Annotated in this window: 55 protein-coding genes (2 of these 55 running past the window's edge); 18 read left to right on the top strand and 37 right to left on the bottom strand. The window is 67.5% G+C overall.

The features are described from left to right. On the bottom strand, window positions 1-191 hold the beginning of the coding sequence (locus tag ABQE93_RS09165) for a protoporphyrinogen/coproporphyrinogen oxidase (RefSeq protein WP_448406861.1). The gene continues 1144 nt to the left of window position 1, outside the view; only the first 191 of its 1335 coding nucleotides appear in the window; it begins with the start codon at window positions 189-191; its stop codon lies off the left edge, out of view. Window positions 192-594: 403 nt separating this feature from the next. On the opposite strand from ABQE93_RS09165, the gene ABQE93_RS09170 reads away from it, so the two are divergent. From ABQE93_RS09170 to ABQE93_RS09180, 3 genes are read left to right on the top strand one after another with little or no spacing between them, the layout of a single operon-like run. Then, window positions 595-1845: a cytochrome P450 gene (locus ABQE93_RS09170; protein ID WP_448407262.1), complete on the top strand. Its 1251-nt coding sequence runs from the start codon at window positions 595-597 to the stop codon at window positions 1843-1845. Continuing rightward, the gene (locus ABQE93_RS09175) at window positions 1842-3101 is read left to right on the top strand and encodes a CaiB/BaiF CoA transferase family protein (protein WP_448406860.1); all 1260 of its coding nucleotides are present in this window, start codon (window positions 1842-1844) and stop codon (window positions 3099-3101) included. The genes ABQE93_RS09170 and ABQE93_RS09175 overlap by 4 nt, the downstream gene beginning before the upstream one ends. Then, window positions 3082-4242 carry a CaiB/BaiF CoA transferase family protein gene (locus tag ABQE93_RS09180; RefSeq protein WP_448406859.1) on the top strand — a complete coding sequence of 387 codons (1161 nt, stop codon included), beginning with the start codon at window positions 3082-3084 and terminating at the stop codon, window positions 4240-4242. Before ABQE93_RS09175 ends, ABQE93_RS09180 begins: the two co-directional genes overlap by 20 nt. 21 nt (window positions 4243-4263) lie before the next feature. On the opposite strand, the gene ABQE93_RS09185 is transcribed toward ABQE93_RS09180, so the two are convergent. Continuing rightward, window positions 4264-4455 carry a ferredoxin gene (locus tag ABQE93_RS09185; protein ID WP_448406858.1) on the bottom strand — a complete coding sequence of 64 codons (192 nt, stop codon included), beginning with the start codon at window positions 4453-4455 and terminating at the stop codon, window positions 4264-4266. A 354-nt stretch (window positions 4456-4809) separates the two neighbouring features. Here ABQE93_RS09185 and ABQE93_RS09190 point away from each other — a divergent pair, with 354 nt between their 5' ends. Further along, window positions 4810-5868 carry a cytochrome P450 gene (locus ABQE93_RS09190; RefSeq protein WP_448406857.1) on the top strand — a complete coding sequence of 353 codons (1059 nt, stop codon included), beginning with the start codon at window positions 4810-4812 and terminating at the stop codon, window positions 5866-5868. Between the two features lie 55 nt (window positions 5869-5923). Here the strand turns inward: ABQE93_RS09190 and ABQE93_RS09195 are convergent, their stop codons facing one another. Next, window positions 5924-6979, bottom strand: coding sequence for a 3-deoxy-7-phosphoheptulonate synthase (locus ABQE93_RS09195; RefSeq protein WP_448406856.1), 1056 nt, complete (start codon window positions 6977-6979; stop codon window positions 5924-5926). A 443-nt stretch (window positions 6980-7422) separates the two neighbouring features. On the opposite strand from ABQE93_RS09195, the gene ABQE93_RS09200 reads away from it, so the two are divergent. Further along, a complete protein-coding gene (locus ABQE93_RS09200) occupies window positions 7423-7860 on the top strand; it encodes a hypothetical protein (protein ID WP_448406855.1) in 438 nt (145 codons plus the stop codon). A gap of 58 nt (window positions 7861-7918) precedes the next feature. Here the strand turns inward: ABQE93_RS09200 and ABQE93_RS09205 are convergent, their stop codons facing one another. The 13 genes from ABQE93_RS09205 to ABQE93_RS09265 form a co-directional block, all read right to left on the bottom strand. Further along, window positions 7919-8287: an Rv1352/Rv1906c domain-containing protein gene (locus ABQE93_RS09205; RefSeq protein ID WP_448406854.1), complete on the bottom strand. Its 369-nt coding sequence runs from the start codon at window positions 8285-8287 to the stop codon at window positions 7919-7921. Window positions 8288-8475: 188 nt separating this feature from the next. Continuing rightward, the gene (locus ABQE93_RS09210) at window positions 8476-9054 is read right to left on the bottom strand and encodes a carboxymuconolactone decarboxylase family protein (protein ID WP_448406853.1); all 579 of its coding nucleotides are present in this window, start codon (window positions 9052-9054) and stop codon (window positions 8476-8478) included. A 198-nt stretch (window positions 9055-9252) separates the two neighbouring features. Then, the gene (gene groL / locus ABQE93_RS09215) at window positions 9253-10872 is read right to left on the bottom strand and encodes a chaperonin GroEL (RefSeq protein ID WP_448406852.1); all 1620 of its coding nucleotides are present in this window, start codon (window positions 10870-10872) and stop codon (window positions 9253-9255) included. A gap of 79 nt (window positions 10873-10951) precedes the next feature. Beyond that, window positions 10952-11254 (bottom strand): co-chaperone GroES, encoded by a 303-nt coding sequence (gene groES, locus ABQE93_RS09220; RefSeq protein WP_046754122.1) that lies wholly within the window; start codon window positions 11252-11254, stop codon window positions 10952-10954. 167 nt (window positions 11255-11421) lie between these two features. Then, a complete protein-coding gene (locus ABQE93_RS09225) occupies window positions 11422-11871 on the bottom strand; it encodes a nuclear transport factor 2 family protein (protein ID WP_448406851.1) in 450 nt (149 codons plus the stop codon). Beyond that, window positions 11868-12893 (bottom strand): tRNA (adenosine(37)-N6)-threonylcarbamoyltransferase complex transferase subunit TsaD, encoded by a 1026-nt coding sequence (tsaD, locus tag ABQE93_RS09230; RefSeq protein WP_448406850.1) that lies wholly within the window; start codon window positions 12891-12893, stop codon window positions 11868-11870. Before tsaD ends, ABQE93_RS09225 begins: the two co-directional genes overlap by 4 nt. Next, the gene (gene rimI / locus ABQE93_RS09235) at window positions 12890-13342 is read right to left on the bottom strand and encodes a ribosomal protein S18-alanine N-acetyltransferase (RefSeq protein WP_448406849.1); all 453 of its coding nucleotides are present in this window, start codon (window positions 13340-13342) and stop codon (window positions 12890-12892) included. Before rimI ends, tsaD begins: the two co-directional genes overlap by 4 nt. Next, on the bottom strand, window positions 13339-13926 hold the full coding sequence (gene tsaB, locus ABQE93_RS09240) for a tRNA (adenosine(37)-N6)-threonylcarbamoyltransferase complex dimerization subunit type 1 TsaB (protein ID WP_448406848.1): 588 nt from the start codon (window positions 13924-13926) through the stop codon (window positions 13339-13341). The genes rimI and tsaB overlap by 4 nt, the downstream gene beginning before the upstream one ends. Continuing rightward, window positions 13923-14390, bottom strand: coding sequence for a tRNA (adenosine(37)-N6)-threonylcarbamoyltransferase complex ATPase subunit type 1 TsaE (tsaE, locus tag ABQE93_RS09245; protein ID WP_448406847.1), 468 nt, complete (start codon window positions 14388-14390; stop codon window positions 13923-13925). Before tsaE ends, tsaB begins: the two co-directional genes overlap by 4 nt. After that, window positions 14383-15504: an alpha/beta fold hydrolase gene (locus ABQE93_RS09250; protein WP_448406846.1), complete on the bottom strand. Its 1122-nt coding sequence runs from the start codon at window positions 15502-15504 to the stop codon at window positions 14383-14385. Before ABQE93_RS09250 ends, tsaE begins: the two co-directional genes overlap by 8 nt. Then, complete coding sequence (gene alr / locus ABQE93_RS09255) at window positions 15501-16676, bottom strand: alanine racemase (RefSeq protein WP_448406845.1); 1176 nt, start codon at window positions 16674-16676, stop codon at window positions 15501-15503. The genes ABQE93_RS09250 and alr overlap by 4 nt, the downstream gene beginning before the upstream one ends. Before the next feature lie 91 nt (window positions 16677-16767). After that, on the bottom strand, window positions 16768-17154 hold the full coding sequence (locus ABQE93_RS09260) for a cupin domain-containing protein (protein ID WP_448406844.1): 387 nt from the start codon (window positions 17152-17154) through the stop codon (window positions 16768-16770). 28 nt (window positions 17155-17182) lie between these two features. Beyond that, window positions 17183-18079, bottom strand: coding sequence for an alpha/beta hydrolase (locus tag ABQE93_RS09265; RefSeq protein ID WP_448406843.1), 897 nt, complete (start codon window positions 18077-18079; stop codon window positions 17183-17185). Between the two features lie 95 nt (window positions 18080-18174). On the opposite strand from ABQE93_RS09265, the gene ABQE93_RS09270 reads away from it, so the two are divergent. Further along, window positions 18175-19212, top strand: coding sequence for a helix-turn-helix domain-containing protein (locus tag ABQE93_RS09270; RefSeq protein ID WP_448406842.1), 1038 nt, complete (start codon window positions 18175-18177; stop codon window positions 19210-19212). Window positions 19213-19217: 5 nt separating this feature from the next. On the opposite strand, the gene ABQE93_RS09275 is transcribed toward ABQE93_RS09270, so the two are convergent. The 4 genes from ABQE93_RS09275 to glmS are packed head-to-tail and all read right to left on the bottom strand — an operon-like array spanning window position 19218 to window position 24830. Next, on the bottom strand, window positions 19218-20600 hold the full coding sequence (locus tag ABQE93_RS09275; protein WP_448406841.1) for a glutamate decarboxylase: 1383 nt from the start codon (window positions 20598-20600) through the stop codon (window positions 19218-19220). Window positions 20601-20616: 16 nt separating this feature from the next. Beyond that, window positions 20617-22038, bottom strand: a complete 1422-nt coding sequence (locus ABQE93_RS09280) for an NAD(P)H-hydrate dehydratase (RefSeq protein WP_448406840.1) — start codon at window positions 22036-22038, stop codon at window positions 20617-20619. Window positions 22039-22074: 36 nt separating this feature from the next. Continuing rightward, on the bottom strand, window positions 22075-22962 hold the full coding sequence (locus ABQE93_RS09285) for an alpha/beta fold hydrolase (RefSeq protein ID WP_448406839.1): 888 nt from the start codon (window positions 22960-22962) through the stop codon (window positions 22075-22077). Next, entirely contained in the window at window positions 22962-24830 is a 1869-nt protein-coding gene (gene glmS, locus ABQE93_RS09290) for a glutamine--fructose-6-phosphate transaminase (isomerizing) (RefSeq protein WP_448406838.1), read from the bottom strand. Before glmS ends, ABQE93_RS09285 begins: the two co-directional genes overlap by 1 nt. 55 nt (window positions 24831-24885) lie before the next feature. On the opposite strand from glmS, the gene ABQE93_RS09295 reads away from it, so the two are divergent. From ABQE93_RS09295 to ABQE93_RS09310, 4 genes are all read left to right on the top strand, one after another. Beyond that, entirely contained in the window at window positions 24886-25740 is an 855-nt protein-coding gene (locus ABQE93_RS09295; protein WP_448406837.1) for a dienelactone hydrolase family protein, read from the top strand. Window positions 25741-25752: 12 nt separating this feature from the next. After that, a complete protein-coding gene (locus ABQE93_RS09300) occupies window positions 25753-26793 on the top strand; it encodes an LLM class F420-dependent oxidoreductase (protein ID WP_448406836.1) in 1041 nt (346 codons plus the stop codon). A 180-nt stretch (window positions 26794-26973) separates the two neighbouring features. Continuing rightward, a complete protein-coding gene (locus ABQE93_RS09305) occupies window positions 26974-28251 on the top strand; it encodes a DEAD/DEAH box helicase (protein WP_448406835.1) in 1278 nt (425 codons plus the stop codon). A gap of 154 nt (window positions 28252-28405) precedes the next feature. After that, window positions 28406-29995 (top strand): HNH endonuclease signature motif containing protein, encoded by a 1590-nt coding sequence (locus tag ABQE93_RS09310; RefSeq protein ID WP_448406834.1) that lies wholly within the window; start codon window positions 28406-28408, stop codon window positions 29993-29995. Here ABQE93_RS09310 and ABQE93_RS09315 read toward each other — a convergent pair. From ABQE93_RS09315 to eccCa, 12 genes are all read right to left on the bottom strand, one after another. Next, window positions 29964-30566 carry a diacylglycerol-binding protein gene (locus ABQE93_RS09315; RefSeq protein ID WP_448406833.1) on the bottom strand — a complete coding sequence of 201 codons (603 nt, stop codon included), beginning with the start codon at window positions 30564-30566 and terminating at the stop codon, window positions 29964-29966. The genes ABQE93_RS09310 and ABQE93_RS09315 overlap by 32 nt on opposite strands. Before the next feature lie 54 nt (window positions 30567-30620). Next, entirely contained in the window at window positions 30621-31940 is a 1320-nt protein-coding gene (locus ABQE93_RS09320) for a hypothetical protein (protein WP_448406832.1), read from the bottom strand. Window positions 31941-31979: 39 nt separating this feature from the next. Then, entirely contained in the window at window positions 31980-32285 is a 306-nt protein-coding gene (locus ABQE93_RS09325; protein ID WP_448406831.1) for a DUF7162 family protein, read from the bottom strand. 39 nt (window positions 32286-32324) lie between these two features. Further along, entirely contained in the window at window positions 32325-33662 is a 1338-nt protein-coding gene (gene glmM / locus ABQE93_RS09330; protein ID WP_448406830.1) for a phosphoglucosamine mutase, read from the bottom strand. Window positions 33663-33799: 137 nt separating this feature from the next. Further along, window positions 33800-34246 carry a hypothetical protein gene (locus ABQE93_RS09335; protein ID WP_448406829.1) on the bottom strand — a complete coding sequence of 149 codons (447 nt, stop codon included), beginning with the start codon at window positions 34244-34246 and terminating at the stop codon, window positions 33800-33802. Between the two features lie 249 nt (window positions 34247-34495). Beyond that, window positions 34496-34894, bottom strand: coding sequence for a hypothetical protein (locus tag ABQE93_RS09340; protein ID WP_448392868.1), 399 nt, complete (start codon window positions 34892-34894; stop codon window positions 34496-34498). A 326-nt stretch (window positions 34895-35220) separates the two neighbouring features. After that, a complete protein-coding gene (rpsI, locus tag ABQE93_RS09345) occupies window positions 35221-35697 on the bottom strand; it encodes a 30S ribosomal protein S9 (protein ID WP_448406828.1) in 477 nt (158 codons plus the stop codon). Beyond that, window positions 35694-36137 carry a 50S ribosomal protein L13 gene (rplM, locus tag ABQE93_RS09350; RefSeq protein WP_448392866.1) on the bottom strand — a complete coding sequence of 148 codons (444 nt, stop codon included), beginning with the start codon at window positions 36135-36137 and terminating at the stop codon, window positions 35694-35696. Before rplM ends, rpsI begins: the two co-directional genes overlap by 4 nt. A gap of 204 nt (window positions 36138-36341) precedes the next feature. Further along, a complete protein-coding gene (locus ABQE93_RS09355) occupies window positions 36342-36638 on the bottom strand; it encodes a WXG100 family type VII secretion target (protein WP_448406827.1) in 297 nt (98 codons plus the stop codon). A gap of 3 nt (window positions 36639-36641) precedes the next feature. Continuing rightward, on the bottom strand, window positions 36642-36965 hold the full coding sequence (locus ABQE93_RS09360; RefSeq protein WP_448406826.1) for a WXG100 family type VII secretion target: 324 nt from the start codon (window positions 36963-36965) through the stop codon (window positions 36642-36644). Window positions 36966-37041: 76 nt separating this feature from the next. After that, entirely contained in the window at window positions 37042-38160 is a 1119-nt protein-coding gene (locus ABQE93_RS09365) for a type VII secretion-associated protein (RefSeq protein WP_448406825.1), read from the bottom strand. Beyond that, entirely contained in the window at window positions 38157-41804 is a 3648-nt protein-coding gene (gene eccCa, locus ABQE93_RS09370; protein ID WP_448407260.1) for a type VII secretion protein EccCa, read from the bottom strand. The genes ABQE93_RS09365 and eccCa overlap by 4 nt, the downstream gene beginning before the upstream one ends. A gap of 142 nt (window positions 41805-41946) precedes the next feature. On the opposite strand from eccCa, the gene eccD reads away from it, so the two are divergent. Together eccD and mycP are read left to right on the top strand one after the other, a co-directional pair. Further along, window positions 41947-43230 carry a type VII secretion integral membrane protein EccD gene (gene eccD / locus ABQE93_RS09375; protein ID WP_448406824.1) on the top strand — a complete coding sequence of 428 codons (1284 nt, stop codon included), beginning with the start codon at window positions 41947-41949 and terminating at the stop codon, window positions 43228-43230. Window positions 43231-43265: 35 nt separating this feature from the next. Further along, on the top strand, window positions 43266-44552 hold the full coding sequence (gene mycP / locus ABQE93_RS09380) for a type VII secretion-associated serine protease mycosin (RefSeq protein ID WP_448407258.1): 1287 nt from the start codon (window positions 43266-43268) through the stop codon (window positions 44550-44552). Here mycP and eccB read toward each other — a convergent pair. The 3 genes from eccB to ABQE93_RS09395 are packed head-to-tail and all read right to left on the bottom strand — an operon-like array spanning window position 44517 to window position 47661. After that, window positions 44517-45893 (bottom strand): type VII secretion protein EccB, encoded by a 1377-nt coding sequence (gene eccB / locus ABQE93_RS09385; protein WP_448406823.1) that lies wholly within the window; start codon window positions 45891-45893, stop codon window positions 44517-44519. The two genes, mycP and eccB, sit on opposite strands and share 36 nt — an antisense overlap. 53 nt (window positions 45894-45946) lie before the next feature. Beyond that, a complete protein-coding gene (locus ABQE93_RS09390) occupies window positions 45947-46999 on the bottom strand; it encodes a polyprenyl synthetase family protein (RefSeq protein ID WP_448406822.1) in 1053 nt (350 codons plus the stop codon). Beyond that, on the bottom strand, window positions 46996-47661 hold the full coding sequence (locus ABQE93_RS09395; RefSeq protein WP_448406821.1) for a hypothetical protein: 666 nt from the start codon (window positions 47659-47661) through the stop codon (window positions 46996-46998). The genes ABQE93_RS09390 and ABQE93_RS09395 overlap by 4 nt, the downstream gene beginning before the upstream one ends. A gap of 79 nt (window positions 47662-47740) precedes the next feature. On the opposite strand from ABQE93_RS09395, the gene ABQE93_RS09400 reads away from it, so the two are divergent. The 4 genes from ABQE93_RS09400 to ABQE93_RS09415 are packed head-to-tail and all read left to right on the top strand — an operon-like array spanning window position 47741 to window position 55208. Further along, the gene (locus ABQE93_RS09400; RefSeq protein WP_448406820.1) at window positions 47741-49138 is read left to right on the top strand and encodes a hypothetical protein; all 1398 of its coding nucleotides are present in this window, start codon (window positions 47741-47743) and stop codon (window positions 49136-49138) included. An 18-nt stretch (window positions 49139-49156) separates the two neighbouring features. Then, on the top strand, window positions 49157-49927 hold the full coding sequence (locus ABQE93_RS09405) for a hypothetical protein (protein WP_448406819.1): 771 nt from the start codon (window positions 49157-49159) through the stop codon (window positions 49925-49927). Between the two features lie 13 nt (window positions 49928-49940). Further along, window positions 49941-51995, top strand: a complete 2055-nt coding sequence (locus ABQE93_RS09410; RefSeq protein ID WP_448406818.1) for an FAD-dependent oxidoreductase — start codon at window positions 49941-49943, stop codon at window positions 51993-51995. Window positions 51996-52013: 18 nt separating this feature from the next. Further along, on the top strand, window positions 52014-55208 hold the full coding sequence (locus ABQE93_RS09415) for an ATP-binding protein (RefSeq protein ID WP_448406817.1): 3195 nt from the start codon (window positions 52014-52016) through the stop codon (window positions 55206-55208). Here ABQE93_RS09415 and ABQE93_RS09420 read toward each other — a convergent pair. Continuing rightward, the gene (locus ABQE93_RS09420; RefSeq protein WP_448406816.1) at window positions 55205-55663 is read right to left on the bottom strand and encodes a DUF3237 domain-containing protein; all 459 of its coding nucleotides are present in this window, start codon (window positions 55661-55663) and stop codon (window positions 55205-55207) included. The two genes, ABQE93_RS09415 and ABQE93_RS09420, sit on opposite strands and share 4 nt — an antisense overlap. Further along, a complete protein-coding gene (locus tag ABQE93_RS09425) occupies window positions 55653-56219 on the bottom strand; it encodes a CGNR zinc finger domain-containing protein (protein WP_448407257.1) in 567 nt (188 codons plus the stop codon). Before ABQE93_RS09425 ends, ABQE93_RS09420 begins: the two co-directional genes overlap by 11 nt. A gap of 76 nt (window positions 56220-56295) precedes the next feature. On the opposite strand from ABQE93_RS09425, the gene ABQE93_RS09430 reads away from it, so the two are divergent. Further along, window positions 56296-57282, top strand: coding sequence for an EamA family transporter (locus ABQE93_RS09430; RefSeq protein WP_448406815.1), 987 nt, complete (start codon window positions 56296-56298; stop codon window positions 57280-57282). A 33-nt stretch (window positions 57283-57315) separates the two neighbouring features. After that, a protein-coding gene (locus ABQE93_RS09435) for a cutinase family protein (protein WP_448406814.1) crosses the window boundary here: on the top strand, window positions 57316-57356 show its 5' end (the start). 712 nt of this gene lie beyond the right edge of the window; 41 of the gene's 753 nt are visible here — the first part of the coding sequence; it begins with the start codon at window positions 57316-57318; the stop codon falls past the right edge of the window.

The following is a 57356-nucleotide window of genomic DNA, read 5'->3' on the forward strand; positions in this document are numbered from 1 at the left end:
CTGGTCGATGGCAACGCACCGGCTCCGGTGTCGAATCCGAAACCGTTGCGCCACACCGTGCGGGTCCGGCCGCCCACGACACCGGACTTTTCGAACAACACGGTATGAATTCCAGCGCGTTTCAGCCTGTACGAGCAGGCGATTCCAGCGACACCGGCGCCAATGACTGCCACACGCGGACGTACACCCATCAGGAACTCACTGTTGTCTGGCCGGTCGGCAACTGGCCGCCAATATGGTCGGTGGCCAGTGCTGTCGCCCTAACGAGCGGTTCAACGAATGGTGCCACGGTGTCGGCCCGTTGGGCGGCTGTGGACATGATTGCGTACACCGTTTCTCTCCGACGTTCAACAATAAACTAACACTATACGGTTCTAGGGCACCCGTACCCGCCTGGGGCCATTTACAGCCGAACAGCAAACGGTGCGAATCTGGCCCCCAAACCGGCTGACCACGGGCTTCTGCTCAAACCATGGAGCCCCTTCGATACGTGGGCCGTTGCGGGGACGAGAGCCTGCTTGTAGTTCCAAACAGTGTTAGATATCGTGGCATGCGGGCTCCACCGCCCGGTATCCACATTGAGGAGTCGTCGTGATGCAGTTCAACCACCACTCTCCCGAGTTCGCCACGCACTGGCGTGAGCAGTATGCCGAGATGCGCGCGAAATGCCCTGTTGCACATAGTGACAACTTCGGCGGCTTTTACATCGCGACCGAATACAGTTCCGTCCAGCAGATTCTGCACGATCCACAGAACTTTCGCTGCGGCCGCGGCCTTGATCTGGGTACCGGTGAGACCTTTCCCGGTGGAGTAACCATTCCGACGAATCCGGTTCGAATGGGCATGATGGAGATGGATCCGCCGCGGTCACAGACATTGCGGAAGATCATCGCGGGCCGGTTCAGCAAGAAGGCCGTCAACGACTACGCGCCGCGCATGCAGGAGCTTGTGTCATGGTGTGTGGACCGCGTGATCGAGAGAGGCGCAATCGATTTCGTCGACGACCTCGCGAATCCGACTCCAGCCCTGATTACGGTCGATTACTTGGGCCTGCCGCTTACCAACTGGGAATTCTACGCGACGACACTGCACAAGGCGGCATACCGTGAGAAGGGCTCGGCAAGTGCGGTCGGCGAAATGCTGGACGATATCCGTGCAATCGTGCGCGATCGGCAGGCACAGCGGCGTGGCGACGGCAGCGTGGTCGAGCAACTCCTCGACGGCCAGGAGGACGGTGAACCGATCAGCGAGGACATCGCCGTCGAGATGATTTTTATGCTGCTCAACGGCGGCATCGACACGACCACCGCGCTGATCGCCAACAGTTTCCTCTTCTTGGACCAGCATCGCGATAAGTGGGAATGGTTGCGAGAGGATCTGCGCCGCGTCCCGGCTGCCGTCGACGAGTTGATTCGGTACACCAGTCCGAGCACCGGTGTGGCCCGCACTGTCGCCAACGCCGTGACGGTTCACGGTGTGGACCTCAAACCCGGAGATCGCGTCCTGCTGGCGTTGGGCTCGGCCAACGCCGACCCGGAAGCGTTCGACCGCCCCGCCGAGGTTCACTTGGACCGGCAACGCAACCGGCATCTCTCGTTCGGTTCTGGCATGCACCGCTGCATCGGCACCTATGTCGCATCGCTGGAAATGACCCTCCTGCTGCGGGAGGCCCTGCGGCGTCTACCGGACTATCGGATCCAACGTGACAAGGTGGTTCCCTACCCCACCGTTCCGCTGGTGAACGGCTACATTGCCATGCCGGCAACGTTTACCCCCGGGCCCAAGTTGATGAGCGGTGTCCTTGCCGACGACCTGCCGTACGCCGTCGACAGGGCGGCGACGTGACGGCTGAACCCTTGGTCGCCGACTGTCCGAATGGCGGGTCACTCAACGGTTTACGTGTCCTAGAAGTAGGACACATCATCGGAGGACCGTTCTGCGGGCACCTGTTCGCCGACCACGGCGCTGAGGTCATCAAAATCGAACCACCTGACGTGGGCGATCCCATGCGAACGTGGGGCGGCTTGTACAAGGGGATCGGCCTGTACTGGTCGATCATCGGACGTGGCAAGAAGTCCGTCGAGCTTGATCTCCGAACGGCGACGGGACAATCCACGTTTCGAGAACTTGCCCGCACCGCCGACGTGGTTGTCGAGAACTTCCGGCCGGGCACGATGGAGCGCTGGCAATTGGGATTCGAAGAACTTCATCGCGAAAACCCGCGGCTCATCATGGTTCGGATTACCGGCTTCGGTCAGAGCGGACCGTACCGCGACCGTGCCGGCTTCGGATCGGTCGCCGAGGCGATGAGTGGCTTCAGGCATCTATCCGGCGAACCGGACCGTCCACCGGTGCGAGTCGGCATCTCGATTGGTGACGCGCTGGCCGCTACCCAGGGGTTCATTGGTGCGCTGATGGCGCTGTGGGCGCGGGACCGTCCCGGCGGGCTGGGCCGCGGCCAGGTCATCGACGTCGCGCTGTATGAGGCGATGTGGATGTACATGGAGTCCACGCTCGCTGAATACCAGAAGCTCGGCAGAATCCGGCAGCCGACCGGTGCGCTACTGCCGGGGGTCGCACCGTCGAATGTCTACCCCACCCGCGACGGTCAGTGGATCATCATTGGCGCGAACCAGGATTCGGTATTCCGACGGCTTGCCACGCTGATCGGCCGCGATGAGTGGTTGGCGGAGGACTCCCCATACCTCACGCATGGCGGCCGCGGTGACGCCCAGACCGAGCTCGATAATGCGATCGCGATGTGGAGCGCTCAACTCGACGCCGCAACGGTATTGGCGCAACTCGCCGAGGTTGGCGTGCCCGCCGGCCCCATCTACAAGGCCGATGACATCGCCGCGGATCCGCATTACGCCGCACGCGAAATGATCATCCATCTGCCCGAGCCCGGATTGAATGACGAGCCCGTGGCGATGCCAGGGGTAGTGCCAAAACTCAGCTACACCCCGGGACAAGTGCGACGCGGCGCGCCGCGGCTAGGCCAACACACAGCCGAGATCCTCGATGGATTGCGGGAACCCGATGCCCATTCCTCTACAACGGAATTACCAGGAGCTACACACTGTGACGTCGCCTCACGCTAACGCCGGCCCGCTGGCGGGGATCACCGTGCTCGACGTCAGCGCACTCGGCCCCGGACCGTTCTGCTCGATGATGCTCGCCGATTTCGGCGCCGAAGTCATCAGCGTAAGCCGCCCCGGGCCCCGCGAGAACTTCGATCCGTCCCAGTTCTTCTCCCGAGGCAAACAGTCGATCATCGTCGACCTCAAAAAGCCGGACGGTGCGCAATTGATTCGGCAGATGACCACTCAAGCCGACGTATTCCTGGAGGGTTTCCGCCCCGGGGTCATGGAACGGCGCGGGCTGGGCCCGAACGATTTGATGGCCATCAGTTCGGGGCTCGTCTACGCCCGATTGACCGGCTACGGGCAAAGCGGGCCCCTGGCGCAGTCGGCCGGTCACGACATCAACTACCTGGCTTCAGCGGGTGTGCTCGGCGCGCTGGGCGACGAGCAGAACGGGCCAGCCATCCCGTTGAATCTGCTGGGAGACTTCGCTTCTGGCTCTATGTCGACCGTCCTGGGTGTTACGCTTGCACTGATCCAGCGGCAGTCGACGGGGCGAGGCCAAGTCGTCGACGCAGCGATGGTCGATGGGGCGGCGGCACTGTTGTCAGCGCAACTCGCCGAATTCAGCGCAGGCCTGTGGCAAGGGCCGGGTACCTCCGTGCTCAGCGGACGGGCGCCATATTACACGGCCTACCGTTGCTCCGATGGCGGATGGTTCGCCGTCGGTGCCATCGAAGACCGCTTTTACCTTCAGATGGTTTCCACTCTGGGTCTGCACATTAGCGAACTGCCCGACCGATCGAATCGAGCGCACTGGGATCACCTTCGCGACATATTTGCCTCCTGTTTCGCCGCGCGAACACGTGACGACTGGGCCCGCGAGTTTTCGATCGTCGACGGCTGCGGTAGCGCGGTCCTACGACTGGACGAGCTCGCAGACGATCCCCATCTGCAGAGTCGAAATACTGTTTACCGCAACGGTAAGCTGCTTGAGCCGGCTCCCGCTCCCCGCCTGTCGGGCTTCACCCCCTCCATCCGGCAAAGGGTGGCTACCATCGGTCAGGACACCAGAGCGGTGCTGCGCCGCTTCGGGATCCGCGACAACCGAATCGATGAGCTCGAACGACAAGGCGTCGTTGAGCAAACGGACCGCTGACAGCCGTTGCGGTCGACGCGATCAGCCTTCCACTGCGATGGCGGACTCAGGGCACGCCAGCACCGCCTCATCGACTTCGTCCTTCAGACGCTCGGGGACATCGGAATCGAGTACCAGGCCTCTGCCGTCATCGTCCATGCCGAAGACGTCCGGGCAGATCGTCACGCACCGTGCGTGCCCCTGGCACCGTCCGTCGTCGATCGTCACCTTCACAGCTGCACCTCCATGTCGACAACCTGCCCAACTGCGTCAACCGACGCGCCGGCCTGAAATGCAGATTAGCAAACGGTGTTTGGTTTTGTCTAAGGCGAGCCATCCTCAGAAAACGAGAGCACTTTGGTAATATTCACCCTTGTGTAATCTAACGTTGATGGTTTACGTTGCTACCGTCGGATCAATATCAGGAGCGCACACTTGACCACCACGCCCGCCCCAGTGCCAGAAGACATTGTCGACCACTACGACATGTGGGATCCAGACCACGAGGCGGTCAAATGGGACGTGTTCGCGTACGCGCGCCGCAAATGCCCGGTGTTTCACACGTCGGCGGATGGTGGCGGCCAGTACGTGGTCACCCGCTACCAGGACGCGCGCAGGGTGCTCGAGGACGCCGAAACTTTCTCGTCCACGGGCGTGAATCCACGTGGCGCTTCGCCGGTTCCGCTGAATCCGTTGGATGCCGATCCTCCGTTCCAGACCGAATTGCGGCGACTGTTGAATCCGCTTTTCACCCGGACCTACCTCCTGCGGTACGAACCAGAGCTGCGCCGCGAGGCGCAGGTCCTGATCGATAGCTTCATCGACAAGGACGAGTTCGACTTCATCGAGGAGTACGCCGCGCCGTTCGTAGGTAACGCACTGGCCAAAATTGCGTTCAACGAGCAAGACCCGGCCAAAATGCAGCACGCGGCCTCCATCGTGATCCGCGTGGCCGCCGAAGCGACCGACGAGTCGTTCTTCGAGCTTGCGGTACTGGCCGGGCAATATCTCGCCGAACGCGAAGACAACCCTGTCGACCGTGACGATGTGCTCAACGCTGTCACCACCGGAACAATCGGTCCTGAGGGGCGGCCATTGACCGACGACGAGCGGTTGGGCGTGATGACCGTGTTGTTCCTCGGTGGCCTGGACACCACCCGCGGCGCCCTGGGGTCAATCGCCTGGCATGTCGCCAATGAACCCGACCTCGAACAGCGGCTGCGCGATCCACGCTGGGTCCGCCAAGATCTGGACGAGTTCATCCGGCACTCATCTCCGGTCGGGTGTCTTGGACGTCGCATCACCAAGGACGTCGAAGTGGGTGGCACACACCTCGTTGCCGGCGAGCAGGTCCTGATCCGATACGACTCGGCCAACCGCGATGAGGACCAGTTCGAGAACGCCGACCGCCTGGAATTCGACGTCCGCCGGCCCGGCAACATGGGGTTCGGATTGGGCATCCACCGCTGTCTGGGTGCACACTTTGCCCGGATCCAAATCGCGATCGCGTTTGAGGAACTGTTCAAGCGGCTTACGAACATGCGCCTTGCCGATCCCGCCGACATCCGGTGGGCGGCGGGAATCGCCAACGGTCCTGAACAACTGCGTTTGAGATTCGACCGGTACGCGGCATCCGAAGCAGATTGAACTTGACGACCCGCTTCGACCCGGCCACGGCAAGTACCGACCAGTCAAACGGAAGCTAGCCGCGCTTGGCCAGCTCGCGCAGCACCAAATCGGTTGTCGGCCAATCCATGCACTTGTCGGTGACGGACTGCCCGTAGGTCAGCGGGCGGGCCTCGGAGGCTTGGGCGCCACCGATCAGGAAGCTCTCCAACATCACGCCGCTGACGGGCACGCCGTCGCGGACCAACTGTGCAACCTCGGCGGCGACGGTGGCCTGGCGGACGTGGTCCTTACCGGAGTTGGCGTGGCTGCAGTCGACCACCACCCGTCCGGGTAACCCCGCGGCGGTGAGCTTGGCGGCGGTGGCGGCCACCGAATCGGCGTCGTAGTTGGGCCCGCCGGTGCCGCCGCGCAGGATCACGTGGCAGTCGTCGTTGCCGGCGGTGTTCACCAGGGCACCGCGGCCCGTGTCGTCCATACCGAAGAAGACATGTTGGGCCGCAGCGGCTTTCACACCGTCGACCGCCACCTGAATGTTGCCGTCGGTGCCGTTCTTGAACCCGACGGGCATCGACAAGCCCGACGCCAGCTGACGGTGCACCTGCGATTCGGTGGTGCGGGCGCCGATCGCGCCCCACGCGACCGCATCGGCGATGTACTGCGGGCTGGTCGGCTCGAGGAACTCGCATCCCACCGGAAGCCCGATGTCGATGACGTCGAGTAGCAGTTGGCGGGCGATGCGCAGACCGCGGGCCACGTCGAAGGTCCCGTCCATACCCGGATCGTTGATCAGCCCCTTCCAGCCGATCGTGGTGCGCGGCTTCTCGAAGTACACCCGCATCACGATCTTGAGCTGATCGCGCAATTCCGCGGCCACCTTGGCCAGCCGGCTGGCGTAGTCCAGGGCCGCGACCGGGTCGTGCACCGAACACGGGCCCACCACGACCAGCAATCGGTCGTCGCGGCCGGCCACGATGTCGGCGACCTCGTCGCGGTCACGCGCCACGCGCTCCGCGCGCCGGGCACCGAGCGGGAACTCGGTGAGCACGTCGTGCGGGCTGGGGATCTCGCTGAAACTGCGGACGCGCCGGTCAGACGTTGCAGGCGGGGTGGCGGTCTGCGCCAGGTTCATGTCGGAAGTGCCTTTCTGGACTGGGCACCTGGGTGAATCTCCGGTGCCCTCTTAATGACGAAAGGCAGCGACCTGATGGTCACTGCCTGGGCTCCGGGTGGACGCGTGCTTAGTGCTGCGCTCTATCGGCCCCACCCGGAGCCTTGATAAAGCGCCAATAGCCGGCACACACGCTGATCACGGGGCCCAGGCTATACCGACCTCCCGAGCTCGGCCAAATCGGACGGGTGCGCAGCTAACCGTCCACTTACGGTCCAGTAAATATTTAACTTGCATGTTCAATTTGCTAAGACAGGTGAAATGCGAAGCTAATACCGCATGTACCAGTACTAATAGTTCGGCAATAGTTGGGGAGGTATTGATCTTTGCTTGCTGGAAGTTATCATTGGCAAATGGCTGATTCGGTCCAGAGTCAGCCTCACACAGGAGGTCAAGGGAGGAACATGGCTAAGCACAAGGCGGTAAAGGCACTCGGGGTGGGGCTGATGGCCGGCGGCCTGATGGTCGGAGGGCCGGCAGGTGTCGCGTTCGCCGATGGCGGTCTCGGAGGCCTTCTCAGCTCGGCCGTCGACGGCGCCAACGACGCGGTGCAGAACGTCGTCGGCGGCACGAACGGCGCGGTGCAGAATGTTGTCGACCAGAACAACAAGGGCCTGCAGGGCATCGTCGACATCAACAACGAGGGCCTGCAGAGCGTCGTCGACCAGAACAACAAGGGCCTCCAGAGCATCGTCGACCAGAACAACAAGGGCCTGCAAAACGGCGTGGGGTCGCTCAACGACGCCGTTCAGTCAGTGGTGCCCACCACGCAGTCGACGTTGTCGGCCGCCAACGGATTGGTGAAGTTCGCGGTGCACGGCTTGCTCAGGGGCGGCAACTAGTTCCGCGCCAAGCATCGCCGAACGACACCCCCGGGTCCCATCGGATCCGGGGGTGCGTTTATTGCACGCGGGTCCACGGTTGACAGTTGCGCGACTCGAATGCCTTTACCGTCGAGTTGATGTTGGCGTACATCGGACCGATCGAGATGTTGGTCGCGACGACGTTGTCCTTGCTCGCGTCGGATGTGCTGTAGGTGAACCACACGCACATCGAATCCTGCGTCGGCACATCGTTTATCCACACCCCGAATGCCGATGCAGTTCCATCCGAATGATAGAGGCCGGGCGCGATGTCTGGTCCGACGAGAAAGAAACCGTTGCCCGGGATGGGATCCAGCGGGTTGGCAAGAACCGGTGGCGCAAGCGCGGTCGCGGCCACAGCGGCGAAAAGCGGCGCTGTGGCGTGAGACAAGCGCGGCAGGGGCATGCTCCCTCGTCGTCTGATTACCGACTGTCTTGACAGCGTATGCCCTCGGCTCAATCGGACTGGGGCGTTTCGTCGAACCAACTAGTGGGCGTGGCCGCCGGTGATGACCGTGGCCGTCCTCATCCTCCGGCTCCGCTGGCTTCTCGACGACCGCGGTCTCGGCGGTATTGCATTGCAGCCCTAGTTGTTCATCCCAGCGGGGAGGTGCGCTGGCCGATTTTGTCGGCTGTCTCGAGTGGAACCCTGGTGCCGTTGAGGAACAAACTCAGCAAACTGAACCAAGCGATCGTGACGACGTACTTGCGCGTCGTCGTGGTCCCGAACGTATCCAGCAGAGCTTGCAGAGTGCCGTCGGCGAGTGTGCCGAGCTTGAGAAGCTCATCAGTGGCTGCGATCAACAACTGGTAGTCGGCGTCCAGGCTGTCGACTGTCGAATTACCCTCTCCGGCAATCGTTTCGATCTCAGATATCGTCAGGCCAGCGTTGCGGGCCATTTTTTCGTTCGCCTGCCACTCGTAGGGACAGTTGAGCACCGACGCCGCACGCAAAATGATGACCTCGCGGTGCTTGGCATCGATGTCGGGCTCACCGAAGACGGCCTCTACCATGCCGGCCAACGCAGGCAAGAAATCCCCGGTACCGCTCATCATCTTCATGACATTGAGGGCAGCGTCGGGGTCATATCCGTCCCCAACCCGAGCGGCGATTTCGGCATCGTCTGGTAGCGGCACCACAACGGAAGCCTGATACGGAGTCGGCTTACCCATGGAATCACCTCCAAAATTTATCGCGCTCAAAGCGCTTGCTATGGCAAGCAACTACGATCCAGGCCCGGAATATTCAATCCCTACGATGCGCCCACGCTCGTTGCGGGATGACCGCGGCTCGCACCCGTCCCGCAAAATCGTCGTGCGAAACGAAGACCCCCGGCCCAACCGGACCGGGGGTCTTCGTTGTTCCGGCGATCAGTGGTGATGATGACCGTGACCGTGGCCGTCGTCCTCGGGCTCCTCGGGCTTGTCCACCACTGCCGTCTCGGTGGTCAGCACCATCCGGGCGACCGAGGCCGCGTTCATCAGCGCCGAACGAGTCACCTTGACCGGGTCGACGATGCCTGCGGCCGCCAGGTCGCCGTAGCTCAGCGTCGCGGCGTTGAAGCCCTGTCCCTCCGGAAGTTCCAGGACCTTGCTCACCACCACCGAACCGTCGAGCCCGGCGTTGGTGGCGATCCAGTGCAGCGGTGCCGACAGCGCCGCGGCGAACAGGTCGACACCGAGCCGCTCGTCGCCGGACAGGCTTTCGCGCAGCTTGTCGGTGGCTGCGCGGGCACGCACCAGCGCCGCCCCGCCACCGGCGATGATGCCTTCCTCGACCGCAGCCTTGGCCGCCGCGATCGCGTCCTCGACGCTTTCCTTGCGCTCCTTGAGCGCCGTCTCGGTGGCCGCGCCGACCTTGACGACGGCGACCCCGCCGGCCAGCTTGGCCAGCCGCTCTTCGAGCTTCTCGCGATCCCAGTCCGAATCGCTGGCCTCGATCTCGGTGCGCAACTGCTGGGCGCGCCCCTCGATGGCCTCCTTGGTGCCACCGCCGTCGACGATGACCGTGCTGTCCTTGTCGACGACGACGCGCCGTGCGGTGCCCAGTACGTCGAGGCCGGCCTCACGCAGCACCAGGCCCACGTCGGGGTTAACGACCTGTCCGCCGGTGACGATCGCGAGGTCCTCGAGGAACGCCTTGCGGCGGTCGCCGAAGAACGGCGCCTTGACCGCCACGGCCTTCAGCGTCTTACGGATGGAGTTCACCACCAGCGTCGAAAGTGCCTCACCCTCAACGTCTTCGGCGATGATCAGCAGGGGCTTACCGGCTTCGGCAACCTTTTCCAGCAGCGGCAGCAGGTCGGGCAGCGAGCTGATCTTCTCGCGGTGCAGCAGCACCAGCGCGTCCTCGAGCACCGCCTGTTGGGCGTCGAAATCGGTGATGAAGTATGCGGACAGGAAGCCCTTGTCGAAGCCGACGCCCTCGGTAATCTCGAGTTCGGTGTTCAGCGTCGAGGACTCCTCGACGGTGACGACGCCGTCGTGGCCCACCTTGGTCATCGCCTCGCCGACCATCTCACCGATCTCCTCATCGCGGGACGAGACGGTGGCGACCTGGGCGATGCCCTGCTTGTCGGAGACCGGGGTGGCCGACGTCAGCAGCGCTTCAGAGACCGCGTCGGCGGCCTTGGCGATGCCCTGGCCCAGCGCGATCGGGTTGGCGCCGGCGGCGACGTTGCGCAGCCCGCCCTTGACGAGGGACTGGGCGAGCACCGTCGCGGTGGTGGTGCCGTCGCCGGTGACGTCGTTGGTCTTGGTTGCGACGGACTTCACCAGCTGCGCGCCGAGGTTCTCGAACGGATCCTCGAGGTCGATTTCGCGCGCGATCGTCACGCCGTCGTTGGTGATCTGCGGCCCGCCGAAGGCCTTGGCCAGCACGACGTGTCGACCACGCGGCCCGAGGGTCACGCGCACTGCGTCGGCGAGCTTGTCTACGCCCGCTTCCAGTGCGCGGCGCGCAGTTTCGTTGTACTCAATCTGCTTGCTCATGGATGTCTTTCCCTAGTTACGCATGCCGCCCCGGAAATCACCCGTTCGAACGGGGATTTCCGGGGCGGTACACGGGCGCTTACTTGTTGACGACAGCCAGCACGTCGCGGGCCGACAGGATCAGGTACTCCTCGCCGTTGTACTTGATCTCGGTGCCGCCGTACTTGCTGTAGATGACGGTGTCGCCCTCCGACACGTCCAGCGGGATCCGCTTTTCGCCGTCCTCATCCCAGCGGCCGGGGCCGACTGCGACGACGGTGCCTTCCTGCGGCTTCTCCTTGGCGGTGTCGGGAATGACCAGACCGGAAGCGGTCGTGGTCTCGGCCTCGTTGGCCTGTACGAGGATCTTGTCCTCGAGTGGCTTGATGTTCACGCTCGCCACGATGGAGCCCTCCAGTGGTTCGGGTAGTAGATCCGGGGCCAGGCCCCGGATCTAGAGATTCCAGTGTTACCAGGTGTTCGGCATAGCGTCCGTGCCCAGGAGCCGTCGTCGCGGGTGCCGGCACAGGGGTTGGCCGCCTGCCACCTAGCACTCTATACATGAGAGTGCTAGCACTCAAGGTCACCCCTCTGCCTAATTCCTGGCAGCAGGTGATCGGACACGTCACCGAGCATCTCGACGTCGACGTGACGGTCGGTGAAGTACCAGCCCGCGGGATCACGGGCGAAGCTGTCCCGGTAGCGGCCCACGACGATCGGCTGCAGCGCGATCGTGTCGGTGGCCTGCACGACGCAGAACGTCGAGCGCGCCCGCGCGGTGTCGCCGTCCACCTCCACGAGCGGGTTGAGCACCAGGTGCCGGGTGCGCGGGGTGTTGGCGTGCTCTGGAAAGCGACGGGTCGTGGCGGCGAAGAGACCGGCGATGTCCTCCGCGCCTGCCACCCCCATGAACCGTCCTCGGCCCAGCAGCCGCCCGACCCCGTCGAAGTCGCCGGCATCGATCAGCTCGGCATAGCGGTACAGCAGCTCGGTGACGGCGAGCTTGTCGTCCGTGCTCACGCGACCTGTCCCTGCACCACCGGAAGGCCCGGGTCGCTGGCCGCATCCAGCGGCGACGCCGTCGCACCGGCGGCGATCAGATGCGCGGCGAACGACGCGATCATCGCGCCGTTGTCGGTGCACAGCCGCGGCCGCGGTATGCGCAACGTCAACCCGGCGGCTGCGCAACGGTCCTCGGCCAGCTCGCGCAACCGCGAATTGGCCGCCACCCCGCCGGCGATCAGCAGCGTCTTGACCCCGAGCGCGGTGGCGGCGCGCACGGCTTTGAGGGTCAGCACGTCGGCGACGGCCTCCTGGAAGCCCGCCGCCACGTCGGCTTGTGCCGCGTCGGGATGGCTTTCGACATAGCGCGCCACCGCGGTCTTGAGCCCGGAGAAGCTGAACGCATAGGGATCGTCGCGCGGGCCGGTCATGCCGCGCGGAAAGACGACCGCGTCGCGATCGCCGGTGCGGGCGAGGTCGTCGAGCACCCTGCCGCCCGGATAGCCGAGGCCCAGCAGCCGCGCCACCTTGTCGTAGGCCTCCCCCGCCGCGTCGTCGACGGTGCTGCCCAGCTCGATGATCGGCTCACCCAGCGACCGCACGTGCAGCAGGTTGGTGTGCCCGCCCGACACCAACAGACCCACGCACTCCGGAAGCGGGCCGTGGTCGAAGACGTCGGCCGCCAGGTGCCCACCCAGATGGTTGACCGCGTAAAACGGCACCTGCCACGCGGCCGAATAAGCCTTGGCCGCAGCGACTCCCACCAGCAGCGCACCGGCGAGCCCGGGCCCGATGGTGGCCGCGACGACGTCGGGTTTGGCGACGTTGGCCACCTCCAGCGCGCGGCGCATCGTCGGGCCCAGCGCTTCCAGGTGCGCGCGGCTGGCGATCTCGGGGACGACGCCGCCGAACCGGGCGTGTTCGTCGACGCTGGAGGCCACCTCGTCGGCGAGCAGCGTCACCGTGCCGTCGGCATCGAGTTGTGCGACGCCGACGCCGGTTTCGTCGCAAGAGCTTTCGATGGCGAGGATGACAGTCATGACGGATCTCGTCTCATCGTATAGGCGTCGGCGCCGCTGACGCGGTAGTAGCGCCTGCGCACGCCGACGATGACGAACCCCAGGCTCTCGTACAGTTTGATGGCGGCCTCGTTGTCGGTGCGAACTTCAAGGAAAACCGTTGCACCCGATGTGATTTCGAGCAGCCTCGCGACCATCTCCCGGCCGATGCCCTGCCCCTGGTAGGCGGGGTCAACGCCGACGGTGTGGATCTCGTACTCGTAGGGTTGTTTTCGGCCGAGGCGTGCGATGCCGGCATAGCCGACGAGCTTGTCCTGGGCGCGCGCCGCGACGTAGTGGATGTGCTTGGCCGCCAGCTCGGCCAGAAATGCCCGCGCCGGCCAGGGGTCATCTCCATCGAACAGCTGCGCCTCCAACTCCGCGCACCGGGCCGCGTCGCGGGGTGTCAGCTTGCCGTATTCGACGTTCATCGGGGCGCTGCCGACGGTTTGGCGTCGGGGCGTCGCAGGTACAGCGGGATCAGCGGGGCCGGTTCGGCCGGCCAGTCCGCGACGGCTCGCACCAGCCCGGCCGGCGTCGGATACAGCGGGGGTCCGGCCAGGACGTCAGCCGCGCCGGGCACATCGGCGGGGGCGTTGACCGCCGGCCCGTCGATGCGTACGCCGTCGCGGTAGCGCGCCCAGTACACCTCGCGGCGGCGGGCGTCGGTGACCACCAGCACCTCACCGGTGGTTTCGACACCGATGGCGTCCAGGCTGCACACCCCGTGCACGGGCACGCCCAGCGCATGGCCGAACGCCGCCGCGGTGGCCATCCCGACCCGCAGCCCGGTGAACGGCCCGGGGCCGCAGCCCACCACGACTGCGTCCAGGTCGTCGAAGGTGACCTGCGCATCGGCCAGCGCCGCCACCACGTTGGGGGTCAGTTGTTCGGCGTGCGCGCGGGCGTCGACGGTCACCCGCTGCGCCAGCAGCCGCGCCGGCGGCTCGAGGCGCACCACGCCCGCGGTGACGGCCGGGGTTGCGGTGTCGATCGCCAGCACCAAAAGGCTCACGACGCGCTCCAGTCCCATACCGCGGTGCGCACTTCGCTGTCCGAACCGCGTTCCAGCCGCACGTCGAGGTGGCTGTCGGAGAGTCGCTCGGCAAGACCTTCACCCCATTCGACGACCACGACGGCGTCCTCGAGGTCGGTGTCCAGATCCAGCGAGTCCAGCTCGGCCAGCAGGTCGACCGAAGGCTGATCCAGCAGCCGGTACAGGTCGACATGAATCATCGTCGGTGCCTCGGGCTTTCGGGCACGATGCACCCGAGCCAACACGAACGTCGGCGAGATCACCGGACCGTCGACGTCCATCGCCTCTGCGATTCCCTTGGCCAACACCGTTTTCCCGGCACCCAGCGGTCCCGACAACACCACCACATCCCCCGCGCGCAGCTGTGCGCCCAGCCGCGCGCCCAGCGCGACGGTGTCTTCTGCGGTGGGTAGTTCCGCTGTACCGGAGGCGCGTTCAGTCACGGTTGCGGACCCGTTCGACCACGCGGCGGGTGAGCGCGACGAGCTTGGAGGGAGTGGCCCGTTCGACCAACCGCACCAGCGCGTCGTCGATGGTGTCGGGCTGTTCGAGCTGCACGAGATGCCCTGCGCCAGGCACGATCACCAGCTCGGACTTGGGCAGCGCGGCCGCCATGTCCTCGGAGTACTCCTTCGGGGTGAGCAGATCGCGGTCACCGCAGGCGATCAGCGTGGGCACCTTCGCCAGGGTGGCCAGCCCCCCGGATTCGTCGTGTACCTCGAGGGCGTGCAGAAACTCCACCACGGTCGCTATCGGCGTGTCGTGCATCATCTGCTCGGAAAACGCCACGACGCTCGGGCTGATCTCCTCGTCACCGTAAGATGCCGCGCGCAGGATCGGCGCGATTACCGACTTGGCGACGCCGCGGGTGCGGTGCACGGCCTTGGGTGCGTAGCGTACGGCGAAGCGCACCGCCTCCAGCGCCGGGTTCTTCAGGATCTCGCCCAGCGGTGATCGCGAAACACCCTCGGCGGCAGAGGAGATCAGTGCTGCGCCGACAATGCGGGTCGGATAGCGCTGCGGAAACTGGCGGGCGTGGGACAGCACGGTCATACCGCCCATCGAATGCCCGACCAGCACCACCGGACCCTGCGGGGCCATCACCGCGAGTACGGCCTCCAAGTCGCGGCCCAGTTGGGCGACCGTGTAGTCCTGAGGTGGGGACCCCTCGGACCGGCCGTGGCCGCGCTGGTCGTAGAACACCATGCGCACCTGATCGCCCCACTGCTCGGTGAGCCGGGCCCGCTGAAAGTGGAAGGCGCCCATACGCAGACAGAACCCGTGCGCGAACACGACGGTGAGAAACGCGTCTTTGGGGCCGACCTCGCGCACGGCGAGCGACACACCGTCGGGCGTGGTCACCACGTAGCCGCGGTCGGCGTCGAGCAGGGTGAAGTCCTCGTATGCGTACGGGTCATCGACGCTGAGCCGGCGGCGCAGCGAACGGGCGACCGAGAACCCTGCGGCCGTGCCTACTGCGGTCAGCCCGGCCCCGCCCGCAAGCCAGCGGCCACCCGCGCCACGGTCGTCTGGTGGCTCGATTTCGTTGTCCGTCAACGGTTCGTGCCTGCCTGTCGGATTCCACGGTATGTCCTGACGACGCGGCCGCGCGGGCTGGTGACCACCTCGTAGTTGATGGTGCCCAGAAGATCCGCCCAGTCCTGTGCGGTGGGCTCGCCCTGGGTGCCGGGCCCGAACAGAATCGCGTCGTCGCCTTCGGCCACGTCGGCGTCGGGGCCCAGATCCACCACGAACTGGTCCATGCAGATCCGGCCCACGTTGCGTCGCAGCCGACCGTTGATCAACACGTCGATACGCCCGCTCAATACCCGAAACACACCGTCCGCATACCCGATCGGGATCAACCCAACCGTGGTGTCGCGCTCGGCGATCCAGGTGTGCCCGTAGGACACCCCGTCCCCGGCTTTTATCGAACGGACCAGCGTCACCGGGCATTTCAGCGTCATCGCGGGGTGCAGGCCCATGTCGCCGCGTTCGGGGATGGGGGTCTGCCCGTAGACGGCGATGCCCGGGCGGACGAGGTCGAACGCCAGGTCGGGGCGCGTCATCGCGGCAGGCGAGTTGCTCAGATGCGCGATCTCGAACGCCACCCCCTGCTCGCTCGCGTAACGCAGCATGCCGGTCAGGCGTTCACCCTGCTGGGTGTTGAGAGGATGCTCGGGGCAGTCGCCGTGCACCAGATGCGACATCAGGCCGCGTAGCCGCACCGCGCCGTCGACCTGTGCGCGCTTCAACGCGGTCAGCAGCGCGGGATAGTCCGACGGGCTGCAGCCGTTGCGGCTCAGCCCGGTGTCGACCTTCACGGTGACCGTCGCGGTGGCTCCGGTGCGTTCGACCGCGTCGAGCAACTCGTCGAGTTGACGCACCGACGACAGGCCGATCTCGACGCCGGCGCTCAGGGCCGGCGCGAAGTCCGTGCCGGGCGGGTGCAGCCACGCCAGCACGGGCGCAGTGACCCCGTCGCGCCGCAGCGCGACCGCCTCGCCGACGGTGGCTACCCCGAGTTCGGTAGCGCCCGCGGCCAGGGCGGCCCGACCGACCTGGGCGGCGCCGTGGCCGTAGCCGTCGGCCTTGACGACGGCCATCACCTGCGCGGATCCTGCCAGCTCGCGCAGCAGCCGCACATTGTGGGCGATGGCGTCGAGATCCACCACTGCCTGGGCGGGCGCGGCGGCGGATGTCGTCAGCTCGGTCGTGTGCATGGTCATGTCACTACGGCCGATTGTCCCAGACGGATGGTCTGGATCCCCGCGCGCGACCGCCGCCGCGGTGTCGGGCGCTCGGCGAACCCGGGCTGACCTACGCGTTCGCCCGCGCCTCGAGCTGAGTGTTTTCGAGCACAGTGACGGCCAGGATGTCGCTGGGGACGTCGACTTCGATGCGGTGCCACCGTCCCCTCGGCACGATCACTGCGGCGCCCTCGGCCAACGCGATCTGTTCGTCGGCGCCGGCGTCCTCGGCGCGGAAGTACATGCGGATCGCGCCGGTGAGGCACGACACCACTTCGTCGGCGCCCGGATGCATCTCCCAGTGATCGGCGTGCGAGTCGTCGTCTGTCTCCGCGTGAAACGCCATGATGTGCCATCCGCTGCGCACGGCGTCGAACCTGCGTTCGGTGTGCTGAGCCTGATGCTCCCCGGCAAGGCGGATCGCCGCTGAGTACAGGTCGATCGGGCTGATTGTCATATCGAAATCCCTTCTTCGGATGGGTGTTTCAGTTCGTCATCGCTCGGCGAAGCGCTGCCGCGAGTTCGGCGATCTGCCGCTGCGACACCTCCGCCGACAGGATTGCCTGCGAGCCGTGGAAGGTGCCCGACCACTGGTGTGCCTCGACCGGGACGCCGGCCGCCATCAGCCGCATCGCGTAGACGAGGCCTTCGTCGCGGTTCGGGCAGAATTCCGCGGTCGCGATGTAGGCCGCGGGCAGGCCGGACAGTTCCGTTGCCCGCGCCGGCGCCGCGTACGGGGTTGCGGTCGCGCCGCCGAGGTAGTGCTTCCAGATCGCCGTCACCTTGTCCCGGTTCATCCACGGCGTTTCGGTGAAGTTGCGCGCCGACCAGGTGTCCTGCCGGTCATCGAGACCGGGCTGGTTGAGCAGTTGGAAGTGGATGGTCGGGCCTCCTTCGTCGCGGGCGCGCAGCGCGACGGCGGCCGCGAGCGCGGCACCGGCGCTGTGCCCGCCGACCGCGATCCGATCGGGGTCCACACCCAACTCCCCGGCGTGCTTCGCGGTCCACTCCAGCACCGCGTAGGCGTCGTCGAGCGCGGCGGGAAACGGGTTCTCGGGGGCCAGCCGGTAACCGACCGACACGACCGTCACGCCGGCGCCCGCGGCCACCCTGGTGGCCCACGGATGCTCGGTGCTCAGATCGCCCATCACGAAGCCACCGCCGTGCAGCCAGACGATCGCGGCTTCGGCGCCCAGGGGCTGGTAGACGCGGATCGGCACCTCCGGTTCGGCAGGCACCGTACGGTCCTCGACCACCAGGTCGGCGACGTCGGGCACCGGTATCCCCGCGGCCAGCGCGGCGAAGTTCTTGCGTTCTTCGACGGGGTCGGACAGTTCGGCTGGGGGGAACAATGCGAGAAACGCTTCAAGTTCGGGGTCCATGTTTCCCATGCTCGACGCTTGTCGCCCGCGAGACATCCGACATTCGTCGGCAATAGTCAGGTGATCATCCGACGATCGGCGCCTACGCTGCAAACATGGAAGCGTTGGTGGCGCGGCTGTCGCGGCTGGACGCCGACGCCGAAGGCGCGCTGCGTGTGGTCACGTTTTTCGACACCCTGATGCGCAGACGCGTGGATCTGCCCGCGCTGGCGCGGGCCGCGGCGGGCCTGGCCGAGTGCACGGCCGGCATCCGCCTGCACGCCACCGGACAATCGATCCGGATGTCCCCCGCCGGCACCGAGGCCTCGGGTTCGGCGCAGTCCGCGTCGTCGGAAGCCGTCGTCACGCTCGACGACGAGGACATCGGCACCGTCTGGCTGGAGCGTTGCGGAGCGTCCCGGTCCCTCGACGAGCTTGCATTGGAGCGCCTGGCGATCGCGGTGGCCGCCGTCGTCGAACGGTACGGCCCCGCGCAGACCACGATGGCCGACCCCGCGCTGGTGGAGCTGGTCATCGCCGGCGACACCGACGATGCGGGCAGAAACCGCGCGTTGCGCCTGCTGGGTTTTGCGGCCGGCGCACCGGTCCGCGTCGCCGCCGTGCGCTCAACGACGCCGTTGGACCGGATCGGCGCCGGGGTGTGCACAATGCGGCCGGTCAAGGCGGCGCAACTCGGCGACGTCGGCGTGCTGTTGGCCGGTGGTGTGGACGACGAGGCGTTTCCGGCGGGGGTGCGCGCGGGCGTCGGCGTCGCCAAGCACGCCGCCCGGTCGTGGCGGGAGGCACGTACGGCGCTGCGGTTCACCACCGCCCGTCGACCGGTGGTGCGCTACGACGCGCTCGGTGCCGTGGCACTGCTTGCGCAGGTGCCGGAAGGCATCGCCCGCGACCATCCCGATGTGATTGCTGTCGCCCGGTTGGCAAGCGCACCAGCAGATCTCGACACACTCGATGCGTACTGCACGACGGGTTCGCTGCGTCGCGCCGCGGACGTGCTCCACCTGCATCACAGCAGCGTGGCGCGCAGGATCGATCAGCTCGGCAAAACGCTCGGGTTCAGCCTCACCGAATCCGACGGGCTGCTGCGGGCCAGCGTCGCGTTGACGACCTGGCGGCTGCTCAGCGACAGCTGAAAGCGTCAGTGCGCGAAGGGCTGTACGCGGTTGAAGTGCCCGCCGGGTTTGAGCTCGTCGAGGTGGTTCAAAACGGTGGTCAGGTCGTCGCGTAACGCCCTGGCCATGTCGGCGGAAAAGCCCTCCCGCACCACGACGCGCAGTACAGCGACGTCGTTGGCGTTGTCCGGCATGGTGTAGGCCGGTACCTGCCAGCCGTAGGCGCGCAAGGTGTGCGAGATGTCGAACTCGGTGTAGCCGAAATCGCCGGACAGCTTGAAGCTGATCACCGGGATCGCCGAGCCGTCGGTGATCACCTCGAAATGCTTGCTGTCGCGCAGCTGGTCGCCGAGCCAGCGCGCGGTCTGCGACAAGCTCTGCATGACCTGGCCGTAACCCGCTTTGCCGAGGCGCAGGAAGTTGTAGTACTGGCCGACGACCTGGTTGCCGGGCCGGGAGAAGTTCAGCGTGAACGTCGGCATGTCGCCGCCGAGATAGTTGACCCGGAACACCAGGTCCTCCGGAAGGTGTTCGGCGCTGCGCCACACCACGAACCCGATGCCCGGGTAGGTCAGGCCGTACTTGTGGCCGCTGACGTTGATCGACACCACCCGCGGCAGCCGGAAGTCCCACTGCAGGTCCGGATGCAGGAACGGCACCACGAAGCCGCCGCTGGCCGCGTCGACATGTACGGGCACGTCCACTCCCCCATCGGCGGCCAACTTGTCCAGGGCGGCGCAGATCTCGCCGATCGGCTCGAGTTCGCCGGTGTAGGTGGTGCCCAGGATCGCAACGACGCCGATGGTGTCCTCGTCGATGTTGTCGAGCACCTGCTCGGGGGTGATGACGTAGCGGTCCTTCTCCATCGGCAGGTACCGCGGTTCGACGTCGAAATAACGGCAGAACTTCTCCCACACCACCTGCACGTTGGAGCCCATCACCAGGTTGGGGGTGCGGCCCTTCCAGTCTTTACCCACGCGGTCGCGCCAGCGCCACTTCATCGCGAGCCCGGCCAGCATCACGGCCTCGCTGGAGCCGATGGTCGACACGCCCACGGCGCTGGCCGGATCGTCGTCGCGCAGGTCCTCGGCGTGGAACAGGTCGGCCACCATGCACACACAACGCTGCTCGATCGCGGCGGTCGCCGGGTACTCGTCCTTGTCGATCATGTTCTTGTCGAACGTCTCGGCCATCAGCTTCTCGGCCTGCGGGTCCATCCACGTCGTGACGAACGTCGCGAGGTTCAGCCGGGAACTGCCGTCCAGCATCAGCTCGTCGTGGATGAACCGGTAGGCCGCGTCCGGGGGCATCGACTCGTCGGGCATCCGCAGCGACGGGATCGGCGCCATCTCGAGCCGTCCCGTATAGGCCGGTGTGACAATCGGTGCGGAACTGCGCCTGCGCGACATAACAAAACCCTTTCGACTACAAACTGGCGATGGCACTGCGGATGTGCGCGAGGATTCGCGACGCTGAGGTGGGCGCGGGCTGCGGCCCGGGGTCGACGGCCGACAGGCGCGCCGCGCGGGTATGGACGAACGCCGCGGCGCCCGCGGCTTCACCGGCGGGCAGGCCCGCGGCCAGTAGCGCGCCGATCATACCCGACAGCACGTCGCCGGATCCCGCTGTGGCGGCCCAGGACTCGCGGGCGGGGCTGAGACAGACCGGCCCGCCGGGTTCGGCGACGACGGTGACGTTGCCCTTGAGCAGTACTGTGGCGCCGAGCTTGTCGGCCAGCGCACGGGTGGCGCCGACGCGGTCGCCTCCCGGCGGTGAGCCCGCCAGCCGTGCGAATTCGCCTGCGTGCGGTGTCAATACGGTCGGTGCGGTGCGTTCGGCGACGATCTCGGGGTGGGCGGCGACGATGGTCAGCGCATCGGCGTCGACGATCACCGGCAGCTCGGTCTGCAGCGCGAACCACAACGCGGATGCGCCGGCGTCGTCGGTGCCCAGCCCGGGGCCGACCACCCACGCCTGCACCCGGCCGGCCGCGCTGACGCTGGGTGTGGCGATGACCTCCGGCCACTGTGAAAGTACTTGTTGCCCAGCGGTCCCGGCGTAGCGCACCATGCCCGACGTCGCAGCGACCGCGGCACCGGTGCACAACACTGCCGCGCCGGGATAGGTCGCCGACCCGGCCAGCACGCCGGTCACCCCCTGGGTGTACTTGTCGTCACTGGCCCCGGGTAGCGGCCACCGTGCTTTGACGTCGGCGGCCTCGAGCTCGAACATGTCCGACGGTTTCAGGTTCAGGCCAATGTCGACGAGCTCGACGCGGCCGCAATCCGCCAGCGCGTGAACGGGTTTGAGACCGCCGAACGTGACGGTCAACTTCGCGGTGACGTGGGCGCCGACGGCCGTGCCGGTGTGCACGTCGATGCCGCTGGGGATGTCGACGGCGACGACGGGAGTTCCCGCATCATCCACGGCGGCGAACACCTCCGCGGCGTTGGGCCGCAATGAACCTGACCCGGAGATCCCGACGATGCCGTCGATCACCAGATCGGTTGCCTCCGGAATGCTTTGCACGATGCGGCCGCCGGCGCCGGTGAACGCCGCCAGCGCCTCGGCGTGGGCGCGTTCGGGGTTGAGCAGCACCGCCGCGACCGTCGCACCCCGTCGGCGCAGGAACGTCGCGGCCCACAGCGCATCGCCGCCGTTGTCGCCGGAGCCGACGACCGCGCAGACGCTGCGTCCGGCGACGCCGCCGGTGATCGCGGCGAGCTCGCGGGCGATCGCGGTGGACAGACCGTAGGCAGCGCGACGCATCAGGGCACCGTCGGGCAGGGACGCCAACAGCGGGGCTTCGGCCGCGCGGATCGCGTCAGCCGAGTAGTAGTACCGCATCACCGCTCAGCCTACGTCGGTCCCGACTGCGCATGGTCAGTTTCGACGGTCGGCGTCGTCCCAGAACGCGCTCGCGCGGTCGGCGATCTCGGCCGCGTACTCTCCGTTGATGGCATGCGAGGCGTCGGGCCACAGCTCGACCTGTGCGCGCGGCAACAGGTTTCGTGCCCGTGCGGCGGCGCGGACGGCGTCGTGCATGACGCTGCGGCCCCCGAGAAGCGCCAACACCGGGATGTCCAGTGAGCGCAACTGCTCGTCGGTGATCATCTTGGGCATCGCCTTGCGCAGGACGTAATCGGTGGATCCGGCGGAGATCAGCCTGGCCTCGGGCAGCGAGTCGTCGACCTCGGCGCCGCCGGAGATCCAGCTGAGGACGCGTCTGCGCAGCCCGTCCGGAATCCCCGGCAGGAACAACGCGGGCGAGGCCAGCACCGCCTTGACCGCAACCGGGGCGAACGTGAAGACGGGATCCAGCACCACCAGCGAGGCGGCCCGGCCCGGCCGGCGGACCGCATAGTTGACCGCGGTCCAGCCGCCGATCGACACCCCCATGAGATGCACCCGGTCCAAGCCCAACGCCGCCAGCGTGTCGTCGAGCCACTGCGCCTCGTCGTCGGGTCCGGTGATCGGCTTATGCTGCACCGACATTCCGGCCTCACCCAGCAGATCGACACCGAGCAGGGGGCGGCGGCCCAGCAGGGTGTCGATGTTGGTGCGCCACATCGGCGTAGAGGCGTTGCGGCCGGGTAACAGCATGACCGGCGTGGCGTCGGCCGCACCGTCGAACCGGTACACCCGGACCGTGCCGAAGGGCGTTGGCACATCGTGGGTTTCACTGACCGGTGCGAGCTCGGCCATCGCCTTCTGGTACACCTCGAGGAAGCGCCCGCGGGCTCGGTCGCCCTTGAAGTGTCCGACCGCCACTACTCGACGGTGACCGACTTGGCCAGGTTGCGCGGCTTGTCGACGTCATAGCCGCGCGCCTGCGCGACCCCCGCGGCGAACACCTGCAGCGGGATCGTCGACAGCAGCGGCTGAAACAGCGTCGACACCGGCGGGATCTCGATCAGGTGGTCGGCGTACGGGCGGACGGTTTCGTCGCCTTCCTCGCCGATCACGATGGTGATCGCACCGCGCGCCTGGATCTCGCGGATGTTCGACAGCAGCTTGGCGTGCAGCATCGGCGCGTTCTTCGGTGACGGCATCACAACGATGACCGGCACGTCGTCCTCGATCAACGCGATGGGGCCGTGTTTGAGCTCACCTGCGGCGAAGCCCTCGGCGTGCATGTAGGCGAGTTCTTTGAGTTTGAGCGCACCTTCGAGCGCCACCGGGTAGCCGACGTGGCGGCCGAGGAACAGCACGGTGTGCGACTGCGCGAACTGGTGCGCCAGTTGACGAACCGGTTCCATCAGGTCCAGCACCCGAGACACCAGCTCGGGCATGGCTTCCAGCTCGCGGTACTCGCGCTCCACCTCGTCGGGGTACTTGGTGCCGCGGGCCTGTGCAAGTGCCAGTCCGACAAGGTAATTGGCGGCAATCTGCGCCAGGAACGTCTTGGTGGAGGCGACGCCGATCTCGGGTCCGGCACGGGTGTAGAGCACCGCGTCGCATTCCCGGGGGATCTGGCTGCCGTTGGTGTTACAGATGGCCAGCACCTTGGCCTTCTGCTCCTTGGCGTGCCGCACGGCCTCCAGCGTGTCGGCCGTCTCACCGGACTGCGAGATCGCCACGACGAGCGTGTGGCGGTCTAAAACCGGGTCCCGGTAACGGAATTCACTGGCCAACTCGGCTTCGACGGGCAGCCGTGTCCAGTGCTCGATCGCGTACTTGGCGAGTAGCCCGGAGTGGAACGCGGTACCGCAGGCCACTACGAAGACCTTGTCGATCTCGCGCAGTTCCTGATCGGACAGCCGTTGCTCGTCGAGCACGATGCGCCCGTCCGTGAAGTGCCCGAGCAGTGTGTCGGAGACCGCGGCGGGTTGTTCGGCGATCTCCTTGAGCATGAAGTACTCGTAGCCGCCCTTTTCGGCAGCCGACATGTCCCAGTCGATGTGGAACGAGCGGGCACTTGCGCCGTCGTCCTCGCCATTGAAGTCGGTGATGCGGTAGCCGTCCGCGGTGACCACCACCGCCTGGTCCTGGCCCAGCTCGACGGCATCGCGGGTGTGTTCGATGAACGCCGCCACATCCGAGCTGACGAACATCTCACCCTGCCCCACGCCGAGCACCAGCGGCGTGGAGCGCCGCGCGGCGACGATCGTGCCGGGCTCGTCGGCGTTGGCGAACACCAACGTGAAGTGGCCCTCGAGCCGGCGCAGCACAGCGAGCGCGGACGCGGGAAAGTCTCCTGCGGTGTCACCGTGGCGGAACTGTCGCGAGATCAGATGGACGGCGACCTCGGTGTCGGTGTCGCTGACGAACTCGGCGCCGTCGGCTTCCAGCTCACCGCGCAGGGTCACGTAGTTCTCGATGATGCCGTTGTGCACGACGGCGAACTTGCCGGTGCTGTCGCGGTGCGGGTGGGCGTTGCGGTCAGTGGGTCGGCCGTGGGTGGCCCAGCGGGTGTGACCGAGGCCAGTGGTGCCGGTCAGGCCGTCCGATCCGGTCACGCTGAGCTCGGCCTCCAGGTTGGCCAGCCGCCCGGCCCGCCGACGCACGGTCAGCCCGCCGGAACCGTCCAGCAAGGCGACCCCCGAGGAGTCGTATCCGCGGTACTCCATCCGGCGCAGGGCGTCGACGACGATGTCACAGGCAGGGCGTTGCCCCACGTAGCCGACGATTCCGCACATAGCCATAAAGGGTAGTGCAAGAGCTACGTCACACCCGCTGCGCTACGGTTCGGTGGTGGCCAGCACGAAGAAGCTTTTCACCGCGTTGACCCGGCGCGGTCCGCACCGCGTTTTGCGAGGTGACCTGGCATTTGCCGGTCTGCCGGGCGTCGTGTTCACCCCGGAATCCGGCATGAACCTACCGGGGGTGGCGTTCGGTCACGATTGGGTGGCCAAGGCCGACCGCTACCACGGCACGTTGGAGCATCTGGCGTCCTGGGGCATCGTCGCCGCGGCACCCGACACCGAGACCGGCTTGGCGCCGTCGGTCCTCAACTTCGCGTTCGACCTGGGCACGGCGCTGGACATCATCACCGGCGTGCGGCTGGGCCCGGGCAAGATCAGCGTGCATCCAACCAAGCTCGGCGTCGTCGGACACGGTTTCGGCGGTTCGGCCGCGGTGTTCACGGCGGCCGGGATGCCGGCCGGACCCAACGCGCCGAAAGCCGTCGTCGCGGCATTTCCCAGCGTCACCCGGCCCGCGGCGGAGGAGCCCGCCGCGTCGCTGGCGGTGCCCGGCCTGGTGCTGACCGCTCCGGGTGATCCGATGACGTTGCGGTCCAACGCGGTGGAGCTGAGCCGGGTGTGGAAGTCGGCCACGCTGCGGACGGTGAACAAAGCCAAGGCGGGGGGGATCATCGAGGGCCGACGGCTGGCTCGTGTGGTGGGGCTGCCCGGTGCCGATCGCAGCACCCAGAAGGTGGTGCGGGCGTTGATGACCGGCTATCTGCTGCACCTGTTGACCGGCGACAAGACCCACCGTGATTTCGCCGACCCTGAGGTCGCGCTGCCCAAGTCGCCGGCGGTCGACCCGTTCTCCGATGACCCGGTGGATCTGCAGGACAAGGTCATCGCCCTTCTGAAGCCCTAGGAGCCATTCGCAGTGCGCACCGGCATCTTCCTCAGTTACGCCGACTCATTTCTCGACGCCGTCGACGAGGTCGTCGAGTTGGAGAAAATCGGCGTCGACCTCGCCCTGGTGGCCGAGGCCTACTCCTACGACGCGATCAGCCAACTGGGCTTTTTGGCCGCGAAGACGTCCCGGATCGAGTTGGGCACCGGCGTCGTTCCGATCTACATCCGCACGCCCACCTTGCTTGCGATGACGGCGGCCGGCCTCGACTACGTGTCCGGGGGCCGGTTCCGGTTGGGCATCGGCACCTCGGGCCCGCAGGTGATGGAGGGTTTTCACGGGGTGCCCTTCGACGCGCCGTTGGGCCGCACCCGCGAGGTCGTCGAGGTCTGCAGGCAGGTTTGGCGCCGCGAAAAGGTGCAGCACGACGGGAAGCACTACCAGATCCCGTTGCCTGCTTCGCAGGGCACCGGGCTGGGCAAGCCGCTGCATCTGATCAATCACCCTGTGCGCGACCGTATTCCGGTGACCATTGCGGCGCTGGGTCCGAAGAACGTGGCGCTGACCGCGGAGATCGCCGAGGGGTGGCAGCCGGTGTTCTTCTATCCGGAGAAGGCCGAGGAGGTGTGGGGGCCTTCGCTGAAGGCGGGGTTCGCCAAACGGGATGCCGCGCTAGGGCCGTTGGATGTGATGGCGAGCGCGACGCTGGCGATCGGTGACGACGTCGACGACCGGTTAGCTTGGGGCAAGCCGCAATTGGCGCTATACATCGGCGGGATGGGGGCGCGCGGCCGCAACTTCTACCACAATCTGGCGACCCGCTACGGGTACGGCGAGGTGGCCGATCACATCCAGGACCTCTACCTTGCGGGCAAGAAGACCGAAGCGATCAATGCGGTGCCCGACGAGTTGGTGCGCCAAGTGTCGCTGGTGGGGCCGCGAGGGTTCGTCAAGGAACGGTTGGCGGCCTACGCCGAGGCGGGTGTGACGACGATGTTGCTTCATCCACTCGGCGTCGATAGGCGCGAATCGGTGCGTTTCGTCGAGGAATTGCAGTCGCTGCTGCCGTAGCCGATTAAACGAATTGGGCCGACTGCCTGTAGAGTGGTGCCCAGCGGCATCTTCTGTTCTGCCTTTTGCCGCTTCTCGATCGTCATACCGAGCGCCGCGGAATCTTCCGCGCCGGGCAGGACGACCATCCTCACTTTCGGAGTTTCCTACTTGTCTGTTCAAAACACCTGTGGCACAAGCGTGCCCACCTTCGCTGACCTCGGCCTGTCTGAGGCTGTCGTCAGCGTTCTCGCCGCCAACGGCGCCGAGACCCCGTTTCCGATCCAGGCAGCCACGCTGCCGGACTCACTGGCTGGCCGTGACGTGCTCGGCCGTGGCCGGACCGGATCCGGTAAGACCTACGCGTTTCTGTTGCCGATGGTGACGAGGCTCACTACACATCGCACCAAGCGGGTTTCGGGTCGTCCGAGGGCGCTCATCCTCGCGCCCACACGCGAACTCGTCGCGCAGATCGCGGCGTCATTGGCGCCGCTGGCCGCCGAGACGGGCTTGCGCACGGTGACGATCTTCGGCGGTGTCGGACCCCAGCCGCAGATTTCAAAGCTGCGTGCGGGCGTCGACGTCGTGATCGCATGCCCCGGACGTCTGGAAGACCATGTGAAATCGGGCCATGCCGATTTGTCCGCCGTCGAGATCTCAATACTCGACGAGGCCGACCACATGGCCGATCTCGGCTTCCTGCCGCCCGTGAAGCGGCTGCTGGACAAGACGCCGCGAGACGGGCAGCGGATGTTGTTCTCCGCCACGCTCGATGGCGGCGTGGATGTGCTGGTCAAGCGTTACCTCAACAACCCTGTGGTGCACAGCGTGGATTCGGTGGAAGCGCCGGTCACCGCGATGGAACACCACGTGTTGCATGTCGAGAAGGCTTCGCGCATCAACGTGCTGACCGACCTGGCGGCATCGCCCGGTCGGACAATCGTCTTTTCCCGCACCAAGCACGGCGCCAAAAACTTGACTCGCCAGCTGAATTCGCGGGGTGTTCCGGCGGTAGAACTGCACGGCAACCTGTCGCAGAATGCCCGCACCCGCAATCTCGCGGCGTTCTCCGACGGTTCGGCGACCGTGATGGTCGCGACGGATATCGCGGCGCGAGGAATCCACGTCGATGACGTGAACCTCGTCGTACACGCCGATCCCCCGGTCGAACACAAGGCGTACCTGCATCGGTCCGGTCGCACGGCGCGCGCCGGAGCCGACGGCACGGTGGTGACGCTCATGCTCGACGACCAGGTCTCCGATGTGCGACAGCTCGTCCGCAAAGCGGGTGTGAAGCCGACGATCACGCGGTTCAGCGGTGCATCGCACCCGGTGTTACTTGAGATCGCGCCAGGCGAACGCACGTTCTCGAAGCCGCTGGTACTCAGCCGGCCAGAGCCGCCCAAGGCGCCTCAGCGCCCGCGTCGGCGTCGGTCGTCGCGTGGGAGACGCCCCGCCGGCGCTGCGGTCCGCGCGTAGAGCGGGCGAGTTTCCGCCGCCCGTGGTCGCCGAGTGTGCGGTTGACGCACACGAATCGTGGGACGGGCGGTAACAACCGCACTCTCGGCAATACTTCGCGCACGCGTGATCTGAGCGCCGATTCTTGTCGGTGGGGCATGGCAATATCGAACACATGTTCGAGGGGTTTCGGTCGGTCGATGATGCGGGGTTGATCGCTGAGATCCAGGCGTGCGCTCGTTTTGAGGCTGCGGTTGCCGCGCGGCGGTTGGCCGCGACCGGTGAGTTGGCTGCGCGCTGCAGGGAGTCTTATGAGCAGCGCGAGCATTGGGTGGTCGATGGGTGGGATTGCGCGGCCGCCGAGGTGGCCGCGGCGATGGGGATCACCCGGTATCGGTCCGGGCAACAGATGGCGATCGGGTTGGCGTTGCGTAACCGGCTGCCCAAGGTTGCGGCGCTGTTTAGTGAGGGTTTGATCAGCGCGCAGGTGATTTCGACGATCACCTGGCGCACCCATCTGGTGTTGGAGGGCGAGCCGTTGGCGCGGGTGGATGCCGAGATCGCCGAGCGCGCGGCCGCGTGGGGGGCGTTGGGTCAGCAGCGGTTGGAGTTGGCCGTCGACGCGGTGGTCGAGACCCATGATCCGGATGCGCGGCGGCGCTATCGCGACGCGGCGCGCGAGTGTGATGTGCAGGTGGGCAAGCCCGATGACGCCACCGGTACCGCGTCGTTGTATGGGCGGCTTTCGGCCACTGACGCGAAGTTGTTGATGGCGTGTCTGGAGCAGATGGTCGCGGGGATATGTGATGGCGATCCGCGCAGTGCCCGGCAGCGGCGCGCGGCGGCGTTGGGGGCGTTGGCCGCCGGGGCGGATCGGCTCACCTGCCAGTGCGGTAGCCCGCAATGCCCGTGGGCCAACACAGATGACCCGCGTGCGGCCCGGTTCGTCATTCACGTGCTCACCGACACCGCGCCCACCGCCCAACCCCCGGCCGAGACCACCGCGGAGCGGTCCCGCGACACCGGCGCGGAAACATCTGCCCCCGACCAGGGGACACCGGAGCCGGTCGATGAGGAGTTGGTGCCCCCGCCGATCGATGAGGAGTCAGAGGCCGAGCCCACACCGCCGCCGCCCGAATCGGTGGCCGGTGCCAATTTGTGGGCGCCAAACCATCCCGAGAGCTCGGGGTCGGCGGGGGTGATCGTCGGTGGTGGGGTGATCCCGCCGGCGTTGTTGGCCGAGTTGGTCGCCAACGGCGCCAAAATCCAAACCGAGTATCGCCCTGCGGCGACAGAAGCCGAGCCGCGCTATCGGCCGTCGCGGGCTTGTGAGCGGTTTGTGCGGTTGCGCGATATGACGTGTCGCTTCCCCGGCTGTGACCGCCCGGCCGAGTACTGCGATCTCGACCACACCACCCCGTACCCGGGCGGGCCGACGCACCCGTCAAACATCAAGTGCCTGTGTCGTTTTCATCATTTGGTGAAGACGTTTTGTGGTTGGTCTGACCAACAATGCCCCGACGGCACCGTCATCTGGACCGCGCCCAGCGGCCACACCTATCGCACCCATCCCACCAGCAAGCTGTACTTCCCACACTGGGACACCACCACCGCCGACCTCCCACCGCCGGCCAACGCACCTCCACCCTCGGCGCAACGCGCCCTGAAGATGCCACGACGACGGCGCACCCGCGCCGCCGACAACGAAGCACGCATCACCGCCGAACGCAAACTCAACGGGACGATGCCGCCACCGAGTTACTGAGCATTGACGATTCCCTTCGGCTGGCAGCGATCTCACCGAGCAGCGCAACGACGACACCGAATGCGAAATACAGTGGTACCAACCATGGTCCAACTCCGAACAATCCATCGGAGTCGTCGTGGTAGGCGAACAGACCGGCTTTGGCGAGCACGATTTCGACCGCTGGACCGATGACGGCGGCAAGCACACCACACACCGTTGACGGCCCGTCACCCAGCACACACCAGATGATTACCGCTATCGCGACGATCAGCGCCGTGGCCGGCACCGGAGGTGCGCCGTGTACCAGTGCCGTCGTGATGTAGGTGCCAACTACTGCCGCGACCCCCGCGACACCCTGCCGCACCGTGACGTCGGTCCGCGGTCGCGGGAGGTGCAAGCGAATCTCGGCCAACGATGCGGTTGCAGCGCCCACCAATATTGGGAACCAGATCGGGCTGCTCCACACGAACGGCACCGCCTCGGTGAAGTATTCAGTCGTACCGGTGACAACGTGGCTATGGTCGCCGACCAACGAAGCCGCAGCACCCAGCAAGAAGAAGAACCCCAATTCCCGCATACGCAATCTCACGCTCGGACCGTACCGTGCCGAGTTGGCGCCCGCGGCTGTGATCACGGCGCGCGGTTACTCCCCCACCTGCGGCAGTTCGTCGGCGGCTATCTCACACGGAGTGCCCGCTCCCGGTGGCGGCTCAGGTGATGCAGGCGGCGGTGGCTCTGTAATGGGCGGTGGCAGCGGCTCCGGCGGTGGCGTCGGCTCCGGCGCCGTCTCCACCGCAGCTTCGTCCGCGAGCACTTCATCCTCCTGCGGCACAGGCTCTTCCGCAGGTGGCTCACAAACAGTATTGGGTTCGCCGGCCGCGGCTTCCTCCGCTTCCGCGTCATCGACTTCTTCAGCTTCGTCCAGCTCCGGCTCATCCAGCTCCGCCGCGTCGAGTTCCGGTTCATCGAGCTCGGGGACTTCGGCCCCCGCATCGCCCACCGACCCCAACAGACCGCCGAGCGTTTCGCCCAGCTGCTGGGCGAAACCTGATAGCCCACCGCCTATCTCGGGAATGCCGCCACCGCCGAGCGACGGCATCGCAGGCGGAGCCAGCGCAGGCGCCGCTGCTGCGGGATCGACCGGCGCCGCAGCGGCAGGCGGCGCCACGGCAGACGGCGCCACGGCAGGCGGGGCCACAGCGGGTGCCGAAGGCGCCGCAGTAGTAGGCGGCACAGCAACGGGCGCAGGCGCACTCCACGCGGGCGCGACACTCGGCGCCTGCGACGCGACGGTCTCCGAAGGCGGCGTCCACGCCGGGCCCAGATCACCCGGCACCGCGAACACCGCATCACCCTCAGACGCAAGCTCAGCCGTCACCGCATCGTATGCCGCCTCGATCGCATCGACAGCGGCCCGCATCGCCGTCATCCATTCTCCGCCGATCACGTTGGCGACAAACGGTTTTACCTCCTGGTCGACCAGCTCACTGGCCACCGCTCGGTCGCCGGCGCCGGTGGTCACGGTCTGAGCCGCCGCCAGCCAATCGGGTCGCTGCACCTGATCATCGACGGCCAACACCGTCGCAACCTTGCCGTCGACGGCCTGCCACAGCTTGTCCCGCAACTCGCCCAGGCCATCCGCTGCGGTGCGCACCGCCGCCGCTGCCACCGCCGACGCTTCACCGTGGCGCCGCAGGAACTCCCGCGCCGCATCAGCGCCCCGACCATGCCACGCCGCCGTCAGCGCAAGCCGTTGATCGTCCTGCCGCGCGAGTGCCTCTGCCGCCGTCGTCGCTGCCGCCCGCAGCGACGCGCAATCGGCATCCAACGCCGCTAGGTTCAAACCCTCCTCGCTGGCGTACCGCTCACACACCTGTGCCGCGTCCGTCGTGAGATCCGGATGCTCATAGCCGAGCATCCGGCATGCCCACACATAGTTCTGCACGGCCTCCACAGACGGCATGCCCTCAGCCAATCGCGAAGCAACATCGAAGACCATCGCTCAACCCACTCGCCTGCCGGCGCGCGCGTCGGCCTCCAGGTAGCGGTCCGCCGAAATCCGTAATACGGTGGCGATTTCACTACACGCGCGCGACCACTGCCGTAGCTGGTGCACCACGTGCTCCAGCCCATCGCGCACAGCGTCACCCCGCGCGACATACTCCCGACCCGCCGTCGCTCCGTCGAACGTCAGACCGGCCAGATGCGTACGCACCGCGCCGTCGAGAAGGTCGGCCACCGACTGATACTGGTCTGCCACACCGAGCAACGCCGCAACATCGACACCCGCGGCGTCAGCTTGTCCCATATAGGTTTGGACGCAGCGGAGGCGCTTTCGGTTCCATCCTCAGCGCGCGGCGCTGACCTGCTCGGCCACCCGCACCGCCAACTGCCGTGCGGTGTCCTCGTCGGCCGCTTCCACCATCACCCGAACGACTTGCTCAGTTCCCGAGGGCCGCAACAAGATTCGGCCGGTATCGCCTAGCTCGGCTTCCACCTGCGCGACGGCGGTGCGAACTGACGGCGCGTCGGCCACCGTCGCCTTGTCCGTCACCTTCACATTGATCAGCACCTGGGGCAGCGTCTGCATCGGCTCGGCCAGCGCCGCAAGCGGCTTGCGGGTCTGTGCCATCCGCGACATCAACCGCAAGGCGGTGACGATGCCGTCACCCGTGGTGCCCAGCGTGGGCATGACGATGTGGCCGGACTGCTCGCCGCCGAGCGAGAATTCGCCCGCCCGCAGTTCCTCGAGCACATACCGGTCACCGACGCTGGTAGTGCGCACGTTCACCCCCGCCGCGCGCATCGCCAGATGCAACCCTAGATTGCTCATCACGGTCGTGACCAGCGTGTTCGACGCCAGCTCACCGGCTTCCTGCATCGCAAGCGCCAGGATCACCATGATCGCGTCGCCGTCGACGATGCGGCCGCTGGCGTCGACGGCCAGGCACCGGTCGGCGTCGCCGTCGTGCGCGATCCCCAGATCTGCGCGGTGGGACACCACGGCGGACTGCAGGGCTTCCATGTGCGTGGAACCGCACCGGTCGTTGATGTTGAGGCCGTCGGGCGCGGAGTTGATCGCGACGACGTCGGCGCCGGCAGCCCGGTAGGCCTGGGGAGCCGCGGTCGAGGCGGCACCGTGGGCGCAGTCGACGACGACGGTCAGCCCGTCGAGGCGGGTGGTGACCGCCTTACCGGCGTGCCGCAGGTAGCGGTCGAGGGCGTCCTCGGCGTCGACGACACGGCCGATGCTCGCGCCGACGGGTCGCTCGCCGGGGCCTTGATGGACCAGTTCTTCGATCCGGTCCTCGGTGGCGTCGTCGAGTTTGTGGCCGCCGGGCCCGAAGATCTTGATGCCGTTGTCGGGCATCGGGTTGTGCGACGCGCTGATCATCACGCCGAAGTCGGCATCGTAGGCGCCGGTCAGGTACGCCACGGCCGGGGTGGGCAGCACGCCGACCCGCAGCGCGTCGACGCCCTCGCTGGTCAGGCCCGCGATCACGGCCGCTTCGAGCATCTCGCCGCTGGCCCGTGGATCGCGGCCGACGACGGCCACCCGGCGGGCCTGCCCGCCGACGGTGCCCAGCCGGCGCGCCGCCGCCGAGCTCAGGGCCAGCGCCAGTTCGGCGGTCAGATCCTGGTTGGCGACCCCGCGCACGCCATCGGTGCCGAACAGTCGAGCCATGCCGACAAACTTCTCACAGACGCCGCCGGAAAAACCAATTGGCGACGACACCACTCGTGCCGCCGCCGAATCGGTATCCAACCGCGACTCACCGCCCGCGTCCGAACAGACGGACACGGGCGGTGGACGCTGACTATTTAGTTCTGGCCTTCAGCGGGCTGCTCAGCGGGAGCCTCTGCGGCGCCCGGCGCGGTCTCACCCTGTCCCGGGGCGCTCTCGGCCTGTCCCGGGGCCACCTCGGCCCGGCCGGGGGCCTGCTCCGACTGTCCCGGGCCACCCGGCTGGATGTTCACCGTGCCGAGGTTGTTCGTGCAAACGACCTGCTCAGCACCGTTGTTCAGGACGGCCTCCGCGACCGAGTTCACCTCGGCAACCTCGACGTCGCAGAGCGCAGCCGCGATCTGCGCTGCATCGGTCACAGCCACGTCCTCCAGCACCCCAGCGGTGCCGATGGCCACGTTGACCCGGTCGTTGTTGTTCTGGGCGTCGTCCGGCTGCGCGGTGGCGACACCGAGCCCGGCAGTGAACAGCAGCGATCCGCCCATCAGGGCGCCTGCAGCAGCGTTTCTCACGACGTTCCTCATCAAATGCTCCTTTGTCGATGGGCGGCAGTGATCCGGCGCGGCGCAACGTTCGCGCGGCCGCGATGGCAGGAATGGCCCGCCGACGCACGAGAGGCGCCCCTGCCGCCCGGACGGGACTTCCCGCACCCGCCGTGCGACCAAACACGAACTTTGCGAAAGACGCCGTCCGGGCAGGTCACGGACCGATTTAGGCCTGAGACGGCTCACCGCCCGCACCAAAGGGTGCGGGCGGTGAGGTTGGGGCGTTGTTTAGTTGTTCGGGCCACCCGGCGTCGGGTTACCGGGAGCCTGTGCGGGGCCGCCACCAGGCGCCTGACCTGACTGGCCAGGAGTACCAGCGTTCTGCGTCAGCGTGATCTCGCCACCTGGCACGTCGCAGACGGTCTCAGACGGCGCCGTTCCGCTGTCGACGGCCTCAGCCAACACATTGACGCTGCCGATGTCGGCCACGTCGCAGATAGCTGCCGCGACGGTCGCCGCGACGCCGACGTTCACGTCCTCGAGGATGGTGACGTCACCGACGCCCACGTTGACGAGACCGTCCTGCACGTTGAGCGGTTGCGCGCCCGCCAGGCCCAGGCCAGCGGTGAACAGCAGTGATCCGCCGATCAAAGCGCCCGTGGATGCTCTCTTCACGATGTTCCGCATCAGATATTCCCTTCTGTCAGGAAGCAGCGGATCCGGCCCCCGACACGCGATCCGCCGCAGTGGCAGGTTTGCCTGCCTGGCGGAAGGCCCTCTGCTTCCGAACAGACGGGTTACACGCTCAAGGGGTAAGTCAAACCAAAATTTAAGAAACAGAACGTAACTCGCGCGTATAATGCGTTGCGCTAATTAACTGGGAGGTAAAGGCTGTCTGGTCGACCGCAGCTAAGGCCTCAATCGGACATCGTTCCGTACCCCGGCGGACGTTACTGGCAAAAACAAAACCGCCGGGCTCGCGATGCGAACCCGGCGGTTTTGCAAACAGTCGATCAGCGCTTGCTGTACTGAGGCGCCTTGCGGGCCTTCTTGAGCCCGTACTTCTTGCGCTCGATTTCCCGTGGGTCACGGGTCAGGAAGCCGGCCTTCTTCAGCGCCGGCCGATCCTCGGGCTGCACCAGGATCAGCGCCCGCGCGAGGGCCAGGCGCAGCGCGCCGGCCTGCCCGGACGGGCCGCCACCGTCGAGGTGGGCGTAGACGTCGAAGCTCTCCAGCCGATCCACGGTCACCAGCGGGGCCTTGATCAGCTGCTGGTGCACCTTGTTCGGGAAGTAGGCCTCGAGGCTGCGCCCGTCGAGGTTGAACTGGCCGGTGCCGGGCACCAGCCGCACCCGCACCACAGCCTCCTTGCGGCGGCCGACGGTCTGCACGGGGCGGTCGAAGACCACGGGCTCACGCGGGGCGGCCTCGGTCTCGGCCACAGTCTCGGTGGTGTCGGTGTCTGGGGTCGTCTCAACTGACTCGGTCACTGGGCCACCTGCTTGATCTCGTACGGAATCGGCTGCTGGGCGGTGTGCGGATGATCCGGCCCGACGTAGACGCGCAGCTTCTTCTTGATCTGGCGGCCCAACTTGGTGTGGGGGATCATGCCGAGGATCGCCTTCTCGACGACCCGGTCCGCGTGCTTCTCCATCTCGTCACCGAGCGACCGCCTGCGCAGGCCACCGGGGTAACCCGAGTGGCGGTAGAAGAACGTGCGGTCGGCCTTGTTACCGCTGATCGCGATCTTTTCGGCGTTGATGACGATGACGAAGTCGCCACCGTCGACATTCGGCGTGAATGTCGGCTTGTGCTTGCCGCGCAACAGATTCGCTGCCGCGACGGCGAGCCGGCCGAGCACCACGTCGGTGGCGTCGATGACGTACCACGAGCGCGTGGTGTCACCCGCCTTCGGCGTGTACGTAGGCACAGCGCATACCTCTCTTCTCGGGTTACCTAATGCCGGTCAGGGCGGTTGCGGTGGGAAACCCTCGGCGACCGACATTGACCCGAGGCCCGGCGTTCCGCACGCCAACGACGCAGCTTACCTGCGAGCGTCGTCGCAGGTCAAAACGTACTGTGCGGTCCCGCCCGGCTCCCCTCCAAGGCGGGACCGCACAGTGTCCCGGCGGGGCTAGGCGCCCCAGGCGTTGGCGGCGCTGCGGTCGGTGGCCGCGACGTCATCCGCGCCGTCGCGAACCGCATTGCCCAGGTTGAACAGGATGTCGTTGAGCGCACCGGCCGCCTGCTCCCAGCGACTCTGTTCGACGCGGTAGGCCTGCGCAGCCTCACGTGTCCAGATCTGCTGCAGCGGCGCGATCTGGGCGCGCAGATCGTCGAGCGCCGCGTTCAGCCGCGCCGACGTGGCGTGGATCTCCTGCCGGACCGTGTGCTCGATCTCACCGAAGTTGTACGCAAGCGTGTGGTCCATGGCTCACAACTCCGTGCCGACGGCGCCGAGGCGCTGGGAGTGGCTCTCGCTGGCTTGAGCCAGCGTCTGCCGGTTCTGCCGGATGGTCTCGGTGATCCGCGCGAGCGCCGTGTGCAGCTTGAGCGATTCGGTGTTCCACCGGTCCACCACCTCCCTGAACCGGGTGGCGGCCACACCGCCCCACACCGACGGCGGCACGCTGCTCATCCGCCCGATGAACGACTGCAGAAACGCCCGGATCTCGTCGTTGCGTGCATCGGTCTTGTCGGCGACCGCGGCCATCAGGTCGAAGTCGGTGTTCAGCGCACCGCCTGCGGGTGTGGTCATGGGCTTCCTTTCATCGTGCCGTTATCAAGTTGGACGCAGGCGCGGCCCGTTCGGTTCCATCGCCGAAGAACTTTTTTCAATGCACCGCATGTGCGCTGCGGATCGCCTGTTCGCAAGCCTCACGCACCAGTTGCTCCTCTCCTTTCGGGCTCTGGCAGCCGATCGCGATGCGCACGCGCCCGTCGACCAGTACCGCCCAGGCGACCGTGTGATCTGCTCGAACTTCCCGATACGTCACCGCGTCGCGGTCGGCGCGGTGACCGGCCGCAGTGAAATCGAGGAAGACACCGGGTGTTTCGGCGTCAAGCGCCGCGCGTAGCGCGGCTGCCGTCACCTCGAGGCGTTCGTCGGGCGCCCCGATCGACTGCGTCAGGTGCACGGCGACATCGCCACGCGAAGGGGACGCGATCTGCACCCGCGCAGACCCCGGGCCGGTCGTGACATGTTGCACGGTCCAGTCGGCGGGCACCAAGATGCCCACCCGGCCCTCCACCAACCACGCCGTCGAGTCGGCGGCGGTTCCGCCGTGCAGTGCCGCCGCCGCTACGGCTACCGCGCCGACGAGGACCGCCGCCACCCAGGGCCGACGTCCGCGCCGCGCGTTGGCAGGCGGGCGTTCGATGCGCCTGGACCGCAACACTTCCCGCCGCACCGCGTCCTCGTCGACCTCGAGGACCTCGATACCGTCGCTCCGCAGCCGGCCGACGATCGCGGCGTCCGGGGCATCGATGAGCACGACGGGCGACGCGCCGACCGCCGAAGCGACCGCCTCCGCCGTCGTGGCCGCGTCGCCGTGGTGCGCGACGACGACCGCGCGCCCGTCGGCGTGGGTGACGACGACGAGGTCACCTGCCAACTCGACGATCGTCGGTCGCCGCGGAGCAGCCACTGCTCGCAACAGCTCGGTGCGCTGTAGGACGACGACGTCTTCGGCGACGGCGTGGGCCGCCTCCCGCGCCCGGTCGGTGCGCGCCGACGGCCACCACGTCGGGCAGATCACCACCAGCGTGCCGGCCTCCTCGCCGGCGGCCGCCCGCATGACGTCCTGCCACAGTTCCTGCACCGCCACCGGCCGGTCGTCGAGCAGCGCGATGTCGTCGTCGATGCACTCCAGTGCCGCCGAAACCCATTCGGGAGGAACGCTATTGGGGCCGCGGATGCGACGGGGTCCGACTTCGAGAACGGTTTCGGTCACGGCGGCTCGACCCAGGCGACCTGGATGAGCTGATGCGCATCGGCGCGGGTGATCAGCGTGGCCCTGCCCGGCGGTAACGGTGCCGGTCGAACCGCGCCGAGCAGCACACCCTCCTCCGGGTCCGCGCTCAACATCAGCCCGGTGCAACCCGGTTCGCGCAGCCGGGCCAGTACCGGATCGAACATCGCCCGCGCCGCACCGCTGGACCGGCGGGCGACAATGACGTGCAGACCCAGATCCTTGGCGTGCGGCAACAGGTCGGCAAGCGGCGTCAACGGGTTTCCCGTCGACGTCGCGACCAGGTCGTAATCGTCGACGACGACGTAGATCTGCGGCCCCGACCACCACGACCTGTCGCGCAACTGCTGCTGGGTGACGTTCTCCCCCGGCATTCTGGCCTCCAGGCGCGACAGCAGCGACCGCATGCGCGATGCGAGCGCCGCCGAGGACGCCGCGTATCCGGCGAGGTGATCTGTTTCCACGACGCCCAGCAGGGTGCGGCGAAAGTCGACGATCTCGATCTGTGCTTCCTCGGTGCTGGCGCCGCCGATGATCTGGTGACACAGCAGGCGCAGCACCGACGTCTTACCCGACTCGGCTTCACCCAGCACCAGCAGATGTGGCTGCGCGGCGAGATCGAGTGTTACCGGCTGCAATTCACGCTCGCCCATGCCGATGAGGACGTGCGGCGGAATTGGCGGTTGCGCGGCGACGAGGTCCTCCAATTCGATGCGGCCGGGCAGCAGTTCCACCGCCGGTGCGCGGCGTCCGCCGTAGCGGCGCTGCAACCGCTCGACGCCGTCCCACCGGGGCAGCGCGAGCAGCATCTCCCGACCGTCGGCGGTGAGACCGCGCCCCGGACTAGCCGTGCTGAGTTGGCGGGCGCGCTTGCGGTCCATCTCCGATTCGGCAGGTTCGCCGAGCCGCAACTCGATGCGCGTCGCAATCTGGTCTTTGAGCCCGGGCCGCAACTCAGCCCAGCGCGATGCTGTCACGACGACGTGGACTCCGAACGAAAGGCCATACGCGGCAAGGGCGGTGATCGGCGCCTCGAGCGCGTCGAACTCCTGGCGTAAGGTGGCCCAGCCGTCGACGATGAGGAAGACGTCGCCGAACGGATCGGTCGGGTCACCGCAAGCGCGTCGGGCCCGGTCCTCCCTGGCGCGGACGATCGACTGCATGACCGCGACCGTGCGACGGCACAAGTCCACATCCCGCCGTCCGGCCACCGATCCCATGTGCGGCAGATCGCGCAGCGACGACAACGTTCCCCCGCCGAAATCCAGGCAGTAGAAGCTGACCTCGCCCGGATCGTTGGCCTCCGCCAGCGCCAGCATCATCGTGCACAACGCCGTGGACTTACCGGACCGCGGCGCCCCGACGATAGCCACGTTGCCCGCGGCACCGGACAGGTCAACGGTCAGTACGTCGTGACGTTGCTCAAACGGCCGGTCCACCAACCCGATCGGGACCTTCAGCCCACGAACCCGGCCGGGGAGGAGCTGATCGAGGGTCGGCGAGGTGGTCAGCGGCGGCAACCACACCTGGTGTGCGGCGGCGCCGCGCCCGCCGACGCGGTCCAACACCGTGTCCAGCACCGTGCGTTCCTCCCGGGGCCCCGGGTTCTTCGCCGCGGTGGGCAGAAGGACCGGCGCCGCGGTGAACGTCCGCGGCAGCAACGGCTGTTCGCACTCGACAGCGGGCGCCGCGGTGATGCCGGATACGAACGCGGTCTGAAACCGGGTCAGGTCCCCCGATGCGGTCTTGAGATACGCCGCGCCCGGACTGCCCGGCAGGTGGTAGGCGTCGGGAACCCCCAGCACCGCGCGCGAGTCGCCGGCCGAGAACGTCTTGAGGCAGATCCGGTAGGAGAGGTGGGTTTCCAGACCGCGTAACCGGCCTTCGTCGAGGCGCTGGCTGGCCAGCAGCAGGTGCATACCCAGCGAGCGGCCGAGTCGGCCGATCGCCACGAACAGCTCCGCGAAATCAGGGTGTTGGCTCAACAGCTCGGAGAACTCGTCGACGACGATGAACAAGGCGGGCAACGGCGGGTGTGCTGCCCCCTGCGTTCGGGCGCGCTCGTAGTCGGTGATGTTCGCGAACCCGCCTGCGGCCCGCAACAACTCCTGGCGCCGGTGCATCTCACCGGCCAACGCATCGCTCATTCGGGTGACCAGGTGCGCCTCGTCGGCGAGGTTGGTGATGATCGCCGCGACGTGTCGCGCCCGCTCCAATCCGAGGAAGGTCGCGCCGCCCTTGAAGTCCACCAGCACCAGGTTCAGCACCTCGGGCGAATGAGCCACGATGGCACCGAGCACCAGCGTGCGCAAGAACTCCGATTTTCCCGAACCGGTTGCGCCCACGCACAACCCGTGTGGGCCCATACCGTTACGTGCGGCCTCGTTGATGTCGAGTCGCACCGGCGACCCATCCTGCGCGACGCCGATGGGGATGGACATGATGCGCCCGCTTTTGGTCGACGCCCACCGCCGCTCAGGGTCGATGCGGTGCGGATCGTCGATACCCATCAGCTCCAACCACCCGCGGGTCGGGCCCGCGTGGCTGCCACTGATGCGATAGGGCGACAACCGTCGTGCACACGTCGCGGCCTGGCTCCGCGTCAACGAATCAACCCGCACGGTACCGTCGACCGCCAGGCGCAACCCTGGCGCGGTGAGCGTCGCGCCGACCTCCAGAACGGTGACCGCAACCTGGTCGCACCCACCCGCCGGCGCGCCGTCGACGATCACCACGGCCCAGGGCGACGTCACCGCCTCCACGGCCTCTTGGAGGCTGCCGTAGACCAGCCGCTGCGGCCCGACGGCGTCGACCTCGCGGGGATGCTGGTGGTGTGGCAGCCATTTCAGCCACTCCCACTCGTGACGGGTATCCGGACCGACCACCGCGGCGACGGCGAGCATGTCGGGTCCGTGTGCCACCGCCAGCTGGCAGACCATCGCCCGGATCAACGCGCGGGCGGCGCCGACGTCCCCCTCGACGGTTACCGCGCTGTGCTCGGGTAGTGCCACGACGACGGGCACGTCGGCGAGCATCGACCGCTGCTCGATCAACCGGCGCATCGCGTCCACGGTGACGGGGTCGTGCTGATCGGACGGTCCGAGCGTCGGCGCCACCAACACGGTGCTCAGCGGCTGATCGCCGATCCCGACCCGCACGTGGCCGAAGTCGGCGTCTTGTCGTTGACGCTCCCACATCCGCGGACCGCCCACCAGCGTCCACAGCGCTGACGGGTCCGGGTGGCTCCGCCACAGCGAAAGGTGCTGGGCTTCGGCGGCTTGCGCGATCGTGGCGTCAAGCGTGTCGAGGTAGCGCAGGTAGCTCTTCCGGTCCTCGTTGATCTCGGCGGAGCGGTTGGCGCCGCGCGCGCCGTAGGCGACGGTGCCGAGCACCGATACCAGCATCATCACCGGGAAGAACAGAAACATCGGGTTGCGGGCAGACGCCGCACCGGACGTGAAATAGAAGGCCATCATCCCGACGGCGGCCACCAGCATGGCAAGGGGCATCAGCCGGGCAAGTGGGTTCACCGCAACCACCTTGGGTACCGGTGGCGGCGCCTCGACAGCCAGCTCACCGGACACCGTCGGCGGCACCGCAGGTCGCGCTTCCCGGACGAACTCCATCAAACAGTTGGACGCCGGGAACGGCGTTTCGGTTCCATCCACAGCGCACAAGATTGCTGCGCGAACGCGCCCTGCAGCGGGGTTACGGTGACTGCGGGCGGGAGGATTCCGGGGGGTCGCGATGCGAAATGCACTATGCCGATTGACCGTTGCGCACGATCGGGGCGACAACTTCCACGAGGTGGATCTCGCGCTGCCCCGCAGCATCGACCTGTGCGCGCTGATGCCGGCCATCGTGGAACTGGCACACGGCACGACCGCTGCGGTCACCGGCACCGGTTGGCGGCTCCTCCACGTCGACGGTCAGCCGCTCGACCAAGCGATGACTTTGGCGGACAACGACGTTGACGACGGAACCACGCTGCTGCTCACCGCCGCCGTGCCGCCGAAGCCGGTGTGGCGACCCAGCGACGTCAGCCAGATCGCGGTGCAGCTTGCCGACATCGACGAGCGGCCGCCACGATTGTCGGTGGCCGGTTGTCTGGTCGCGGCGGTCGCCGCCGCCGCAGCGCTCGGATGGTCGGCGACCCCCGCGGCGCTGGTCACTGCCGGGGGCCTGACCGTGGTTACGGCGGTGGCCGCAATCCTGAGGGACCGGGCATACGCCGACGGCGCGCTGGCGGCGACGCTGAGCGCGGCGGCGGTGATGTTCGCCGCTGCAACGGGGTTCGCGGCCGTCCCTGGCGCAGCTGGTGCGGCGCATGTTCTGCTGTCGGCTGCGGCTGCCTTGTCAGCGGCCGTGGCCCTGCTGCGCCTGACACGCTGCGCCACCACGTGGTTGACGGCGATCGCCACGGCCGCCGTACTGACCGCCGCGGTGACGGGTGTCGCGGTCGGGTGGCACCTGCCCGCCGCGACCATCGGGGCGTCGCTGGCCGCCGCGTCGCTCGCGGCCCTGTCTGTGGCGCCACGCATCTCGATGTTGATGACCGGTGTCGGTCCGTCACCGCCCGATGCGCCGACCCCGGACACCGACCGGGTGCGGCGGGCGCATCGGGTGCTGACCGGGGTGATCGTGGGCGCCACGAGCGCGGCGGTGCTGGGCTGCGGGATCGTCGCGTTCGCAGCGCTGACCGACGACGCGGCGAAGGTGGGCGCCGCCGCGTTCGTCGCCGTCACCGCTGCCGTGTTGCTTCTTCGCACCCGCACGCACGCGGATCCGGCTCGCCGCACCGCGCTGGGTGCCGGTGGAATCGTCGCGGCCACTGCGTGCTTCGTGATCGCCACCGCCGCATCGCCCGGCCATGTCCACTGGCTCAGCCTTTTGGCGGTCATCGCCGGTGTCGCCGGGCTGACGCGGCCGGTCAGCCCCGTGACGCAGCGTTTGGTCGACGTCATCGAGTACCTCGCGGTCGCGGCCGTGGTGCCGCTGGCCTGCTGGGTGGCCGGCGTCTACGGGACGGTCCGCACCATGGGGCTGTTGTGACGGCGGCGCGGCTGCTGTGGGCGGCGGTGTTGGCCATGTTTCCGGTGTGCGTGGCGGCGCCAGCCACGGCGGTGACCCCACCGCCCGTGGACAACTCGCGGCTGCCCAGAGCGGCATCACCCGCGCCACCGCAACCCACCCGACAGCGGGAGCCGTGTGTGCTGCCCGTGCACCGCACCGAAGCCACCACATCGGGCCAACTCGACGACCTTGGGCTGCCGTCGGTTTGGCCACTGACCCGCGGGCGCGGTCAGACGATCGCGGTCATCGACACCGGGGTGGCGCGACATCGGCTGCTGCCGCATCTGGTCCCCGGCGGCGACTACGTGTCGACCGGCGACGGCACGCAGGACTGCGACGGCCACGGCACGATCGTGGCCGGTATCCTCGGGGCGGCAGGAGAACCCGCATTTCAGGGCGTCGCGCCCGACGCGACGATCATCGCGATCCGCCAGTCCAGCATGAAGTTCCGCGCCGTCGACGATGCCTCGGGTTCGGGGTTCGGCAACGTCGACACCCTCGCCATGGCGGTGCGCACCGCCGCCGATATGGGCGCCACGGTGATCAACGTGTCCTCGGTCGCGTGCCTGCCCGCCGAGGACGCGCTCGACGACCGTGCCCTCGGCGCCGCGCTGGCATACGCCGTCGACGTCAAGAACGCCGTCGTGGTCGCCGCGGCGGGCAATGTCGGCGGCACCGGACAGTGCCCGCAACAGAACCCGGCGCAGGCCGGCAGGCCCGACTGGTCCGGTGTGCGCGTGGTGGTCAGCCCGGCCTGGTACGACGATTACGTGCTGACGGTGGGCTCCGTGGCACCCAACGGCGCCCCGTCGGCGTTCACCTTGGCGGGCCCGTGGGTCGACGTCGCCGCACCCGGTGAAGGGGTGGTGTCGCTGGATCCCGACGGCGAAGGCGTCATCGACGAACTACCGGGGTCCGACGGCGCGACGCCGATCGCGGGCACCAGCTATGCCGCCCCGGTTGTCAGCGGCGTCGCCGCGCTGCTGCGATCGCGCGCACCGGAGTTGACGGCGCGACAGGTCATGCAGCGCATCGAAGCCACGGCGCGTCATCCCGCTTCCGGATGGAATCCAATGGTCGGACACGGGGTCGTCGACCCCGTCGCCGCGGTAACCGCCGGCCCCGTCTCCGCGGCCCCTCCCGGCGCGCCCCGCACGGTGTCGATGCCCGCCGCAAACCCACCCGACCAACGACCCGCACACATCGCCGTGCGCGGCGCGGCGATCTGCGTTGCGGTGTCGGCGTGCGTCATCGCAGGAGCACGGCTACGCCGGCGGCCCGAGGCTGTCGCGCACTATTGACGCTGCCGCGACGCTGAGTTCGGGGCCCCGTGGCAGCTTGGCCAGCACGGGCCACGGCGCGGGCGCCGGTGCGGCGGTCAGGCCCAGCCGTGTGGCGGCGTCCTCGTCGTGCACACCGAACACCACACCGGAGCCGTCGACGTAGTAGAGCGCGCCGGTGCGGGCACCGGCCCCCGTGACACCGGTTGCCCGCACGTAGGCGGCGCGACCGCGAGGCAGGTGTGCCCGGTCGATCTGGATCCCGGCGCCGTCCGCCTGAGCCAATGTCACCGCCGAATCGGCCGGCAGTGAATTCCCGACCAGCACCGCAGTTTCTGCGGAGTCGGCCGCGCTGGACCACATCCACCGCGTGCACAGCACCGGCTCGTCGGCCACACCGCCGCGGTCGGGAAACCGCCCGACGGGCAGGTCGTCGACCACCGGCACGGTGCCGATGACGCCCGGCTCGACGGTGGGCATCTCGCGGGTGCCCGCGGCGTAGGTCAACCGGATGAGGTCGGCGGCCACCGCACCGATCCGCTGCACGCCGTCCCCGAGCACGACGTAGTACTCGGTCGAATCCGCCTGCGACATGCGGAGAACCGTGCCGACGGAGAACCCGTGCAACGCAGCCGGTCCCGGTGTTCCGGCGTCCTCGATGGCGGGGACCGCGAGCTCGGGCACCTCCGGCACCGCGTCGAGCAACGCCCGAGACACGACACGCGGCTCGACACCGTCGAGTCGAAGCGCGTGCACCACCGCGGGGTTGCGCAGATCCACCTTCGCCCGTACCCCGTCGTAGAGCAGATAGGTGGCTGCGGCCCCTTCTCCGCCGGCGACGACAAGCGCATTGCGCCGCGAATCCAGATCTCCGTCGGCCGCCCCGACCAGCACCGTTGTGGTCGATGACGCGTCCTCACAGACCGTCCAGGCGGATTCCGCCAGCGTCGCCGAGATGTTGGGCGCACCGGGGATACCCACCAGCGCACTCTTTTTCGCATCGGCGACAGCCGAAGCGCTGACCAGTTCGGGTGTGGCCGCTGTGCCCGCGATCAGCCGGGCGGATGCCAGGTTGAGCACCGGATGCACGGTGTCGCCGATCCGCACATAGAGGGCGCCGGAATCGCGCACCAGAACGATCGGCGCGGTTCCCAGCGCGCCCCTGGGGCTCAGGAACGCCAGGATCGCGCATGCGGCGATCGCGATGGCCGCCAACACACAGCCGACGATCAGCGAAAGCGACTGTGCGCGTAGCGGATCGTCGAGCATCCGCGCGTCGCCGCGGACCAGGGCGTGCGACAGCCGCCGCGTCAAGAAGCGGTGCCCGCTGATCTGCAGTCTGTTCGTCGCGTCCCGGACCATGGCTCCCCCGCGACCGAGCCTATCGTCCCCGCGGGTACGCGGCTCGCACCAAATCAGCGCCAGCGGGCCCACACGTAGGGCACCAGGGCACGCAAGAAGTCCAGATCGGGTCCGGGTTGCGCGTCGGCGAACGCCTGCTCGAAGTACTCCTCGGCGACCAACAGGATCCCCTCGGCGTACTCGCTGGTGAAACGGATGCTGCCGTAGTCGTCCATCAACGTGCGGATGGCGCGGACCGTCTCAGCGGAACGTTGCGCTCGGCTGCGGCGAAGGTGCTCACGCACCAGTTCACGATCGGCCCCGACGGCCGTGGACAGCAGGTGCACGAGCGGCAGCGTGCGCTTGCCCTCGAAGAGGTCGCCGAGAATCTCCTTGCCGTAGGTCTGTTCGTCGCCGAGGAGGTTCAGCAGGTCGTCGCGGATCTGGAACGCGGCGCCGAAATGGAAGCCGAACCGCACCAGCCCGGTGAGCTCGGCGGTGCCGCGAGACCCGACGATGGCACCCACCCGAAGCGGGTGAATGGTGGTGTACCAACACGTTTTGTGCATGATCAGGTGCAGATAATCCTCGGGGGTCACGTCCTCGACGTTGTCGAGTTGCCAGCCCACCTCCGTCGCCTGGCCCTCCAGCGTGCGCAGCGCCATGGTGTCGAACTCGCCCCACACCAGATCGGCGAGGTCACGGTCCAACCGTCTGGTCGCGCGTCGCAGCACCTGGCTCGCGACGATCGCCAGGCCGTCACCCGCGTTCAGCGCGGCGGCCATACCGTGGGTCGTTGGCAGCGTCGGTCGGCCGCGGCGCATCTCGCTGCCGTCGGCGATGTCGTCGTGCACCAGAAAAGCGTTGTGCAGCAATTCGATCGCGACCGCGATGCCCAGCAGGTCGTTCGGATCGCCACCGAAGGCCCGGCCGGCCGAAAGGCACAGCGCGGGGCGAAGCGCCTTACCCGGCCGCGACGGGTATTCGCGCATCGGACCGTACAGCCATTGCACGGGCTCGCCGTCGGGCATGGCGTCCAGCATCGAGCGCCGCACCGTGCGCGCCACCCGGCGCAGACGGTCCTCGACTTCGGTGATCAGGTCCTGCCGTTGCGCGGCGCCGGTCATGCGTCGGGACTACGCACGGTCAAGGCGATCGGTAACCAGACGTCGGCGTGCCCGTCGGCCAGCAGCGTGCCGCGGTAACAACCGGGTGCGACGTCGTCGCCCACATCGATCTGCACCGTCACGCCGCGGCTGGAGCGGGCGAACATCGGCACCGTATCGGGTTCGAAGCGCACCATCGTCGCGGAGATGACCGCGCCGTCGTGGGACAACAGGTCGCTGCAGCGCAACCGCACCTTGCCCAGATCGGCCGCGCCGCCGTTGTGCAGCCATACTTCCGACGAGACCGCACCCGCTGAATCGGCGTCGAGCACAAGGTGCCCGCTCGAGGTGGCGTTGGCCAGGTCGAGATTGGCCGGATCGGTTTGCGTTGCCACCGCACCGGTTCCCGCCAGCGACCGCGTGAGCTGATCGGCGAGCTTCTGCCACGCCGACAGCACCCGGTCGACGTCCCGCGCCGGCGTCGCGACCGGACCGTCGGATGCGCCGCTGCCCTCCAAGCCCGCCTCGGCGAGGCGCACGAACCGGTTGACGACCTCCGTCGCGGCCCGAAAACCACGAGCCTGCACCGAACTCAGCACCCTGGCGTTGGCGGCCGGATCGAACGCCGCGGCCCACGGCAGATCGGCGATGCTGCCGTCGTCTCGAATCTGGTCGCTGACCACCCGAAATCCTCCCGAAATCGGCGCGGCGACGGGGCCGCACAACGGTATGCTAAAGCGTTCGATAGCGAGAGGCGGGGCAATGGCTATACGACAGTCCGTCTTGGCCCTCTACAACGCGATCACCGAGGACCTCACCACCCTGAACCAACCCGCCATACGTTCCCGCGTGGCGTTCGAAGACCTCCGCACCATGGCGTACGACTTCACCGGGCTCACCGGCAGCGCCGGTGAACGTGGATGGTACGGGGAGCTTCTTCGCTACTTCGACGCGCACCGCACCGGCCGCGAGCGGGTCACCCCCACCACCCTCGACGCTGCGGTGGAAGACCTCACTTCCGAAGACAGCGAACCCCTGCCGCCGAGCTGGGCATACCGGGCCATCGTGGCCGGATACGTACTGGATCAGCTGGCCATGGCTGGTGTCGGCACACAGCGGGAGCCGAACCTGCTCACCCGCATGTTGGCCGCCGCGCCGTCGGAGGGCGCCGGCTTCAACGACACCGGCAAGGTCGGCCCTGGCGTCGCAGACGAGTTCGCAGGCGCGGTACTGGAGAACCCGCCGACCCGCCTCGAAGACTTCTCCGCTCAGCTGCGGCTGATGTCGGGCACCCTGGCGACCGCGGCGGCGTCTCTGCAGAGCACCTTCGGGCTGCGCAAGGTCAAACGGGAATACTGCAGCGTGGTCACCACCACGGCCGAATGGCCGAACATCACCTACGACAAGTTGAAATCCGTTATCGAGCCGGATAATTGGAGTAAGTTCTACAAGCGGTTCTTCTGCGATATGCAACCGGTGCACCCGACGAACCCCTACGGCTGGTCCCGGATGCGCGAGTCCGTCAGCGGCGATTGCGACCGCTACACGCTCGACACCGCGTTGAAGTTCTGGAAGGCCGAACGCTCGGGTGGGCTGTTCCTCAACTACGACCTGGATTTCGACAACACCAACCCGGACGTGGACAAGTTGGTGCTGGTCGACAACGGCTACATCTGGATCAAGCCCATCGTCGCCGGGCAGCCGGACAAGGGCGTGAAAGTGCGCACCAGCAAACAGTTGCTGATCAGCGGCATGAGTGCGACTGCGATGACCAAACTCGCCGAATCCTTCGGCTGGGCCACCAACGCCACCGACATGTTTTACTCGGCCGCCAACTACAAGGGCACGACGACGCCATTCAGCAACTCGACCGGTAAGCCACCAAAGCCCGACACCTCGACAACGTGGCCAGTCATCGTGCCCGCACTTCCGGGCGATCTGCGCGACGAATACTGCTCCGACACAACAACATTCATCAAGGACCGGCTGACCTTCGCCGCTAAGTTCGTCGAAGAGTTCGACAACCGCTGGCAAGACGGCCTCGATCTCGCCGAATGCAATCAGCTCACCGACATGGTGGTCGCCGAAATGAAGACCGCATCCAAGAAAGCCGTCGATGCGGCCACCGAGAACTTCCGGCCCAAGGCACCCACCCCCTGAGGTGAGAGGGAGAAAACGATGGACGAACCCGGCGTCGTCGCCCAACGGCTGACCGAGACCGCCAAAGACGTCGTCGACCAGGCCAGGGTGATCGCCAAAGGCGCGATCGCCGACGCCGCCGACCCCGACACCTTCACCGCGGCCAAACTGATCGGCTCCTACATGCAGATGGTCGACCTGGCGTTGACCGGCGGACTACAGGCCACCAAGGACATTCTGGGCGTGGACAGCCCCAACGCGCCGCAGAACCCCGGCGCCGCCGAGGGTCGCAGGCTCGTCGCCGACGCGATGGAGTCGATCAGCCGCCGCATGCTTCGCCAGACCAGCGCAGTGGCGCAGGAAACAGCCGACCTGCTGGATAAGAAGCCCAACAGCCCCACCGTCTGGGCCCGGGCCATGGTCAAACTGGCCGACATCGCCCTGCTCGGTGGAACCGAATTGACCGAGACCGTCCTGATCGGCCCCGCACCGTTCGAGAAGACGGCGATCGACTCCGACACGTACCCGGTCAGCGGGACCGGCCAGCGCACGCTCAAGATCAGGGCGCCGGGTCTCATGCGCCCGGGAACAGCCGATCCCATTCCCGCCGGCCACCTGAAGTTCTTTGTGCGCCTTGACGACACGACCGTCAAAGAAGCGCCGGGCGGTGCGCTCGAGGACGGAGAGACCAAGTTCTACATCGCTGCGCAACCCGCCGGGATGATCAGCGGAATGTATGTGGGTGTCGTCGAGGTCATCGACCAAGCAGGCGCGCTCATCCAGACGGTGGACGTCGAAGTCCCGCTGTGACACACCGATTCGGGTGACCCGCAAGAAGGAACGCATCGCCATCCTCGGCGGGGGCATGGCGGGGCTGAGCACCGCATGGCGGCTCAGCGAACCGGGATGGCGCGAGCGCTTCGAGTCGATCACCGTCTACCAGCGCGGCTGGCGCCTCGGCGGTAAGGGCGCCTCCAGCCGCGGCGAGCACGGCCGCATCGAGGAACACGGGCTGCACGTGTGGATCGGCTCCTACGAGAACGCGTTCACGCTGATTCGCCAGTGCTACGCCGAACTCGACCGCGCGAACACCGACCCGTCGGCGCCCATCCAGACCTGGGATCAGGCCTTCGTCCCGGCCAACGACGTCGGGGCGACCGACCGGTGGCAGGGGCAATGGCGGCTGTGGCTGGGCCGGTTCACCGGCAACGAGCAGCTGCCCGGCGAACCCGACGCCGAGGGCGGCGAGCTGACCGTGACCGCCTTCGTCGAACGCGCCCTGCAACTGATCCTCGACTTCGCCGAGTCCCTGCGCACGATGGGCGACGACGGGCTGGTGATGTCGGCATCGGCCGAAAGACCCACGCCGAAAAGGACATTGGACACCGTACAGCGCGCTGTGCTGGCCGCGCTGATCGCGCTGACCGATCCGCCGTCGATCGACTCCGATCCGCTGACCCAGGCGCTGGACGCGATCCGCGACACCCTCGACTACGAACGCCGCGCCGATCACCGGCTGTCGTGGACGCTGCTGTCACTGCTGACCGCGACCGTACGCGGGGTCCTGGCGGACGGGCTGGTCACCGATCCACGCGGTTTGCGGGCCGTCAACGACGAGGATTACGGCGGCTGGGTTCTTCGGCACGGCGCGCATCCGGAGGTGTTGGAGTTCCCGGTACTGCGCGCGATGTACAACATGGTGTTCGGTTACGAGAAGGGACAACTGGAGCGGCCGACCGTGTCGGCGGGGGTCGGGATGCTGCTCGTCGGGCTGATGTTCTTCACCTACAAGGGCGCGATCTTCTGGAAGATGACCGCGGGCATGGGCGATATCGTCATGGCGCCGATCTATCAGGTATTGCGCAGCCGCGGCGTCGAATTCGAGTTCTTCCACCGCGTCGACGCACTGCACCTGGACCCGGGCCGCCGGCACGTCGACGCGGTGACGATCGGTCGTCAGCTGCGGCTCGCCGACGCGGTGTCCCGCTACGAACCGCTCACCCGGGTGCGCGGGCTTCCGGTCTTCCCGAACGAGCCGCTCCCCGAACAGGTTCAGGCGCGCGACGGCATGCGCGATCTCGAATCGCACTTCGGTGTACGCGACGATGTCGAGACCCGGCTCCTTCGCCGCGGAGTCGACTTCGACCGGATCGTGCTGGCGGTGTCGCTCGGCATGGTGGAGGTCGTGGCGCAGGAGCTGATCGCCGACCGGCCCGAGTGGCGGGAGATGACCACGCATGTGCGCACGATCGCCACCCAGGGCCTGCAGATCTGGCTGCGGCCCGATCACGCCGAACTCGGCTTGGCGGCGCCGGCCGTCACGACCAGCGGCTACATTCCGCCCATCGACACCTTTTCGTCGATGCCGCAGACCCTGTGGGCCGAGGACTGGCCCGCCCACGACCGGCCGCAGACCGTCGCCTACTTCTGCGGCGCGCTGGACGTCGACTGGTCACCGGCCGTCGACCAGCAGGCCTACGCCAGGCGCTGTAGACAGATCGCGCAACGCGAAGCGCTGAACTTCCTCGACAGCCTGGTCGGCGTGCACCTGCCCGGCGCGGTCACCGACCAGGGTTTCGCGTGGCATTACCTCGCAGGCGCGGACGGCCGCCGCGGCGCTGAGGCGTTGGCCACCCAGCACCTCAGCGTCAATATCGACCCGTCCGACCGCTACGTGCTGTCGCTTCCGGGTACCGACGACTATCGCCTGCGCCCCGATGAGGCCGGATACGACAACCTGGTGCTGGCCGGTGACTGGACCGACTCGGGTCTGAACTCGGGATGCATCGAGTCCGCCGTGCTCTCGGGGCTGCAGGCGGCCAACGCGATCCTGGGTCATGGCCGGTTCCACCGCATTCGGGGGCTTTACCTGCCCTGAGGCAGTAACAATTGGAAGGTGACCGACCCAGCGCAGCACCGATCGACGATCGACGACCTGCTCGATCGCGCGGTGCGCGCCATCAACAGCGGCGACAGGGCCACCGCCGACGCCCTCGCCGGCCAGGTGCTCGCGGTCGATTCCGCCAACGTCGACGCCGAGGAACTGCTCGCGGCGCCCGTCGACCACGGTGAACTGCGCCGCCTGACGATCATGTTCGCCGATCTGGTGGACTCCACGGCGCTGTCCACCCGCACCGAACCCGAGACCTACCGCACGGTCGTGGGTGGTTACCGCGACGAGGTGCTGCGCATCGTCGACCACTACGGCGGCCACGTCGGCAACACCAAGGGCGACGGCCTGCTCGCGGTCTTCGGCCACCCCCACGCCCACGAGGACGACGTGCGTCGGGCCGTGCAGGCCGGCCTCGACCTCACCAAGGCGATCTCGCACCTGTCCGAGCGGGTGCGACGGCGATTCGGGTTCGGCATCGACGTGCGCGTCGGCATCCACCGGGGCCTGGTGTACTTGGACACCGCACAAGACGACGTCTACGGGCTGGCCGCCAACCTCGCCGCGAGGATGTGCAGCATCGCCGAACCCGGGACCGTCGCGGTCTCCGACGCGGTCGAACGGTTGGTGCGCGACGCGTTCGAACTCGTGCCGGGCACACCGCACAAGGTCAAGGGCATCGATACGGAGGTCATGCCCTACCGGCCCGTCGGCGAACGTGAGGCCACCGGTGCCGCGCCCGGGCCGCTGGTCGGCCGGGAGCACGAGACCCGTTATCTGCGAACGGCTTTGGCTCAGGCCGCCTCAGGCACGTTGCGCCCGCCCGGGGTGGCGTTCTGCGGTGACCCCGGCATCGGCAAGAGCAGGCTCGCGGGCGCGGCCGTTGCGATGATGGACGGCTGCGACGACGTGGTGCTGCACTTGTTCGGCTCACCGTTTCACGCTGATGTCGGGTTGCACCCCGTGCGAAAACTGTTGGAGCGCAGGTGCGCCATCGCCCGCAGCTCCCTTCCCGAGGAGCGTCTTGCGCTGTTGCGCACCGAGCTCGACGCGCAAGGCATCGACGCAGACGCGGCACTACCGAAACTCGCACCGGTGTTGGGGATTCCCCCGGCCACCGGTTACGATCCGGCGCCTGCCGAAGGCCACAGGCTGCACGGGCAGATCGCCGACGCCGTCGCCGAATATCTGGTCGCCTGCACACGGACGGGGCGTGCCCTGGTGGTCGCCGAGGACATGCACTGGTTCGACGCCTCGACCACCGAGGTGATCCGCAGGCTGTTGGAGGCAGGCCTGGCCCGGGTCCTGGTGGTGATGACCTCGCGCGACCGATCGTCGCTGCCCGACTCCCCCGAATACCAAGTGTTCGACGTCAACCCGCTCAGCGACGCCGAAACCGATGCGCTGATCTCCACGCTGCACCCCGAATTGTCCCCGGAGGCGCGCAACACCGTGCGCCGCCGCTGCGACGGTGTACCGCTCTACATCGAGGAAGTGGTGGCCAAGCTCAAGGAGCAGCCCAACGATGCCGCGGAGTCCCAACAGGTTCCGGACACGTTGTATGAGGCGCTGTTCGCGCGGCTGCGCTCGAGCGCGTCGGGGGCTTCGGTGGTGGAGGCGGCCGCCACGATCGGCGCCTCGTTCGACCGCGCGTTGCTGCGCGCGGTGGTGGCTCTACCGGACGACGAACTCGACCGGGTACTCACCGAACTGCGCGACGCCACGGTGCTCGAGCCCGCGGGCGACAATGTCTGGCGGTTCCGGCACGAGCTGTTGCGGGAGGTCGCAGCGGAGTTGCCGCCACCGAGCATCCGCCAGCGCCTCCACGGCCGCGTCGCCGACGCGCTGATCTCCGCGTCGTCGCAGGACTGGCCCGTTATCGCGGCGCAATTCGAAGAGGCGCACCGCTATCGCGAGGCGGTGGCGGCATACGAGCAGGCCTCGGCCATCGCTCGCCAGCGCGGCGCGCTCGACGAGGCGCGCAGGTACCTCGCGCACGCCCTGGATCTGCTCGGCGCGCTACCCCACGACGCCGAACGGGACAACACGGAGATGAACCTGCGGCTGCGGCGCGGGTTTCTCGCCGCGGCGGCAGAAGGCGCAGGCAGCTCGCAGACCGTGGTGGATTTCGAGCGCTGCCTTTCGTTGTGCGGCACTGACCCCCACGCCGACGGGTTGTTCGCGACGTTGATGGCGCTGTTCTCCTATTACGTGACACGCGCCGATTTCGCGCGGGCACAGCAGATCGTCGATTCGCTGCGCGTCGGCGTGGACGCGGGACGTGAGTGGTGGCGCGCCGAAAACCTCGGCGGGGCGGCGACGGTGGCGTGGTTCCGCGGCGAGTTCGACGAGGCGCTGGCCAACCAGGAACAGGCCGATCAGCTGATGGCGGCCCGCGACAGCCGGGACGTGGAGGCCGAGTGGTTCATGCCGCACGACCCCGTCGTCTTGGGGTTGTGCAGCCTGGCGTTGGCCCGCTGGGTGCACGGCGACCTCGACGGCGCCGAAGATGCGTTGGCCCGCAGCGAAGCTCGCGCCGACGGCCTGAAGTTTCCGCAGGGCCCGTTCAGCACGTGCTACCTGCGCTACGTGCAGATCTGGATCTGCCTGGAGTCGGGCAACGTGGACCGGGCCGGCGTGTTGGCCGCCGACATGATCGAACGCGCGACCGCCCACGGCTTCGATCAGTGGGCCGCCCTCGCCGCGACGTTCGCCGGCTACGTACCTGCCTCGGCGGCGCTGGCCGCCGGTCACGTCGACATTCCCGAAATACCGCAGGCGGTCGCGACATTGACCGGCTGGGCTCAGGTGTGCCGATTCCTCGGCGCGACGGTCTTCGTGCCGTCGTTCGACGGTCACATCGCGCGGCTGCTGCTCGCTACCGGTCAACAGGACGACGCCCGCGCACAGCTCGCCGCGGGTCTGCAACTCGCCGACGACACCTCGATGCACTACTACGACGCCGAGTTGCTGCGCCTGCGGGCGGCCACACACACCGATCCCCAGGCCCGGGGCGACGATCTGCAGGCGGCGTTCGACGTGGCCCGCAGGCAGGGTGCGCCGATCTTCGCATTGCGTGCCGCACTTGACGATTACGACGTCCGCGGTGATGCGGCACGCCAGGCGGTGGTCGACGCGGTCGCGATGTTCGCCCCTGACAGCTCGTGGCCGGATCTGCCGCGGGCCCGCGCCCTCGTCTAGAGAACCCGGTAGACCTCGTATTCCACCCCGAAGCCTTCGCGCAGCCGGCCGCGGGCAACGAAGACGCTCTGGCCCATCCAGGCGTACCGCGGATCGCCCGTCTCGGCCCGCGGGGTGGTCCGAAAGTACTGGTCCTCAAAGGATGTGGCGCTGCCCGTCGCCAACGCCTGTGCGACGACCTCGTTGAGCTCGAGCAGCCCGAGGTACTGCATGTAGACGTGGGCGCCGTCGTCGGTGGCGAACTGAACGCGAACGTCGATGCGCCCGTAGCCATCCGGTGCGATGAGCATCCAGTCGCCGCCGCCGCCGACGGCCCGGGCCGAAAACCGGTCTCCGGTTGCCTCGCCTTCGATCACCTCGGCGTAGATCCTCTGGCCCAGCGGGCCCGCGCCGAAGTCGATCGGCGGTTTCAGCGCCGCCCAGAACGCGAATTCCTGTTTGAGTTCAAGACCCATGCCGACCCCCTCGCGCGCGGCGTTGTCGATAGGCCGCCACGTGTTGGCGGTTACCACAGTTTCCCGTGTCGCAGAACTTGCCCGAGCGGTTTCGCGAAAGGTCGACCAGGACGGCCGCGCAGTCGGGCGCGGCACAGGTTTTGAGCCGACGCAACTCGCCGATGCGGATCAGGTCGGCCAGCGCCATCGCCATCTCGGCTCCCATCCGCTGCCACAGCGGGTCGGAAACCGACGCCAGATGCAGATGCCACTCCGGCATCTCCGGATGCCGCGTCAGCCACGGGGCGGCGTGGGTGTCGCTCAGCAATGCGTTCACCTCGCCGACCACGTGCTCCTCGTCGTCAGCGGCCGTCCAAATCGTCGCGAGCCGGTCGCGCAGCCGCTGCACGGCGCGCAGTTCGGCGTCGTCGTGGTCGCGGCGCCCCGTCCAGCCGAAGGCGTCCAGGTAGCGGTTCAGGGCAGCCATGTCCGTGAGCCGGTCGCCCGCCACCCGGTCGCTGTTGACCAGCACACAGATGGCCCGCAGCGTGACCTCGGTGTCATGGCTGAAAAGCATTTGACCCATGATCCTCTCGTCGATACCGTCATGAGCAAAGCCAACTTTACTCATGACATGCTTTCCGGAGGTGTAGATGGCCGGCGTCCACTTCCGGCTCGGCCTGGTCCTGGCGCTCACCTCGGCGTTGGCGTTCGGTTCATCGGGGCCGTTCGCCAGGTCGCTGATGGACGCGGGGTGGACGCCGACGGCCGCGGTGGTCGCGCGGCTGGTCGGCGGTGCGCTGGTCATGGCGCTTTTCGCGACCCTGACCCGGCCCGGCTGGGTCCGGGAGGCGGCGACGCACCGCAGGGCGGTGCTGGCCTACGGAGTGATCCCGATCGCCGGCGCGCAGCTGTTCTACTACAACGCGGTCGCGCACCTGTCCGTCGGCGTCGCGCTTCTGCTCGAGTACACCGCGCCCATCCTCGTCGTCGCGTGGGTCTGGGCCAGGACCCGGCGCAGGCCCAGCCACGCCACGCTGGCAGGCGTCGTCCTGGCATTCACCGGAATGATGTTGGTGCTCAACGTCTTTTCCGGTGCGCACATCAACGTCGTTGGCGTCGGCTGGGGTTTGGCGGCCGCCGTGTGCGCGGCCTGCTACTTCGTGATGTCGGCCAACGTCCACAGCGACGGCGACGAGGCCGTGCATCCCGTCACCCTGGCCGCGGGCGGGTTGGTCGTCGGCGCCGCCACGGTGTCGCTGCTTGGCGCCACGGGCGTGATGCCGCTGACGTTCACCGCCAACGACGCCGTCGTCGCTGGCTGGACGACGTCCTGGCTGGTGCCGGTCCTTGCCATGGGTGTGCTGGCCACCGCGGTGGCCTACACGTTGGGCATCCTGGGCATCGCGTTGCTGCGCCCGCGGTTCGCGTCCCTGGTGGGGCTTTCCGAGGTGATGTTCGCCGTACTCGCCGCGTGGGTGCTGGTGGGTGAGTCGATCACCGTCACGCAGGCGGTGGGCGGCGCGATCGTGCTCTGCGGGTTGGCGCTGGCCCGGATAGGCGATCGGTCCGCGGCGGTGGCCGAGGCGACCTGGCCGGACGGACCGGTCGAGAAGTTGCCGACCGGTTCCGATCGTTAGGCCTTCGGCCGTGGGGTATGTGAGTATGGCGGCGTGACTTTGCTGCGCGCGTTGCGCCTGCCGGCGGTCGCCGT

The sequence above is a fragment of the Mycolicibacterium sp. XJ662 genome, from assembly GCF_053484035.1.

What these genes read in the sequence shown, in the direction of transcription:
- ABQE93_RS09265 (WP_448406843.1), bottom strand. Translation starts at nt 18,079, where the DNA reads ATGGACCCCGAACTTGAAGCGTTTCTCGCATTGTTCCCCCCAGCCGAA.
- ABQE93_RS09430 (WP_448406815.1), top strand. Translation starts at nt 56,296, where the DNA reads ATGGCCGGCGTCCACTTCCGGCTCGGCCTGGTCCTGGCGCTCACCTCG.
- ABQE93_RS09275 (WP_448406841.1), bottom strand. Translation starts at nt 20,600, where the DNA reads ATGTCGCGCAGGCGCAGTTCCGCACCGATTGTCACACCGGCCTATACG.
- alr (WP_448406845.1), bottom strand. Translation starts at nt 16,676, where the DNA reads ATGACCATGCACACGACCGAGCTGACGACATCCGCCGCCGCGCCCGCC.
- ABQE93_RS09340 (WP_448392868.1), bottom strand. Translation starts at nt 34,894, where the DNA reads ATGCGGAACATCGTGAAGAGAGCATCCACGGGCGCTTTGATCGGCGGA.
- ABQE93_RS09200 (WP_448406855.1), top strand. Translation starts at nt 7,423, where the DNA reads ATGGCTAAGCACAAGGCGGTAAAGGCACTCGGGGTGGGGCTGATGGCC.
- ABQE93_RS09335 (WP_448406829.1), bottom strand. Translation starts at nt 34,246, where the DNA reads ATGAGGAACGTCGTGAGAAACGCTGCTGCAGGCGCCCTGATGGGCGGA.
- ABQE93_RS09360 (WP_448406826.1), bottom strand. Translation starts at nt 36,965, where the DNA reads ATGACCACACCCGCAGGCGGTGCGCTGAACACCGACTTCGACCTGATG.
- ABQE93_RS09195 (WP_448406856.1), bottom strand. Translation starts at nt 6,979, where the DNA reads ATGAACCTGGCGCAGACCGCCACCCCGCCTGCAACGTCTGACCGGCGC.
- ABQE93_RS09420 (WP_448406816.1), bottom strand. Translation starts at nt 55,663, where the DNA reads ATGGGTCTTGAACTCAAACAGGAATTCGCGTTCTGGGCGGCGCTGAAA.
- ABQE93_RS09390 (WP_448406822.1), bottom strand. Translation starts at nt 46,999, where the DNA reads ATGACCGGCGCCGCGCAACGGCAGGACCTGATCACCGAAGTCGAGGAC.
- ABQE93_RS09405 (WP_448406819.1), top strand. Translation starts at nt 49,157, where the DNA reads ATGGACGAACCCGGCGTCGTCGCCCAACGGCTGACCGAGACCGCCAAA.
- ABQE93_RS09260 (WP_448406844.1), bottom strand. Translation starts at nt 17,154, where the DNA reads ATGACAATCAGCCCGATCGACCTGTACTCAGCGGCGATCCGCCTTGCC.
- ABQE93_RS09310 (WP_448406834.1), top strand. Translation starts at nt 28,406, where the DNA reads ATGTTCGAGGGGTTTCGGTCGGTCGATGATGCGGGGTTGATCGCTGAG.
- ABQE93_RS09210 (WP_448406853.1), bottom strand. Translation starts at nt 9,054, where the DNA reads ATGGGTAAGCCGACTCCGTATCAGGCTTCCGTTGTGGTGCCGCTACCA.
- ABQE93_RS09355 (WP_448406827.1), bottom strand. Translation starts at nt 36,638, where the DNA reads ATGGACCACACGCTTGCGTACAACTTCGGTGAGATCGAGCACACGGTC.
- tsaD (WP_448406850.1), bottom strand. Translation starts at nt 12,893, where the DNA reads ATGACTGTCATCCTCGCCATCGAAAGCTCTTGCGACGAAACCGGCGTC.
- rimI (WP_448406849.1), bottom strand. Translation starts at nt 13,342, where the DNA reads ATGAACGTCGAATACGGCAAGCTGACACCCCGCGACGCGGCCCGGTGC.
- mycP (WP_448407258.1), top strand. Translation starts at nt 43,266, where the DNA reads ATGTTTCCGGTGTGCGTGGCGGCGCCAGCCACGGCGGTGACCCCACCG.
- glmM (WP_448406830.1), bottom strand. Translation starts at nt 33,662, where the DNA reads ATGGCTCGACTGTTCGGCACCGATGGCGTGCGCGGGGTCGCCAACCAG.
- eccB (WP_448406823.1), bottom strand. Translation starts at nt 45,893, where the DNA reads ATGGTCCGGGACGCGACGAACAGACTGCAGATCAGCGGGCACCGCTTC.
- ABQE93_RS09270 (WP_448406842.1), top strand. Translation starts at nt 18,175, where the DNA reads ATGGAAGCGTTGGTGGCGCGGCTGTCGCGGCTGGACGCCGACGCCGAA.
- glmS (WP_448406838.1), bottom strand. Translation starts at nt 24,830, where the DNA reads ATGTGCGGAATCGTCGGCTACGTGGGGCAACGCCCTGCCTGTGACATC.
- ABQE93_RS09320 (WP_448406832.1), bottom strand. Translation starts at nt 31,940, where the DNA reads ATGCCGTCTGTGGAGGCCGTGCAGAACTATGTGTGGGCATGCCGGATG.
- ABQE93_RS09280 (WP_448406840.1), bottom strand. Translation starts at nt 22,038, where the DNA reads ATGCGGTACTACTACTCGGCTGACGCGATCCGCGCGGCCGAAGCCCCG.
- ABQE93_RS09170 (WP_448407262.1), top strand. Translation starts at nt 595, where the DNA reads ATGCAGTTCAACCACCACTCTCCCGAGTTCGCCACGCACTGGCGTGAG.
- ABQE93_RS09425 (WP_448407257.1), bottom strand. Translation starts at nt 56,219, where the DNA reads ATGCTTTTCAGCCATGACACCGAGGTCACGCTGCGGGCCATCTGTGTG.
- groL (WP_448406852.1), bottom strand. Translation starts at nt 10,872, where the DNA reads ATGAGCAAGCAGATTGAGTACAACGAAACTGCGCGCCGCGCACTGGAA.
- ABQE93_RS09325 (WP_448406831.1), bottom strand. Translation starts at nt 32,285, where the DNA reads ATGGGACAAGCTGACGCCGCGGGTGTCGATGTTGCGGCGTTGCTCGGT.
- ABQE93_RS09205 (WP_448406854.1), bottom strand. Translation starts at nt 8,287, where the DNA reads ATGCCCCTGCCGCGCTTGTCTCACGCCACAGCGCCGCTTTTCGCCGCT.
- ABQE93_RS09400 (WP_448406820.1), top strand. Translation starts at nt 47,741, where the DNA reads ATGGCTATACGACAGTCCGTCTTGGCCCTCTACAACGCGATCACCGAG.
- eccCa (WP_448407260.1), bottom strand. Translation starts at nt 41,804, where the DNA reads ATGGAGTTCGTCCGGGAAGCGCGACCTGCGGTGCCGCCGACGGTGTCC.